We start from the raw sequence: 57,671 nt of genomic DNA on the forward strand, positions 1-57,671 counted from the left end.
ATCCCTTTTTCCAATCGAGAAAAGAGATTAGCCGACTAATACGGATACAGCTTCCCCAGATATTTTTCAGGGCAAAATTCAATGCCATCTATTTTTATGGGGCGGGATGTTCTTCCCCAGAGAAAAAAGGGATAGTAAAAGCCTCGTTTGAGGCGCAATTCAGAACACCTGCCGTGATAGAGAGCGACCTTCTGGGCTCGGCCCGTGCATTGTTTCAGGATAAGGCAGGAATAGCCTGTATACTTGGAACGGGGTCCAATTCTTGTTTCTATGACGGTACCGACATTATAAAGAATATTAAATCGCTCGGATACATACTTGGTGATGAAGGCAGCGGCGCATCAATGGGAAAAGCATTCGTTTCAGATTGCCTGAAAGGGCTGGCCCCGGAGGGACTGGCAACATTATTTTACGAAAAATACAAGATTACACCGGACGAAATCATAGATTATGTATATACCAAACCTTTTCCAAACAGGCTGCTATCCGTCATGTCATACTTCTTACATGATTATATGGATGATCCCTATGTAAGAGGTCTGGTATATCACAGCCTGCGCTCTTTCTTCGAACGGAATGTTCTGCAATACGACTACACCCTATATCCCGTCAGGCTTGTAGGTACTATTGCCAATATGTATGCCGATATTATCAGAGAAATAGCTGAGGAACTTAATGTCCATATAGATATAATTATAGAAAATCCTATCAAAGGATTAATTGAGTATCACAAAAGTGATAGATATTTGTGAAAATATGTATCTAACATATAATAAACACTAATAAACCCGAAATTTAACACTTCTAATCCCCTTATTTGAGATATTGAATATAAATTTGTGGCAAGTGATTCATAACCTTAAAAAAATACTAAAAGGATTTATTAATCTATATACACCAACAATCTGTTTATCGGTTACATAAAACGCCTGTATCACTCGTATTAATTTTTAATAAATCAGACACATAACACATAATTTATATATAATGTATAATAAAAACCGGGATGAAAATGAAAATCAATTGCTTTATATCTTTTCAAAACTCAAGTCAGTCAAAAGAAACCATAACCAATCTAAAAGGCTCATCGCTGGTCAATAAGATATTCTTACTGGCAGACAACGATCATGGGGATATAATCAACGGTTGCCAAACAATACCTGTCGATTCTCTCCATTCTACAGCCACGATCAAGAAGATAGCCGAAATGGCCGATTCTGATTACACCCTAATTTACACAAAACCGGCTGAGCTCCGCCTGGGTATGTTTGCCCTGGACCGCATGGCGCAGGTTATAGCAGATTCGGGTGCAGGGCTTGTGTATGCCGACCATTACCAGGTGGTGGGCGACGAAAAGAAAAACAATCCGCTTATCGCTTATCAAAAGGGCAGCTTAAGGGACGATTTCAATTTCGGGTCGCTACTGCTGTACAAATCTCTTGACCTGAAAATGGCTGTATCTAAAATGGACAGGGAATATAAATTCGCAGGAATTTACGATCTGCGCCTCAAAGTATCCCAGGAGGCGGATTTAGTACATATCAACGAGTACCTGTATACTGAAATAGAATATGACACACGGAAAAGCGGAGAAAAAATATTCGATTATGTTGACCCGAAAAACCGGGAGGTACAGAGAGAAATGGAACTGGCATGCACCGACCATCTCAAAAAGACAGGGGCCTATCTGACCCCGGATTTCAAAAACGTAGAGTTCGGAAAATCTGACTTCGAATATGAAGCATCGGTCATCATTCCGGTAAGGAACCGTATACGGACTATAGGCGATGCCATAAAATCGGCCCTGGAGCAAAAGACATCTTTCAAATTCAACATTATTGTTATCGACAATTATTCTACCGACGGTACAACGCAAGAAATCAGGAAATTTGCCTCTGACAGCCGGCTGGTGCATATAATACCCGATAATAAGGAACTGGGGATCGGAGGGTGCTGGAACCTAGGCGTGCATCATCCCAAATGCGGAAAATTTGCTGTACAGCTCGATAGCGACGATGTATATGCTCATGAAAAGACCCTGCAGAAAATTGTCGATGCTTTTTACGAACAGAATTGCGCAATGGTCGTGGGAACATATATGCTCACCGGTTTTGATATGAAAATGATACCCCCGGGCATTATAGACCATAAGGAATGGACTCCTGACAACGGACGGAACAATGCCATTCGAATCAACGGACTGGGAGCTCCAAGGGCATTCTATACCCCCATACTGAGAAATATAAAGGTACCCAATACAAGTTATGGTGAAGATTATGCGCTGGGGTTATATTTTTCACGCGAATACCAGATAGGACGTATTTATGAGGTCTTATACCTGTGCCGCCGATGGGACGATAATTCGGACGCGTCTCTCGATATTGTCAGGTTGAACGCTCACAATACATATAAGGACAGGATTCGTACATGGGAACTCGAAGCCCGCATTGCGTTGAATAGGAAATAAATAAAGGGGGATAAACATGGCGGAAGATCATTTCAACATAGACGGGCTATTCTTTTCCCAACTTCAAAAATGGGAACTGGCAAGGGCGAATTATAAGGCCTTGCAAAAAGTAAATACCAAAGATTTCGTTTTCGGCGACTTCACTGTCAGGGTACAGTTCAATCCCGGGAGGATCATTTCTTCGGCGGCAAAAGTGGATACGGAGTCTATACGGCAAAGGAAATGCTTCCTTTGCCCCCAAAATTTACCACCCGTCCAAGTGGGGATACCATTCGGTACGCAGTACCAGATCTTAGTAAACCCATATCCAATATTCCCGCGCCATTTGACTATAGCGGCTTACTCCCATGCCGACCAGCTTATTTTCAACAGGTATGGCGATATGCTGGACATGGCTAAAAGCCTCAATGGGTATACACTGTTCTATAACGGGCCAAAGTGCGGGGCTTCTGCGCCTGACCATGCGCATTTCCAAGCGGGGATAAAGGGCTTCCTCCCTTTTGAAAGGGAGATAAAGAATATTGGCAAGGAGATCATATACCACACCGATGAACTGATCCTGTATGCCATCAGAGACTATCTCAGAAACTGTTTCCTGTTAGAAACAGAAAATAAAAATGAGGCTCTGGCCTGCTTCAGGAAATTATATGCATTGCTCGAATTGAAAGACACGCATAACGAGCCCATGATGAATATACTCACTTGGTACGAAAACAAGAAGTATTACAGCTGCATATTCCCTCGCGAGAAACACAGACCGGAATGCTTCTTTGCCTTAGGGGACGAAAATCTGCTCGTCAGCCCGGCGGCCGTTGACCTGGCCGGAGTATTTATAACTCCGCTAAAAAAGGATTATGACAGGATAACAAAAAAAAATATCGTAAGCATTCTTAATGAAATATGCATCAGCAACGAAAAAATGATGGCTATAGCTAATTCAATGAAAATTATATAGCTAGAATACTCAAATAACCTGTATCTTTTTTACTCGTAACTCATAACTAAACTAATAATATGGAACCAGAAGTAAGTGTTGGCATCTTAGCAAACAAGGAAATAAGTTTTGTACTCGACAAAGAATACATTTGTCTGGACAATGAAGTAACAGGAAAAAATACTGTATCTTATAAATACGGATTAATCTTATGGAACGAAAATCTTTACAAGGAATTACTGTTCATCCCCAAAAATGAACATGCTTCTTTCACGCTGAAAGAAGTTACCATCGGAATCAATTTCCATTGGGAACGTAAAGAAGACCAGCGGTTTCAGGGCGCATTGAGGCTGATCGTGGAAAATGATGAGATTACAGCTATAAACCTTATCAAAACAGAAGATTACCTGACCAGTGTCATATCCTCCGAAATGAGCGCTACCGCTTCATTGGAACTACTTAAAGCCCATGCTGTTATCTCCCGGAGCTGGCTGTTGGCCCAGATCGAGAAGAACAAGGAGATAGTGGCAGCCAAAGAAAAATATACAACCTTCACCGAGACCGGAGACGAGATTATCCGCTGGTATGACCGTGAAGACCACCTCAATTTCGATGTTTGTGCCGATGACCATTGCCAGCGATACCAAGGTATAACCCGTGCTTCGGCAAATATCGACACAGTGAAGCAGGCCATAAAGGAGACACGGGGGCAGGTGCTGATATCAGGGAACAAGATATGCGATGCCCGCTTTTCGAAATGCTGCGGCGGGGTCGTAGAAGAATTCCAGAATTGCTGGGAAGATATAAAATATCCTTATCTGGTAAAACTACGGGATGATGAAAACGCTACGGATATACCCGACCTTACCATAGAAACGGAGTCTGTAAAATGGATAGAGTCGTGCCCTCCGGCATTCTGCAACACGCAGGATAAGGGAATACTGGCACAGGTATTGAACAATTACGATCAGGAAACGACAAGCTTTTACCGCTGGCAGCTTACATATCAGCAGGAGGAATTATCGGCTCTGATTCTCAAACGTTCCGGAATCGATTTTGGCACTATACAGGAACTCATACCTATCCAAAGAGGGACTTCGGGCCGACTGGTAAAACTCAAGATCGTTGGCTCTGAAAAGACTATGATTATAGGCAAGGAACTCGAAATACGCCGTATCTTATCCACTTCACATCTTTACAGTTCTGCCTTTACAGTCACCAAAACGGATGATAGATTTATCCTCACCGGCGCAGGCTGGGGACACGGCGTGGGCCTTTGTCAGATAGGGGCCGCGGTGATGGGGGAAAAGGGGTATTCTTACGATAAGATTTTACTGCATTATTATGTGGGTGCAAGTATAGAGAAGAGTTATTAACGCCCCTCCCTTGTGTGTTTATAGAGCAATTTGGTCATGGCTTCGGATTTACTGCTTACATGCTCTATCCGATGTATTTCTCCGAAGGGAGGCACAAAACAGCTCACTACGCATTCTGTACAGGGCTGATGACGACAGGAATATTTGAGCTATAACCATTTCTTTATCTGGGCAATGATATATGCAGTATAATACCGATTATAGTCGTATCGCTGTTAAAAATAGCCTCTGACTACGGAAAAGCAAAAGAAGAACACTAGTTAACCTGTTTCTAATTAGTATTTGGCAAGTAAAACGGCTTTTGGCGTTCCTTGTATTAATAAAGCCGTTTTACTTTTTTGTTTTATGTGAATTGAGTCTTGAAAACTTTATCTATACTATTAGCTGATAGCCGTCAGCTGATAGTTCTTTGAAAGAATAGGAAAGATTTAAAGATTCAAGGTTTAATGATTTAAAAATTGAATATGTGTAAAAAGTTGTAACCTATGTTACTTTTTGGAATTTGTAGGGACGTAAAACTTTACGCCCGGATAAGGAAAAGTGACAGGAGAGAAAAGTGGAAAATGTGTCAAGTTTGTCAAGTTTGTCAAGTTTTGTACATAGCCTATTGGCTAACAGCTGTCAGCTAATAGCTAAAAAAGGTGTTACTTTTTGATAGTTACGAGTTACTTTGCCCTACGGGCAGTTACAAGTTACGAGTAGACAAGATACGAGATACGAGTTGTTAACTGCAGACTGTTTACTGAAATAAGTGTTACCTTTGTTACCTTTTTTAGTTACAAGTTTGCCTCGCCTTCGCTTCGGCGAATGTTATTTCTGCGCCCTTCGGGCAGTTACGAGTTACAAGTTGTTAACTGATGACTGTTAACTAAACACGAACAAAAGTTGGCCTAAAAAGGGTGAACCAGACAAAAAGAAACTAAAAATTAACGAAGAAAAGCTGAAAGATACAAAGTTCTATCCTGACGAAACAATATTTGCAAATCTTGATAATATAAAAGATTTTTGAAATAAAGATACAGCGGCTTTCAAACGGCTTTCAAAGATGCATTATTTATATAAATAATATACATGAATACTAACATTTATACGCATTATATCAGTAAATAAACTTTTACCTTACGGTATTTTTATTATCTTTGTTGAAATAGTTAATTATTTTTTTTAATACCAAAGTCCTAATTTAATGAAATCAAAAATTAAGAATTTTGTTGCATCATGTGCCATATTGTCTATAGCTCTGACATCCTGCAACAGTACACAGCCTGACAACACGCTGACAGAAAAGGAAAAAGCCGAAGGATGGCAATTGCTCTTCGATGGTCAAACGATGGCCGGATGGAAAGATTACAATGGTACAACTCTTACTCAGCCCTGGCATGTAGTGGAAGGCTGTATTCAGGCTAAAGGTGACGGCAGCGATGCCAGCGGTTACATTGTAACTGATAAAGAATATGAAAACTTTGAACTTTCATGGGACTGGAAACTGTCTAAAGGTGGCAACAGCGGTATGCTGTACCATGTAGTAGAACGTCCGCAGTATAGTGTGCCTTACGTTACAGGCCCTGAATATCAATTAATAGATGCTCCTAATTTTCCCGACAAACTCGAAGACTGGCAAAATATGGGTGCGGACTATGCCATGCATCTACCTGATACATCGGTAATGAAAGTAAATCCGCAGGGCGAATGGAACAATTCTAAAATTGTATTTGATAACGGCCATGTCGAACATTGGCTCAACGGTGTAAAGATACTTGAATTTGAAGCTTGGACCGACGACTGGTATGCCCGCAAGAATAGCGGAAAATGGCATAATGCACCTGAATACGGACTCGCTAAAAAAGGCGTGATATGCCTGCAAGATCATGGATATCCTGCATCATTCCGCAATATCAAAATAAAAGAACTTCCTCGCAAGACAAAAGAGGTGACACTGTTCAACGGAACCGACCTTGCAGGGTGGGATGTATACGGAACCGAAAAATGGTATGTACAAGACGGCCTACTCGTTTGCGAAAGCGGCCCGGACAAACAATACGGCTATCTGGCTACACGCGAGTACTACGACGATTTCGACCTGACTGTGGAATTTAAGCAGGAAGCCGACGGAAACTCCGGCGTATTTATCCGCTCATTTATAGAAAAAGATGTGAGAGTAAACGGATGGCAGGTAGAGGTGGCACCAAAAGGTCATGGAACGGGCGGCATCTATGAATCTTACGGACGGGGATGGATCATTGAAGCTCCGAAAGAAAAGGATAATGTACTTAAAGTCGGAGACTGGAATACAATGCGTATCCTCGTTCAGGGAGATAAGGTTACTACATGGCTCAACGGCGAAGAAATAGTAAATCTTGTAGATGAGAAGATCGGAAAAGGACAAGGACGTATCGCGCTCCAGATACATGACGGCGGAGGGATTAAAGTATTGTGGCGCAATCTGAAGCTGAAAACACTATAAGATTTCTGCGATAGTTTCTTATATTGCCTCATATACAAAAGGGTTGCCAGCAAAAGCAACCCTTTTATTTTGAATATCGTATAATGCGACAATACTATTTCTGGCAGGACGGACAATAATATATCGTGCCTCCAAGGTAAGCTTCCTTGACGATTTCATCACCGCAATTGGGACATGGTTGTTTGTAGGTATTTCTGGAGAGGATGCATTTATAGCCGCCAAAATTGCCATAAAAGTCCTTTTCCGTATCACGCCCGCCTTTTTCGGTCATGCTTTGGATAGTTACTTTGAGGCAATGGAACAAATCCCCTTTCTCAAAATCCGATATAGTGGATATTTTACGCTTGGGATGGAGTCCGGACTTGAACAGAATATCCTGCAATACCCCGTTTCCGAATCCCGGAATACGCTGCTCGGTTGCAAGTAAAGCCTTTATCGACATATCTTTCTTTACACCTTTAAAGATGCTGTCGAAATATTGCTCATCGAAAGTATCGTCTAATGGTGATAGCTTGGCCAAGCTGCCCTTATGATAGGGATTATCCAGTTCCCCCTTATAAGCGAAAATCGCCCCGTACATAGATACGGTAAAGGCAATGAAGCTCTTATCGTCAAAGGCGATTAGCAGCTGATGCTTTGCCGGATGCTTTTCTATGGCGGGATAATATTTCATATTTGTTCCGTCCCCGATCGTTACGGTCACATCTTCATCGCACAAGATGTCTACAAACATCCCCTGCCCTCTTACCGATTCAATTTCCCGGCCTACAAGGATATCAGGATATAATAGCGGGTCGCCGTTATACCATGTGAATTTGTGCGGGCTGGTAGCTTGTACTACTTCTGCTATACGTTTTCCGGCCAGTATCGTCTCGGCCTGACGGCTTATCGTTCGGGATTCTGGTATTTCAATCATGGCTTATTCTTTAATAATTTAACTATCTTAAATTCGAACCATTAAGTATCAGTGGAATCAAATCCCCGATATTTTCTTCAAACGAATTCAATTTATCTTTTTCGCCGGCAAGCCATATAATATCGCCCTCCTCAAACATAAAGTTCGGGGTAAACTGTATAATAGACTCATCATTACGGTCTATACCGATAACCATACATTCGGTCTTCTCCCGTATTGCGGCATTGGCAATTGTTTTACCTATAAGGGGACAGCCCGGTTCTACAAGATACTGCGACAGGCTGATATGATGCTGGGCTTCCTCTTCCATTTGAGACGCCTGTTCACGCTTATCGTGCAGATATTGCGCCAAAGTTTGCATCTCCTCGTCGGAACCCGAAACTACAAGTTTATCGAAAGGATAGAGACGTTCATTACCATCAGGAATGTTTATCTTTTTACTTCCGCGTATTATAGTCACGATATTCACTCCTGTCTTCTGCCTGAAATTGAGTTCTCGCAATGTTTTTCCTATACTAGGCGAAGATTGGGATATTTCGAATTCTTCGATATGGATACTTTTCGAACGCAGGTCATTAGCCACTGTAGGCAAAAAGGCGGCCTTCTTCTCATCGTGCTTTTGCTTCAGATTCAGATTTTCAAGAAAACGGGCTTCTATTTTACGCGACTGCTTCTTAAAGCCCTGCGAGAATACAATCAATGTAACTACCGCCAGCGATATTATCACCATCAGTACGGTCAGTCTGGGGAACAAGGGGATAAGAACCATCAATACCAGTGTAACACAGATAATGATACGGAAAGCAATAAGGGAGATCAATGCTCCTCTGTTGAACCGATTATCTTTCCAGAGCTTCTTGAACTCTTCCGAACGGTTTTTCTTCATCATTATAGCCCGGAGAAACGGTGCCATCAATGTAAGCGTAATCACTGCAGCCATTATATTGCCCCAAATACTGCCCGGCACGTATTCTACGATATACGGGTTTATAAAATTCTGGAACACAAGAAGTATCGCAATTGAAATAGTGGTATAGATCGCCACTAGTTTGAGGATGCTTTGAAGTAACTTTTTCCAGTCATTCTGCTTATTTACCGTATTGTAACTCGACATACCGTAGCCCTCCACGAGTTTATCCCATTTCTTGGGGATACGCTTTTCTACCCAGTTATAAACCGGCTCGGCCCCTTTGATACAATATGGCGTTGTAAAAGTAGTTATTACCGATACGGCGACAATGATAGGATAAAGGGTTTCAGTAATAACACCCAGTCCCATACCCAGCGATGCAATAATAAAGGAGAACTCCCCAATCTGAGCCAGACTGAATCCCGATTGCATAGCTACTTTAAGGCCTTCACCCGATGCAAGGACACCGATTGTGGCAAAGATAGTACGCCCGATCAGAATAACTAATGTCAATATAAGTATAAGTACGGCGTATTCCCCGATTACCGCCGGGTCGATCATCATACCTACCGAAACGAAGAAAACAGCCCCGAAGAGGTTTTTCAGTGGCTCGATAAGATGCTCGATATGCTTCGACTCTATTGTTTCGGCCAGAATCGAACCCATTATAAACGCCCCCAGTGCAGCAGAGAAACCGACACTGGTAGCAAATAATACCATACCGAGGCAAAGCCCGATGGCAACAATAAGGAGTGTTTCGTCGTTCAGATATTTTTTCAGTTTCTTCAGCATTGTCGGTATCATATAAATACCCACTACAAACCAGATAAGCATAAAGAAAACCAGTTTGACCACACTGTTTGCCACCTCGCCGCTTTCGAAATGCTGGCTGGATGCAAATGTGGTAAGCAATACCATCATAACGATAGCTGCAATATCCTCGACAATAAGCATACCAAATACAATGCCTGCAAACTTTTTCTTTTGCAGCTCCATATCGTTAAATGCCTTTATAATAATGGTAGTGGAAGACATGGACAGCATACAACCCAGATAGATACTATCCATCGATGTCCAATCGTCAATAAGGTTTACAATAAACAGTTCGCCTGCCAGATAGCCGATTATTATCATCGATCCCAGGTTGATAAGCGTAGCTATCGAGGCCCTGCCTCCCACATCGATCAGTTTCTTGAAACTAAATTCCAACCCGAGCGCAAACAAGAGGAATACCACCCCTATCTCTGCCCAAATGCTGACATTCGCCATATCCGATATTTCAGGTAATGCCTTAAAGACATTAGCGACCTGTCCTTCGGGGATGTCAGTTACCTTTATAACAAGATCTTCTATAAATTTTTTGAAATGCAGGCTCGCAATGAATCCTGCAACAATATAGCCAAGTACAACAGGTTGTTTCAGCCATTTGAACACAATGGTAACAAACCCGGCTGTAATAAGTATTATAGCCAAGTCGCTTATAAAATCTGGTAGATGCGCCATATATTTATAATAATTCTATTTTGTGTATATTTCCTTTATTCCCTTAAAGGATATTGCCAATAGATGTTTTCGGCATTTAAAAGTAACAAAAAAAAATGGGTTTAGAAATAAAAAATCAAATTGTCACTAAAATTTATCAACTTGCCTCTTTTTTCCGAAACTTCACTCTTTACTGTCACCCAGGCAATTAGTGTATTATACTTCTCTTTTTTTTATTTAACATTTTTTTCTCCAGGCAATTTATTCTACTTCTATATTTGAACAATGTGATGCTGACAGTCGTTTATACAAAATAGTAACTAAATTATTAGAAATGAAAAAAGTTATTTTATCTATCGCAGCAGTTGCCATATTAGCATCTCCTGCATTAGCGCAAGAAAAAGCTATTGTTCCGTCGACATTGGGTGATAATTGGTTTTTGCAACTACAAGGCGGGGCATCATACACAATCAGTGAGTATCATAAAGATGCATCTTTCGGGGATGTTGTAACTCCATATGCAGCTGTATCTCTTGGTAAATATTTTTCACCGAAAACCGGTGCACGTTTACAAGTTGGGGGATGGGAATCCAAGAATTATTATAAATTGAATAATACGGATGGTACATACAAATCGAAGTACTTCCAGATAAACGCGGACGGGTTACTAAACCTGACTAACCTCGTACTTCCGTACAAAGAAGACAGGATGTTCAATCTGATCGGTTTTGCCGGTCTTGGTTATGTACATGTATTTAAAGATTCGGAAAACAGCATCCATACTGTAAACAGTATCGTACCACGTGTAGGTTTGCAAGCCGATTTCCGGGTAAGTGAAGTGGCCAGTATCAATCTGGAAGTCGCCGGTAACCTTATGCGTGACGATTTTAACGGACGTGAAGAAGGATCGCACTATGACGGGACAGTCAATGCCTTACTTGGAGTTTCATTCAGGTTGTCGAAAGGCGGGTTCAAAGTTGTAGATGCGGCAGATCCGGCTGAACTACAGCGTTTAAATAACGAAATAAACAGCCAGAGGTCTCTTCTGAGCAGTAAAGACGCAGAAATCAACAGGCTGAAAACCGACCTGGCCAATAAACCGGAACCTCAGGTTATCGTACAGGAAACTAAAGAGATAAAAGAACAAACCGAAGTATTGATGAATGCTGTTGTAGTATTCCGTATCGGTAGTGCAAAACTTGAACAAAATCAGGATATCAATATCTTCAACGCTGCCCGCTACCTGAAGGATAATCCAAGCGTGAATGTAGTCGTTACAGGTTATGCCGATAGGAGCACCGGTACTCCGGCTATCAACCAAAGGCTATCCGAGCAACGTGCCGAAGCTGTAGCTAAAGTGTTGATCGACAAATATGATATTGCTCCCGGCCGTATTACTACAAAAGCCAGCGGCGACAAAGAACAGTTGTTCCCTACCGACCAATGGAACCGTGTAGTAGTATTTACAGCTATAACTAAGTAAAAGATATAATACACGTTATATGGATAAGGATGTCTTTCGGGACATCCTTATTTTTATTTGGTCAGATCAAGATATTTAATAAGAGTATATCAGTAAAAATGTATCAGGGAAACCGCATGACATTTAATTTTTTTTGAAAAAGTTTATCTATGTATATAGCTGAGAGCTATTAGCTGTTAGCATATCGCTCTTTGAAAAGTTTTAAGTAATAAATTTAAGTTGCTATTTATAGATTGTAAATTTTATCAAAAGTATATCCCCAAATGAAAGCAATAAGTTTAATCAAGAACCCCTTTTGAGTGACGGCATGAATTTTCTTAGGCAAATACTTGGTAATATCACTAAAAGCTGTTTCAATCCGCTTTCTGTGAATAGATATCAGATATTCCATACACGGATTATGCGGCTTTGTGGAATTACTTTTCCTGGCAGCTTTCAGATAAATATTATTATCGGCCAGCATGTCTTCAAGCAAATAATCAGTGTAAGCGGAATCAGCCAGAAGTTGACTTCCATCAGGCAGGTTGACCGGCAATTGTTTTATACCGTCAATATCATGGATTCCGCCTGCTGTAAAGGTAAATTCTACGGGAATACCATCCGAAGTAACTATCATATGAACTTTAAAACCATAAAAATAAACACGTTTGGAAGCACATTTACCTCGGTATTGTTCCCCTTTGACAATCCTGGATCTACTTATGCGTATATTATGGCAGACCTCTACAGGAAAGCTATCGATGCTATAAGTTGTCTCAAGGCTCATACCCTTTATTGCCTGGCCTGTATAGAAAAAGAGTTGGCTAAGAAATTCTCCTATATTGTGCAACCTGCGGTTGAAGCGGCTTTTGCCAAGCATACGAGGCATCAATCCGGTAGAACGGACAAAACAGATGGATTTCTCTATATTGCCTGCAAAATACTGGGCGGCAATCAGAACTACCGTAATGATTTCCGCATCACTGGTCTTACGGCTCTCAGGCTCTTTGTGGTTCATCGATTTCAATATATCATCAAAAAATACGTATATTGCAATGGTTTTTGTAACCATGGTCAGTCCTTTTTTGTGTGTTAGCACCGCAAAGTTAAGGGATTGACCTTTTTTATTGGATAATTCTATAAATAGCAACTTGAATTAATAAGTAAAAAGTCGACAGGAGAAAAACAAGAAAAAGTCGTTAGTTTGTGTCAGGTTTGTCAGATTTTTATGTAGTGCCCTTTGTGTAAACCTTTGTGGTAAGGAGTTTTTAATCATTAAGTACACAAAAAGAAATCACAAAGGGCACAAAGGTGGAAAAATCCGTTACGTTTGTTACTTTTTTGAAATAGTTACGAGTTTGCCTCGCCTTCGCTTCGGCGAATGTTATTTCTGCGCCCTTCGGGCAGTTACAAGTTACGGGTTGATGACTGTTTACTACTGACTGTTCACTGAAAGGTGTCAGGTTTTAACCAAATACAGTCAACGAATGTGAATACGGTGATAAATCATGAATTGGACTTTGCGCCTTTGCATTTCTGCGTGAGAATACCGTTAACTGCTAAGCATTGATGTTACCTGAAACCTTGCCGATTTTCGTGCGTTTACCTTAAAAAGGTATTGCATCTATCGGATATAAAGAAAGAAAAATGTATTTTTGTACTCGTTTCTTAGAAAATACGAAAACAAGATATGATTGACAAGATTAACCAGTTGTTGTCCGAAATAGACAACCTGAAAGCCGCTAAAGCAGAAGAAATAGAAGCTCTGCGTATTAAATATCTGAGTAAGAAAGGTGAAGTTTCAATGTTGATGAACGACTTCCGCAATGTTGCTGCTGAACAAAAGCGCGAGGTAGGTATGAGACTAAATGAGCTAAAGGAAAAGGCTCAGGAGAAAATCAACCTTTTGAAAGAATCGTTAGAAAACTCACAGACAGGTGATTTATCTATCGATCTTACCCGCACAGCTGCACCGGTAGCATTAGGCACCCGTCATCCCTTATCAATCGTTAAGAAAGAGATCTGTGATATATTCCGCCGCCTTGGTTTCTCCATTGCCGAAGGGCCGGAGATAGAAGACGACTGGCACGTATTTTCATCGCTCAACTTTGCCGAAGACCACCCGGCACGTGATATGCAGGATACATTCTTCATAGCCCGCAGTCCCGAGATAGTGCTCCGCACACATACCTCATCCGTGCAAACCCGCGTGATGGAGAAACAACAACCTCCTATCCGCATCATCTGCCCGGGACGAGTTTACCGCAACGAGGCCATATCGTATCGCGCACACTGCTTTTTCCATCAGGTAGAAGCATTATATATAGATAAAAACGTTTCATTTGCCGATCTCAAGCAGGCGCTACTCTTCTTTGCCAAGGAAATGTTCGGTGCAGACACCAAAATCCGTTTGCGTCCGTCTTACTTCCCCTTCACTGAACCAAGTGCCGAAATGGATATATCGTGTAATATCTGTGGAGGCAAAGGCTGTCCTTTCTGTAAGCACACAGGCTGGGTAGAAATACTTGGTTGCGGCATGGTAGACCCGAATGTGCTGGAGAATTGCGGCATCGACAGTAAAGTATATACAGGCTATGCCCTTGGCATGGGAATAGAACGTATCACGAATCTCAAATACAGGGTAAAAGACCTGCGGATGTTCTCAGAAAACGACAAACGTTTCCTGGAGCAATTTGAGAGTGCACATTAATTAAAAAGCGAAAAGTGAAAAATAAGGTGGTAATTATCTTATTTTTCACTTTTCCCTTCTTTTCCTATTCTATTGTCAGGTTCCGGTCTTTCGGATACTTCACCTTATATCTGAGTTCCAATTCTTTCTTTGCCGACGGGTTCAATTCCATTTTCCATTTCACCTCCCCCGTATCGGTATTCAAATCTCCTCCCGATAGGTTCTCCGCATTCACCTCTATCTCGGTGGTAGTAGATACAGGTATCTGGTCGAGTACAACAAATTTGATCGGCTGGCTTTTGTTATTCCTCACACTAATTTTCCATGCCCGTGTATCTTCTTTCTTAGACCCTAAAAATTTCTTCGTATTAAAGTCCTTTACCTTATCGCGGCTGACCAGAATATTCTTATCGCGTCCAAGGGATATGCTTAAGGTATCTGAGACATAACGTGTATCAAGTATCGTTTTACCTATATATGTATTTTCAAAGAAAATATTTGCCTCACCCTCCAGCAAATTGTACTTTTCCCAGTCGGTAATATTTGCCAGAAGGAAAGCATCTTTATTAATTTTCGGGATCGCAAAATATTCATAATCGGCAGGCAGTTCGTAACGGTCTACCTCTACAATCGTATTTTTGTTATCAGACTTGACTGTATAAGGTATTTTAATTTCGAACTCCACCGCTGTCTGGTTTTCCACCTGAACTATAGGCATTGCGATATCTTTTCTTATAAATACCGGAGCAGGAGAAGCGGGCTTAGCTTCGGCTCGGACTCCGGCCACAGCACCTGTAAGTTCTTTCTTAACAGCACCATAACCGACTACCACTACCTCATCCAGCATTTTGGAATCTTCCTGCATATATACAGTCATATTAGAACCAGTGATGGGTAGAGTCTGCGACACCATGCCCACATACGAGAACACCAAATCTTTGCCGTTTTGAGGGATTACAAGCGAAAAACGGCCGTCGAGGTCTGTAACCGTGCCTATAGTCGTACCTTTCACTACTACAGATACTCCGATAAGCGGCTCGCCGGAGTTTTCAAGCACAACACCACTTACCTGATTATTATCTATACGGGTATCGTAACGCGGAGGAGCTGTATAATAATTCAGCAAATATGTTTTAAGCTTGGGCACTACGTTTCCCTGATTCGGGTCGGCCGACGATATTTTCAATTTCACATCCTTCCATTCTTCCTGTGTATTCTGATGGATATTGGCCTTATATACCAGCTGTACCGGTTTATCTATGCTGATAGCCCGCACGTCATATGCCGGATACCAGCCTGCATTTTTCACATAATACATAAGTTCCATATTGGCCCTGGTAGCTCTTTTGCAATCCACTTCCACCACGACTTCCCCTATCGGAGTACGTTTGGTTGTGTTTCCATCTTGCCTGCCCTCGCTGAGAATTGCTTTTTTTTCGGCTTCCAAAGCTTGGATACGATTCGATATTTCGAGGTCTTTTACTTTCAGGGCCGTCATACGTTCCCTATAGTAATTTGCTGTTTCTTTTAATGTCAGGAGGCTGACGCCTGTATTAGAACCGCCAATCTTCTTGTTTTCTTCCAAAAATTTCAGTTCATCCTGGATCACTGTTTTGGATATTTGTTCCGAAGCGAGTTTGTCACTTATATCTTTTACCTGCTGGTCGGCAGTTTTTGATACCACCGGTTTTTTCAGACTATCCAGAAAGCCCGACTGATGGTTTACGGAGACGACCATCACTTCCCCATCCATTTTTACCTGTACACTTTTAGCGTCAATATAGGGGGAAAGGTTTGTAAACCTTATTTTGGTCTTGCCCGGCAGCAGATCGACAGTCTTTTTTCTTAAAACCTGTGCGCCATTGATAAAAACCGTAACTTCGGATACATCCGTTTTTAAGACCAACTCCTTTTGCTCCTGTGCAGCAAGGGGTAAAATGGATAAAAGCAGTGTAAGGATCGATAAAAGTAAATGTTTCAGCATGATATATAGATTTAAATTAGTAATCTAATATAGAAGCAAGCACAAGCGAAAATAGGAAAAGATAAAGAATTGCTAAAATTTTTCCTGACTAAAATTTCCTGGAGGAAAACCTATCACGCACTACTATGTAATATAAAAACAGGATTCGGGCTTACCAAACGAATCCTGTCCTGCTATTGATAACTAATTATGCCAATCAGTAGCTGAAATTATTATTGCCGTATAAAATTGCTGGATTTTTTTCTAACGCGCCAGCCGGCTTATATTTGGCTCTGCCGATTTACGCTTCGCTCCAATTCATTTTGCCTTGATGCAAAACGAAACAAAAAATCAAGGCTGCATCCCCCGGCGACCCAAAACCGCAGCTTCGGTGGGGCAAAATGTTTGCTACGCAACACACAGACGGGACGTCTGCGCGAGCGGGCGCTTTACGGATTGGGTACCCCGCCTGCGGGACGAGGCCGGAATCGCGATGCGGCGACAAGACAGAGACTCTTCATGCTCTGGCCATATATGCATCAGCCGACTCGTAACTTGTAACTGCCCGCAGGGCGTAGTAACCTGTAACTAAAAACAGAACGTTAAAATCCAACTATTTAATCTCTTTAATAACCCGCAGAATGATTTATAATATTTCTTTTTGTTTATCTCTATACATAGAAGCTGTATACGGGAAGGTTCTTTGAAATGATTGTACTAAAATTTTATTGTGGTGTTTTGATAACCGAGAATGTAACAAATAGAAAAGTTAGAAAAAACTGTTACATCTGTTACTTTTTAACTATATAATGAAAATAAAGGTTAATTCAATGAGGGTTTCCATTGCTTTATAGTTAAACCCTTTTTGTATATATATTGGAGATGTTACTTTTTGCGAGTAATAGTAACATGAACTAATAGATAAGCCTTTCATTTATATATACCCGATTTTCGGAAAAATCAGTTTTTATAAGTATTTTTGCTTACGGAATTTAGAAACTAAGGTCACCGGCCTGGTTGTTATTTTGTAAGTGTAACAACAATAGTTGGTTATGGCTGAATAGCTTAATGATAAATATTTTACAATACTTATTTACTAAAAAAACGAGTAATTCTATTTCACGAAAGATATGACAACATTCGATAAAGCGGTTGAATTGCTACCTGCCAAAGGTTATCTGAATATGGAGATACCAAAAGGAATCGATCTGATAGAGGAGATCAACCGTATGCGGAAAGAGAAGAATGCTATTATTCTCGCGCACTACTATCAGACTGGCGATATTCAGGATATTGCCGACTTTTTAGGCGATAGCCTGCAACTGGCGCGTGCAGCCGAAAAAACGGATGCAGACATGATTGTATTTTGCGGTGTTCATTTTATGGCAGAAACTGCGAAAATTCTTAATCCAACCAAGAAAGTCGTATTACCCGATTTACTGGCTGGCTGTTCTTTGGCCGATTCCTGTTCGGGCGAAGGCTTGAGGGAGTTGAAAAAGAAGCATCCCGGAGCAATCGTGGTAAGCTATATTAACTGCGATTCGGGAGTAAAAGCCGAAAGCGACATTATAGTAACCTCATCCAATGCCGAGCATATAATAAATTCGTTACCTGAGGAACAAAAAATAATTTTTGCTCCTGATAAAAATCTCGGACGCTACATCAACCAGGTAACGGGCCGTGACATGATACTTTGGGATGGTGCCTGTATTGTGCATGAAGCATTTTCACTGGAACGGATAGCAGAGCAAATGCTCAATCATCCGAAAGCGAAGTTGATAGCGCACCCGGAAGCTCAGAAACCGGTATTGCAGGTTGCACACTATATTGGTTCTACCGCCAACCTGTTGAACTATGTCGTAAACGATGCGGCGGAAGAATTTATAGTAGCCACAGAAGAAGGTATATTGCATGAGATGCGTAAACGGGCGCCCGGAAAGAAACTTATTCCGGCACTTACTATCGATGATAAATGTAATTGCAGTGAATGCCATTTTATGAAACTGAATACAATGGAAAAATTGTATCTGTGTATGAAGTATGAGCTTCCTGAAATCCTGATGGATGAAGAAATTCGAATTAAAGCCCTGCGTCCGATAAATAAGATGCTGGAACTTTCGAAAGCAATTAAATAGATAATAGGAAATTAAGAATTAAGAATGAAAAATGGCACAGATGCTTAGTAATTCATAATTCTTCATTTATAATTTTTTAATTTATAGAATGATATATACAGATGTTCTGGTAATCGGCTCTGGCATATCCGGACTCTCTTATGCGATGAAAATAGCGCAGCAGAAGCCCGGAGCCAAAGTTGCGGTTATAACCAAATCGGATGATGAAGAGTCGAATACAAAGTATGCCCAGGGTGGTGTAGCTGTAGTAACAGACTTCACAAAAGACAGTTTCGAAAAACATATTGAAGATACCCTGCGTGCCGGAGACGGATTATGCAAGAGAGAAGCTGTGGAAGCAGTGGTAACAGAAGGCCCTGAGCGTATCCGCGAAATAGTGGAGTGGGGGGCTAACTTCGATAAAAATGAGTTTCAGACGTACGATCTGGGACGTGAGGGCGGCCATACGGAAAACCGTGTAGTGCATTATAAAGATATTACCGGAGCGGAAATAGAGAGGGCCCTATTGAAAGCTATCGAGCGGCTGCCGAATGTGGAACTGCTTAATCACCACTATGTGATAGACCTTATTACTGAACATCATATACCCGGTGAATCATTCGATAAATATAACCTGAATTGTTATGGGGCTTACGTTCTTGACCTGAAGACGCAACGCATAAAGAAGATGTCGGCCAAGATAACACTTATGGCGACGGGCGGTTGCGGGCATGTATATAAGAATACAACCAATCCGATAATTGCTACGGGTGATGGCATAGGTCTGGCGCACAGGGCAAAGGCAAGGATCAGCAATATGCAGTTCATCCAGTTTCATCCGACTGCGTTTTACAGTCTCACCACCGGACAATTGCCCTTGATTTCGGAAGCTGTGAGAGGATTCGGGGCAAAGTTGTGTACAGCATCCGGCGAACCCTTTATGCACAAATACGATGACCGGGAAGAGCTTGCCTCACGCGATATTGTAGCCCGTGCTATCGATAGCGAAATGAAGCTGAGGGGAGATGATTATGTATGCCTCGATTGCCGCCATCTCGATCAGCGTAAGTTTATGGAACATTTCCCCAATATTTACAAGCAGTGCAAAGATGCGGGACTGGATATGTTCAGGGATCTGATCCCGGTTGTTCCAGCCAGTCATTACCTGTGCGGAGGTATTGATGTAGACTTATTCGGACAAAGTACGATTAAAAATATGTTTGCCGTGGGCGAATGTTCCAATACGGGATTGCATGGAGCGAACCGCCTGGCATCAAATTCCCTGCTTGAAGCATTGGTATTCGGTCATCGTGCAGCCGTAAAAACGCTGGAACGACTCAGTGAAGACAATTTTAACTATGAACAACTTCTTAAAATTCCGGAATGGGATCAGGAAGGAATGAAAGTAAACGAAGAAATGGTCCTGCTGAATTATCTGCGCAAGGAATTGCAGACCCTGATGAGTGATCTGGTAGGTATTGTTCGCAGTAACAGACGCCTAAAGCTGGCAAAGCAAAAAGAAGAAGAGATATATAAGTCGGTGAAAGAAATATATAACTTTTCCATTTTGTCGCCACAGTTATCAGAATTGCGGAATCTGGTCAGTGTCGCATTCCTGATTATAGCCCAGAGTATGGAACAAACAGAAAACAGAGGTACATTTTATAATAAAGATTTGGATAAAAAATGAAAAGACCGTCTTATGTAACAGATGAAAGGCTATATCATTTTATAGATGAAGCCATAAAAGAAGATATAGGCGACGGCGACCACTCCACATTGGCCAGTGTTCCTGCCGATCTGCAGCGAAGAGCCCGTCTGCTTATCAAGCATGACTGTATTCTGGCAGGGGTGGACCTTGCACAGGAAATATTCCATTATTATGATAAGAGCCTGAAAATAGAAGTATATAAGAATGACGGAGATAGCGTAAAAGAAGGCGATATTGCTTTCATCGTATCCGGCTCGGCCCGTTCCATTCTTACAATGGAGCGATTGGTGCTGAATTGCATGCAACGGATGAGCGGTATAGCTACTTATACACACGAAATGGTGGAGCTATTGGCCGATACCAATACCCGCATACTCGATACCCGCAAAACATCCCCGATTTTTCGCATGTGCGAGAAATGGGCAGTGTATATCGGCGGGGGAAAGAATCACCGTTACGGGCTTTTTGATATGGTAATGCTGAAAGACAATCATAACGATTATGCCGGAAGTATTACCAACGCCGTGCAAGCTACAGTAAAATATCTGAAAGAGATAGGAAAAGATCTGCAAATAGAAGTGGAGACCCGTAACCTGAAAGAAGTGGAAGAAGCGTTGGCAACCAAAGCCGTGGATGTGATTATGCTCGACAATATGTCCATCTTTGAAATGGCTGCCGCCGTACAACTCATCAATGGCGCTGTTAAAGTAGAAGCATCAGGCGGAATTACGAAAGAATCTGTGCATGCAATAGCTGAAACGGGCGTGGATTACATTTCATCGGGGGCAATAATATATGCTGCTCCGAATATAGATTTGAGCCTGAAAGCTTTTTGATTGAATCTTGTAAAATGAAATAAGAAAGGAGAAGTTAGACCAACCTCTCCTTTTCACATCTTCTTATTTGGTTTTGTCTTGTTTCTTTGTGGTTATCAGTATCACACCGTTTTTCGCTGCGGGACCATATATAGATACGGTCGCGTCGTCTTTAAGTACGCTGATGCTTTCTATATCGTTGGGCTTCACATCCTGAATGCTCTTTACTTTCTTTCCATCAATGAAATAGATAGGTGTATTGTCACCTGATGAAAGGTCCAGTCCCCTTATATAAACAGGGTTTTGACTTCGGTTTATACTATCCTTCTTGACTGATTTATGTAATCTTCCTATAACGGCAGGTGCAGGGTTATTATCCCAGGTGATACTATCCTTTTTGATTGATTTTGCCGATACTATCTTTATATCCTGTATCGTCTTTGCTTCCTGTTCCGGATGTTTCTTCACATATTCCTTTGTTTTGATATGGATAACTCCTTGTTTTGTGTCTTCTCCATACATCTCTGCCGCGAGAGCATCTTTAAGTACCGAAACAGACTCTACATCAGCAGGATTAATGCTTTTTATCTTTGCTTTATCCGATTTTTTGCCATCAATAAAAATTACGGGATCTGCGTCTCCTCCGGTCATGGTATATACCCCTCTGACCTCTATTTTTGTATTGCCTTTATCCGTGCTGATAGAGTCATATCTCATCTTTACAATTCCCTTCCTGGTCGTTAATGTGGCAGAGTCGGTTCGCAGGATGTTTTCTTTTTTATCCAATATACCATATCCAAGAACGAGTATGGAATCATCAGGAACAGTATTGGGCACATATGTCTGGTCGAATACATAGCGGGGCTCTGACGACGCCCACAAGAATAATCCGAAGATAGGAATGATGGCTAAAACTATAGACCTCTTCCATGGCGAACTCTTAGCTTTTTTTATCATGGATAAACGATTTAAGGGTTTGGAATAATTGAATGAATTGGAAAACGAGAATACGGGCCCCTGAAACTTCTGGTTGATTAATACAGCCTGATAAAGGGCGGGGGAAACTCCTGAGTCTATCACAGCCTTGTCTGCAAGGAACTCATGGTTTTCTTTTAATAACTTTACATATATCCAGGCCAACGGATTGAACCATTGCAACAACAGGATACATTCGCCGCAAAGGAGGTCAACCCAATGCTTTTGGCTTATATGGGTTATTTCATGTTTGAGTATAAGGTCTTTTTCTATCAGGCTCAGATTATTTGTATTGACTAATATATAGTTCAATACGGTAAAAGGAGAATTTATATCAGTGCTTTCTATCACTTTAAAACCTTTGCTACTGGATTTTACACCGCTTTTAACCAGTTTCCGGAGTTTTACATACACATACATATTCCGCCCGATCAGTACCAATGTGCCGATCAGGTACAGAACCGATAATATGATCCAGATATTGATGTCCGGGGAAGGTGTCGCAGGCACAGTTTCTAAGGTCGTTTCTATACTTTGCACAACAGAGACGGGAATAACCACCTCATAGGTATATTTAATTGCCGGAATAATCAGCGATGCCACAAAGCCGGATAACAGAAACAGCCTGTTGAAACGGAAGAATGTAGCCGGCCGCAGAAAAAGAGAGTATATAATAAGGAATATACCGAGGCATATGCCGGTTTTTGCTATATAAATGATAAATGCTTCCATGACTACCTGGTTTTATCAGTTTCCTCTTCGAGTGCTTTGCGTGTTTCATCCAGTATTTCATCCATTTGTTCGATGGAGAGGTTGGTTTCTTTGGCAAAAAATGAAACCATAGATGAGAAGGAGCCGTTAAAATAGTCCTTTACAAATCCGAATAATTGTTTCTTGGAATAATTCTCTTTCGATACCAAAGCCCTATATATGTTCACACGTCCTTCACTGCGGTGCGATACAAAATCTTTACCCTCCAGAATAGTCAGCACTGTGGCTATTGTTGTCCTTGCCGGTTTATTTCCGGTAAATCCTTTCAGTATATCCTGCACTGTGCCTTCTTCCATTGTCCACAGTATCTGCATTATTTGTTCTTCAGCTTTAGTCAGTTGCATATTGTTTTTTGTTGTTATTGGACAAATGTATGTCTATTTTTTTAGACACGCAAGGCTTTTGGACTATTTTTTTAGACATAAATGTTTCTTTACTTCGAATAGAAGTTAATAATCAAATTATTAACTGTTTTTTACTGTTCTGGAGTATTGAAGTAAAGGATTTCAGTAAAGGATATTTATAGTCGTTAAAACATAATAATATTAAGAACTGTCATCTTCGTTAACTATTTTATTTCTATTTTTGTATGATTAGATATATCGGATAGTATAAATGAAGAGAATATTCCTTGTTGGGTATATGGGTGCCGGGAAAACCACTGCCGGAAAAGAACTAGCTAAAGTTCTGGAACTTGAATTTATAGATTTAGACCACTTTATACAAGCGCGGTATCAGAAAACTGTGAGCCAGTTGTTTCAGGATATTGGCGAAAGAGAATTCCGCAAGATAGAGAGCAGTGTACTGAAAGAAGTTGGCGAATTTGAAAATGTAGTTATTTCTACAGGAGGCGGTACTCCATGTTTCTTTGATAATATGGAGTATATGAATAAGGCCGGAACTACGGTATATCTGAATGCTGCGCCTGAGGCACTCGCTGTACGGTTAAACACATGTAAGGAAAAACGCCCTCTTATAAAGGATAAGAATGAAGAGGAACTTCTCGACTTTATAGTGCAAAGCCTAGAAAAAAGGAATCCGTATTACACTCAGGCTCAAATTATATTCGAAACGGAAGAACTTGTAAATCGTGAAGATGTTAATAAATATGTTCAGCTACTAATTAATAAATTATGAAATCCAATCTATCGAGGAAGTTTTTAACAGGCGTGATAATACTTGCGTCAGTTGTTTCTGTTGTTGCTCAGGATAAGCAATACACACTGAATGAAGATAAATCGCAGGTTTCATTGATTGTAGATTCGAAGCAGACCAAATATACAGTTGCCGATATCCAATACAATAAACGGGGAACAGCCCTGTTGGAAGCAAAATTGTACACACTCGGCATCAATATGGACACTATAGGCTCCTGGTCGGGCCTGTCTGACAAAGATAAGATATGGAAGTTAAACATAAGTGTGCCTCAGGCCAAAGGGTTTTTTGTCCGTTTCGATGACCTTTATTTACCCGAAGGAGCAAAGTTATATGTCTACAATAAGAACAATACGACAGATGCAGTAGTATATAATCATGGAGATAATCCTGATGGTGGCGCATACTCGATAGAAAACCTGAAGGGAGACAATGTCGTATTGGAATATGTTGCACCGGGAAGAGTAGTGGAAACACCCCGTATACTTTTATCCGATGTAGGATATAAATATACAAATGGCAATGGAGAACATGCCGATTTTGGTGAATCCGCGTCTTGTATGATTAATGTTAATTGCCCTGATGCTGAGAATTGGCAATACCAAAAGAAAGGCGTGGTCTTGTTAAGGATGGTTAAAAGCAGTAATACCTATTTATGCTCGGGAACACTTATTAATAATACCAACAATGATAAAACGCCGTATTTGCTTACAGCAGACCATTGTTTTGAAAATATGACTGTAGCCCAAATCCAGAGTAACACATCATTCATTTTTGAATATGAATATCCTACCTGTGAGATGGGAACAGACGCGCAGCCTCCAAAATATAAGTATCACAAGGGTTCGGAAGTAATGGTACTTAATCCGATAAGCGGAGGAAGCGACGGAGCATTGCTCAGGCTTACGGGAAATATACCCGACGATTGGGATGTATATTTCAATGGCTGGGACAGAGAAAATAAAGCGAGTAGTAGCGGTGCCATAATTCACCATCCGGAGGGAGATGTGAAGAAAATATCATTTTATGAAAAGGAATTGGCCACGGGTACATGGAATGGCTCAGCAACAAATGCGCATTGGGTGGTTACTTATGCAAAAGGGGCAACCCAGCGTGGTTCGTCGGGCAGTCCTGTTTTTAATTCGTCGGGGTTGATAATAGGCACGCTGACAGGAGGTGAAAACATCTCTTGTGATTTATCAAAGCCTGACCTTTATGGAAAGATGTGGTATCATTGGGATCAATATGCAGATGTAAACAAGCATATGAGTAAGTATTTAGACCCCACAAATAAAGGAGTAACCAAGCTTGCCGGACTGAACAACAATGATGGTATAGAAAAAAATATTGTATTGGATAATAATGATCTCTCTATGATTCTGAATGCAACGACTGAAGTAACAATTCTTGATGGAAATGGTGATTATACTGTTTCATCGTCTAACAGTAATATCGTGTCGGCAGAATTAAATAGTAATAAGGTTATAATTAAGGCTCTAAATTTTGGTTCTGCAACAGTTAATGTTACGGATAAGAAAAATAAGACAGCCAGAATAACAGTTTCAGTGGTAAGTACAGTGAAATACGCTATAACCGGGACAAAAACCCTTACAGTAACCCTTAATAAAGAGGACGATTCTATTAATCGGGTACGGATAATCAATCTGAACGGCGATACGGTCATTGATAAAAAAGGCCTTGATGCAAAAGAGGAGCCAATAGATATAAGTATTTTGCCAAGGGACACATATATCATACAAACTATAACCAAAAACGGGACAAAGAAAGCAGAGAAAATAACATGGTAAAGATAAAATCGGTATATGTTTGCAGCAATTGCGGCAATGATTCACCCAAATGGCTGGGTAAATGCCCTGTTTGCGGCGAATGGAATACTTATGTGGAAGAAATAATAAGTAAGGAGAAGTCTCCGGCAAAAAGCGGCTTACATATATTCGATACCACTAAGGCTAAGCCTTTACTTCTGAAAGATGTACAGACAGGTGAAGAACCACGTATAGACTTGCGCGACGGGGAACTCAACCGTGTACTCGGGGGAGGGCTTGTTCCCGGCTCGCTGGTATTGATAGGAGGGGAGCCCGGTATCGGAAAATCGACTTTAATATTGCAGACCGTATTAGGCCTGAACGAAATAAAAACGTTATACATCTCAGGTGAAGAAAGCGCTCGTCAGTTAAAACTTAGGGCCGACCGCATCAATTCCAATAGCGAGAATTGCTTTATTGTCTGCGAAACCAATCTGGAACAGATATTCGTACATATACAGAATCTGAATCCCGATTTCGTTATTATCGATTCCATTCAGACTGTTTTTACTGACTCAGTGGAATCATCGCCGGGTAGCGTATCGCAGGTACGCGAATGTTCCGCCGCGATACTTAAGTTTGCAAAAGAAACAAATACACCTGTGGTACTGATAGGGCATATCAATAAAGAAGGCAGTATAGCCGGACCAAAGGTATTGGAACATATCGTTGATACTGTACTCCAGTTCGAAGGTGACCAACACTATATGTACCGTATCCTGCGCAGTATTAAAAACCGTTTTGGCAGCACTGCCGAACTGGGTATTTATGAGATGCGTCAAAATGGATTGCGTGAAGTAAGTAATCCGTCAGAGCTATTGCTTACACAAAATCATGAAGGACTGAGTGGTGTATCCATTTCCGCGTCTATCGAAGGCATACGTCCGTTTCTGATAGAAACACAGGCACTGGTCAGCACGGCTGCATACGGTACGCCGCAACGCTCGGCTACCGGATTTGATCTCCGCCGGATGAACATGCTTCTTGCCGTGCTGGAAAAACGGGCGGGTTTCAAACTTATCCAGAAAGATGTTTTCCTGAATATTGCGGGCGGGCTGAAAGTGAATGATCCCGGCATGGACTTGTCTGTTATCAGCGCCGTATTATCATCCAGCCTGGATATTTCCATCGAGAAACATGTGTGTATGACGGGTGAAGTTGGTCTGTCCGGAGAAATCCGTCCGGTTAACCGTATAGAACAACGCATACTGGAAGCTGAAAAACTTGGCTTTTCGAAAATTCTTGTACCACAAAATAATCTGAAAGGATTTACATCGAGAGTCAATATCGAAATCATTCAGGTGAGAAAGGTCGAAGAGGCTTTCAGGCAGCTTTTCGGATAAAAGGTTTTAAATATAAATCAAATACGATGAAAGATATAATCATAATAGTTTCGGTACTGAATGTTATATTTTTCATTATGCACGAATTTGACGCTTTCTATCATAGGGAATGGATAATGTTTAAATTCCTCCGCCATTTGAAAGAAAATACGCAATTTTTGATTTTCTTATATCTTCATATTCCCTTATTATTGCTTATAGTTTATTATTTATGGAGTGTATACAATCTTGATAATATAATATTATGGATAGTCTGGAATATTCTGATGATTGCGCATCTTGTAATTCACCTGTTTGCCTTACGATGGAAAACGACTGTATTTAATTCGGTTCACTCCTTTATACTTATAGGAGCCGCAGCATCAACTGGACTCGTAAATTTATTGTTGGTAAATTATTATTAAAAGGGATACTGACTATTTCTTTTGCAATAATAAGTTTGCTTGGAGGATTTCTTATTATGTCTTTTCCCATAATACTGCAATTAATTAAGAAAAAAATGAATAATTCCCCTAAATAGTTAATATCTTTACAATCTAAAGACTGATTTTTATTAATACTTAAGTGCATTATTTTTTATAATGGATATACAGATAATAGCATTCGATGCAGATGATACATCTATCATGTTGTCTTATAAACTGATGTACCTTCCTACTATGCAGAATGCCGGATGAAAAAAAGAATCGATTTAAATACATGGAACCGGAAAGAGCATTACAATTTTTTCAGGTCGTTCGACGATCCCTTTTTCGGTATGACGGTCGATGTTGATTTTACTCCTGTTTATAATTATAGTAAAGATAGTAAGTCTTCGTTTTTCCTTCATTCGTTACACCGGATTATGCGGGCTGCCAATGCGGTAGAAGCGTTCCGTTACAGGATCGAGGGTGAAGAACTGGTCTGCTACGATACCATTCATCCCGAATCGACGGTAGGCCGTGATGACGGTACATTCAGTTTTTCTTTTTTCGAATATTTTCCCGATATAGAAGAATTTACGAACAATGCTTTATTGGTCATAGAGCGGGTGAAGGATACGACAGGGTTGGGACTGCAAGGCCTTCCCGGCAATAATAATGTTATTCATTATTCATCAGTTCCGTGGATACGGTTTACCGATATGAAGCATGCCGTTTCGTTCGGTAATAACGGGGCCATCCCTAAAATATCGACGGGAAAACTCTTTTCAAAAGAACAAAAATTGCTATTGCCTGTTTCTATAACTGTAAATCATGCTGTAATGGATGGCTTGCATGTAGCGCAATTTCTGGATAAGTTACACGAGTGTATTCATTCGCTCTAAAATATAAAAGATAATAAGGATAATGACCTATCAGGAAACCATAGAATATTTATATAACCAATTGCCAGTATATCAGAAGACAGGAGGAAGTGCCTATAAAGAAGGATTGGACAACAGCCTTGCCCTCGATACTTACTTCGCTCATCCCCACACTAAATATAAAACAATCCATATAGCCGGAACAAACGGCAAGGGCTCGACCTCACATTTGCTTGCAGCCATATTACAGGAAGCAGGGTACAAAGTCGGATTATATACTTCTCCGCATCTGATAGACTTTCGGGAGCGTATACGTGTCAACGGGGAAAAAATATCACAGCAGTATGTTGTGGATTTTGTAGAAAAGCACCGGGAATATTTCGAACCGGTAGAGCCTTCGTTTTTTGAACTGACAATGATGATGTCGTTCCTTTACTTTGCAGATATGCATGTGGATGTAGCTATCATTGAAGTAGGACTGGGCGGGCGGCTGGATAGTACCAATATTATCACACCGGACCTGAGTGTTATCACAAACATCAGTTTCGACCATATGCAGTTTCTTGGCAATACATTGGAAAAGATTGCTTCCGAAAAGGCCGGTATTATAAAGAAAGATATACCTGTAATCATAGGAGAAGCGGAAGGTGAGGTAAAGACTGTATTTGCCGACACAGCGGAAAGGGTAGGAGCGCCTATTCTCTTTGCCGAAGATGAACACATAATACAATCGAGTTTGAGGACTGCAAGCGGCTGGCTTTTCGATACGAAATATTATCTGCACCTGAAAGGCGAGCTGTCAGGATATGCGCAAATAAAGAATGCGACCACAGTATTATGTGCAGTCAAGGAATTGCAGAAAATAGGATATACTATTCCGTCCAAGGCTGTCTACAACGGTTTTGCTTATGTAACCAAACTGACAGGATTGATGGGGCGTTGGCAGATATTACAGGAGTCGCACCCTAAAATAGTATGCGATACAGGCCATAATGCCGCGGGGATAAAATATATAGCCGGGCAACTGGTAAATGAGAAATATGATACATTGCATATTGTGCTGGGAATGGTAAATGATAAGGATATTGCCTCTGTCCTCGAAATATTGCCCCGCAAAGCCATTTATTATTTTACCAAAGCATCTGTTCCCCGCGCCATGAATGAACGGGAACTGCAAATGCAGGCCCAGAAGAAAGGTTTGATGGGATATTCATATCCGACGGTGGCGGAAGCTGTTCGGGCGGCAAAAGACTGGGCGGCATCCAATGATTTCATATTCATCGGAGGTAGTAACTTTGTTGTAGCTGATGCTCTGAATACTTTCGGGTATAAATAGGATCGTTGCGGGTGATTCCGTAGGAGCAAAAAATTGCCCTAATTAATGGGTGAATGATTTTTCGCCCCTATAGACCCGAAAACTGTTACTTTTTTAATGTCATTTTATCTATACGGTACAGATAACAAGCGTGTTGTCGATAGAAAAGTAACAGTGTGAAAAATTTCGAAAGGTTGTTACCTTTGTTACTTTTTAACAGTTACAAGTTACTTCGCCCTACGGGCAGTTACGAGTTACAAGTAGACAAGACACGAGATACGAGCTGTTAACTGATGACTGTTCACTGATAACTGTAAAGGTTGTTACCTTTGTTACTTTTTAACAAAATATATACTGGCTATGAATGGTATAAAACTTTCGGATTGCAAATCCGGGAGGACAAAAGAGACTAATATAATCTGTCTGTATTCGCTGGCAGCATAAACTAAAATATAATGCAACAATTCAACATCGAAAAACCAAACGACGAAGTCCGTTCTTATTTACAGGAAAAAATTGATAATCTTACCAAACCGAAAGGTTCATTAGGCGTACTGGAAGACCTTGCCATGCAAATCGGCTGGGTGCAACAATCCCTCAGTCCTAAACTGACGAATCCCTGCCATATCGTATTTGCAGGCGATCACGGTATCGCGACCGAAGGTGTAAGCCCCTCTCCGCAGGAAGTAACATACCAGATGATACTTAATTTCTGGGCAGGAGGTGCAGGCATCAATTTTCTGTCCCGTCAGCATGGTTTCAAGCTTAAAGTAGTGGATTCCGGTGTTAATTTCGATTTCAAAGATGATGATCCTATCATAAATAAGAAGATCCGTAAAAGTACACGTAATTACCTCCACGAAGCAGCCATGACGCATGAAGAAATGGAACTGGCTATACAGCGCGGGGCAGAGTGTGCACAGGATTGCTATAATGAGGGGTGTAATGTTATAGGATTCGGTGAAATGGGGATAACCAATACTTCGTCTTCTTCCCTCTGGATGACCTATCTTACGGGTATCCCGTTAGATCAGTGCATTGGCGCCGGATGTGACCATACAGGTAAAATCATCAGTCACAAATACAATGTGCTGAAACAATCTATGGAAAATTACAAAGGAGATGCCTCTGCCGAGGATATTATGCGCTACTTTGGCGGTTATGAGATGGTGATGACTGTGGGTGCTATGCTCAAAGCTGCCGAACTGAAAATGATGATTCTGGTCGATGGTTTCATTATGACGAATTGCATGCTTGTAGCATCTAAGTTAAACGAAAATGTATTGCATTATGCTATTTTCGGGCATCAGGGTGATGAAGCAGGTCATAAACTTGTACTGGATTATCTGAAGGCAAAACCTATACTGAATCTTGGTCTCAGGTTGGGAGAGGGCACAGGTGCGTTATGTGCCTATCCTATTGTCGCTTCTGCCCTGCATATGATAAACGAGATGCATTCGTTTAAGGAGATAAAAGTGACAAAGTATTTTTAAATAGTTACAAGTTACTTCGCCCTGTAGGCAGTTACGAGTTACAAGTTTGCTAACACATCAAAAACAGGTTGGCGAATTATTGACTCGTAACATGTAACTTGTAACTCGTAACTGTTTTATAATGAAAAATATAGCTGCCGCCCTCGTTTTCTTTACCCGCTTACCGTTCTGGCGGTTGAGGGCCTTTAATGTACCTGCCCCGTATTATAAGCAGGTAATCAATTACTGGCCCGTTGCCGGATGGCTCACGGCAGCGGTGATGGCAGGGGTGCTTTGGGGCGCTGCACAAATTTTGCCTTATTCCATTGCTGTTATTCTGGCAATACTAAGCCGTTTGCTCGTTACCGGCGCATTGCACGAAGATGGTCTGGCCGATTTCTTCGATGGATTTGGGGGAGGGAATACACGCGAGCGGACGCTGGAGATAATGAAGGATTCGCACATAGGTACATATGGGGTTGTCAGCCTGATATTTTATTTTTCATTATTTTATTTGCTTCTGAGCAATCTTAGTCTCGAAATGGCTTGCCTTGTGATATTATCGGCAGATCCGTTATGTAAATTCATAGCATCACTCATAACTCTGTTCCTGCCATATGCCCGGAATGAGGAAACCAGCAAATCGAAGGTGGTTTATAACAAAATGTCAGCCAAAATGGGTATTATCTCCATTATATTTGGATTCCTTCCTTTTATTTTATTATTAAAAATTGACTTTTTGCCGGCTATAATATTTCCTATCTTTGTTTTCGCAGGATTAATTCTTCTGATGAAAAAGAAAATCGGGGGCTATACAGGTGATTGTTGCGGAGCTACATTCCTGATGTGTGAATTGTCTTTTTATCTGGGAATAGTGATAATATTGAATTGTTTAGCTGTTTAATAGGCTAATATTCAAATTGGCTAATTTACTAATTGATTTCATGAAAATATATATTGTACGACATACAGCAGTTGGCGTAAACGATGTTTGCTACGGACAAACTGATGTGCCATTAAAAGAAACCTTTGAAAGTGAGGCTGAAATAGTAAAGCAAAACCTGAAAGATATAGCTTTCGATGCTGTATTTTCCAGTCCGTTGAGCCGGGCAAAAAAACTTGCCGAGTATTGCGGATATGAAAATATACGTCTCAAGGACAGATTGAAAGAACTGAATTTCGGCGAATGGGAAATGCAGGAGTGGAACAAAATAGATATGACGGAATGGGAAAAAGACTGGATAAATACCCCTGCGCCCAACGGAGAATCCTTTGCACAAATGTATAAGCGTATAGCATCTTTTCTCGATGAGCTAAAAGGACAGGATCACTCTACTGTGGCAGTCTTTGCTCATGGCGGGGTAATAAACTGTTTTAAAGTGTATTTCGGTAAAACAGATTTGGCCGGGGCGTTCGATGATTTGTCGGAGTACGGGCAGATATCAGAATTCGAACTTATCTGAATAAAACATAATATTGTCCAGGTGTAGTTTCATAGTGTATATACTATGAAACCTATTTATATAAAATATATCCTGTTTCATTTGTATATAATAAAATTATTTATATCTTTATGATATCATTTTAATATCAAAAAAATAAATAATATGGAAACACAGGAGAAGAAGTTTGAAGGAGCTAAAATCTCAGGATTTGCAGCTATTGTAATTGGATTGATTTTGGTTGGTGCAAGTATTTTTGCTATAACAACAGAAACGATCGCAGGGGTGGCAGGAGGAATAGTCGGTTGTGTGTTGCTGATTCCTGCAATATTCTACGGGCTTATTATGATAGAACCGAACGAAACCCGTGTAATGATATTCTTTGGAAAATATAGAGGAACATTTACCGAAAATGGTTTTTTCTGGGTAAATCCTTTCTATTCTACACGCCGGATTCCTATTCGTGCACGAAATCTCGATATAGAGCCTGTAAAGGTAAATGACAAAGTGGGTAATCCTATAATGATTGGCGCAGTGTTGGTTTGGAAAGTAAAAGATACATATAAAGCATCTTTCGACATTGATGCAGCCGGAAGCAGTGTAATGACTGCAGCCGCCAACTTTGTGAAAATACAGAGTGATGCCGCTTTGCGTCAGGTAGCCGGTATGTATGCATATGATAATAACAATCATGAAGCGGATGCGATAACTCTTCGTTCCGACGGTGACGAGGTGAGTCAGAAGCTGGAAGATGAACTGAATAGCCGCTTGGCAATTGCTGGTATCGAAGTCATAGAAGCTCGCATCAATTACCTCGCATATGCAGCTGAAATAGCAAGCGTGATGCTCCGCCGGCAGCAGGCTGATGCGATTATCGCTGCCCGTGAGAAGATAGTGGAAGGCGCGGTAAGCATGGTGCAGTTGGCTTTGGATAAACTGCAAAAAGACCAGATAGTGGAACTTGACGAGGAGCGTAAAGCTGCCATGGTGAGTAATCTGCTTGTGGTACTTTGTGCTGATGAGGCGGCTCAACCGATTGTAAATGCGGGAACACTGCACCATTAATTCTATTTCAGATTTCAAGATTTCAATATTGAAAGAAATATCATTTTGAAATTTTGAAATCTTTAAATTAATATTATTGTGGCTAAAAAAGAAAAAGAATCTACTGTAAAAAGCTTCGTCCTGCGTATCGACCCCGAAATGATGGATGCAATTGAGAAATGGGCTGCTGATGAATTTCGCAGTACCAACGGGCAGATACAGTATATTCTCGATCAGGCGCTTCGTAAAGCGGGACGGATAAGGAAAGAGAAGGAACCCCGTACGGATAATGAATAACAGCTACTGACAGACAGACGGTTTACAGGCAGCTTTTCTTTTGTTGAAAAGGAATTTTCCATAAATAATCTTAACTTCATTCCTTTTGTTTAAGATAGCCGTATCGGGATAAGGAAAAATCTCATTTTTTTAATACTTTTGCATTATAAAAGGCTGTTTAAATTTTATAGCACATCTTTTTTATAGGTATTCCGAAAGGGAAAGGAGGAAATACGGTAAAAAGAGCATGAAAAAGCTGTTAAGGATTATATGTCAGGGGGTATAATAACTTTTTTGCTGAAATTTAAACCGTTCCTTTGCAGAAGAAAGTATTAATAATATGTCTTCGAGCGGTACTTACATTAGTTATTATACTTACCAAAGTAATAAATAGGTCTGCGGCCTTAAAGGAAAGAGTTATAAAACGGTTTAAGCAAATATTTCTCACTATTCTTGGGATAATTTTCGGTTTGGTTATCCTTTTGTTTGGCTTATTGAACACATCCGCTGTTCAGGAATATGCCAAAGACCTTATTGTGAAGGAACTGAAAGCTAAATTAGGCACAGAACTCGGCATAGGCCGTCTTCATTTCCAGCCGTTCAACACTATTGCTATCGACAGCCTGTATCTTTACGACCAGTCTAACGAAAGAGTCCTTATGGCTGATAAGGTTTCGGCAGGAGTCGATATACTTGCCCTCATAAACGGCAAGATAGTTATAACTTCCGCATGGCTTACCGATTTTGAAGTTCACTTATCAAAAGATAGTACAGACGCCCCTCTGAATATACAATATGTGATCGATGCTTTCAAATCGAAAAACGATAAACCGAAAGCTAAGCTGGATATTAAGCTGAATGCGATCAATCTGTCCAACGGCCGCTTTTCATATGATGTGAAAGACCGCCCTTTTAAGGAAGGGCAGTTTGATGCGAATCATATACAAGTATCCGCCATGGATGCAAAGTTTACTGTAAAGTCTGTACAGGAAGACTCTCTTAATATTCAGGTAAAAAAAATCAGTCTGAAGGAAAAAAGCGGACTGGAAATATCAAATCTTGTATTCAGGGTAATCAGTCAGGGCAAAAAAATATCGGTCAGGGGATTTGAGTTGAATCTGCCCTCTTCCTATCTGGTATTAGACAGGTGTGAAGTAGACCTGACTCCAACTGGTGATACAACTAAAATACTTGATTATGCTGTCCTCGATTGCCGCGTAGCGCCTTCGTACATAGCCCCCAAAGATATAGCCGCATTTGCTCCCATATTGCAGAATTTTAAGGATCTGGTTAATATACGTGCACATATCTCAGGTTCGTTGAATAATCTGACCCTTTCGGAATTATCTGTGAATTATGGGGAAAAGATGCATTTGATTGCTAATGCAGAAGTTAAAGATATCCGGGATTCTGAAAAGACGTATCTTTTGGGTAATGTAGATGAACTGACTATCGGGATTAACGAAGTGGAAAGTATTCTTAATAACTTCTCGAAAAACAAGACCCAATTGCCGCCGCAATTAAAAAAGTTAGGTACACTGTCGTTTATCGGTGATATTTCAGGTTATTTAAAGCAACTTACAGCCTTTGGCAGTCTGGATACAGATTTAGGTATTGTCAAAACGGATATGCTTTTCGGTTTGAATCCGAGAAAAGGGATAAGTTCCTTTGTACAAGGGAAAGTCTATACTTCTGACTTCGAACTGGGAAAACTTCTCGATAACAAAGACTTGAACAAGATATCATTGAATCTGGCCGTTGATTTGGAGAAGCCCGTATATGGCAAAATCAGGGGTACAGCAGACGGAGATATACATAATTTCGATTTCAAGGGATACACATATAAGGAAATATCGCTGGACGCTGCTTATGATGGCCTACGGGTAGATGGGCGACTGAATGTAAATGATGAGAACGGTATATTGAATGTTAACGGGTTGTTCGACCTGACAGATAAGGAAAATCCGGAATTGAATTTCAAAGCTAAGGTGAAGAATGTTCAGCTGGCTAATCTGCATTTAGCCGAAAAGATGCAGCATTCTTATCTTTCATTTGTCATAGATGCAGATTTTATAGGCCGCCATATCGATAATGCTGAGGGATATGTCAGGATAGATTCCATAGACTTTATCAGGGAAGATAAACTCTTCCAGATGGATAGCCTTGTCGCGAGGGTTGCCGGATTCCCTGACAACCGCAGGCTGAGTATAAGGTCTGATTTACTGAAAGGGGATATCAACGGTGTATATTCCATGTCATCGATGATAAATAGTGTGAAGCAGACATTGGGCATGTATTTGCCGGCCCTGATACAACCTGACAATAAAAAAAGGCCGGAAGAGAAACCGAATATACTTAATTTCGAGTTGCAGATCAACAACAGTGAATCGCTGAGCAGTATACTCAATTTGCCTGTTACAGTATTGAGCACTTCCAAAATAATAGGGTCTTATAACAATATAAACGACAGGTTTAATCTCGAAATATTTGCACCCTCGGTAAAAGTGGCAGGGATGAATATACAGTCGGGATATGTTGCAATACGCAATCCTCACGATACGATAGATGCTAAAATAAACGCATTGGTTGCAGGCAAGAAAAATACAATCAATGATGTTGCTATTAATTCTAAGATTAAAGATAATCTAATCAATACAAATATATCACTGATAAATACAGGTGCGCAGAAAGCCCGGGGGAATTTTTCGATAAGTACACTTCTTACTAAAAATGAAGCGGAGCCTTTCAGGGTGGACATAAATACATTACCCGGTGAACTGTTGCTGAATAATGCCGGTTGGAAGATGGACCAGTCTCATATAACCATACAGGATGGTTTGGTGTCCGTCGATAATTTCCGTATATATAACGAAGACGGTAGTCAGGAGGTAAAAGTAAACGGAAAATATACCCAAAAGGATTCCAATGATATATTAAAGGCTGAACTCAAAAATATTAATCTCGAATATGTTTTCCAGACTTTGGCTATAGACGCCCTCCAGTTTGGCGGAGCAGCCACAGGCAGCCTGTTCGTATCGAGTATAGAGAAGAAGCCGTATGCAAATACACGCCTCGAAGTGACCGACTTTAAATTTAACGGAACGGAATTAGGTAAATTGAATATATTCAGTGAACTGGATGATGAGACCAATCAGGTTATGCTCGACGGGCAGATCGTCAGCAAGGAAAATAAGCAGACGAAAGTAGATGGAATGTTAGATCCTGTAAATCAGAGATTATCGTTAAATTTCGATGCTGATAGTATCAATATAGGCTTTCTGAACAAATATGCCGAAACTATCTTTGACAATATAACGGGACGAGGCACAGGAAAAGTACATCTATATGGAGACTTTTCGAATGTAACAGTAGAAGGGAAGGCGTTTATCAACGACGGAAGCATGGGAATCCGCTTCCTGAATACCCGCTATTCATTTTCAGATACCATTTACCTGAAAAAAGACCTTATCTACTTTAATGATTTGATACTGACCGATCAGTTTAATAACAGGGCACATGCAAGTGGCAAGGTTGCTCATGATTTTTTCAGCAAATTTATGTATCTGGTCGAGCTGAAAGCTGATAATTTCCTTGTTTACAACGCTTCTCATTCGGTGAATCCATTGTTTTACGGAAAAGTATTCGGTAGTGGAAACGGGACTATAGGCGGTGACGAAAGTGCTGTGGATGTAAATATCAGGATGCGTACGGAAGCCAATACACTTGTACGCATGAACTTTATGGAAGATGTAGTCAATGAATATTCTTTCATAACCTATAAGAATAAACAGGAAGAAGATACGGTAAAACAGGTGAAATCATCGATGCTGGCTCCCCGCAATGATGGGGGAATGGATATTAATATGAATTTTTATGTAGACGTTACTCCCGATGCTACATTAGAACTGCTGATGGACCCTGTGGGCGGTGATATCCTGAGAGGAACCGGTAGTGGGGCCATGCGTTTCGAATGGAATCTGAAATCCTCGCCACGCCTCTATGGCACATATAATATCAACAGGGGAAGTTATAACTTTACTTTCCAGCGATTGATGGAGAGACGGTTCGATATACAGGATGGAAGTAATGTGCAATTCAGGGGTGATCCGTTCGATGCAACCCTGAGTGTGGATGCTATATACAAAGTAAATGCGAGTCTCAACGATTTGGATGATGATTTGGCTAGTAAGGTGGGGCAAACTACTATTCCGGTCAATTGTGTACTCAGCCTGACCGGTCCGCTCAAGCATCCCAATGTAGATCTGGATATAGCATTACCATCGACTGATGCGGAGGTAGAGCGGCAGGTGAAGAACCTGTTGAATACTCAGGACGAGATAAATAAACAGGTTGCATACCTGCTGATATTATCCAAGTTCAAGGCGCCTGGTTACGCGACGCCAGGTGCGCAAACATCAGATTTTGCCGCAGTGGCCTCCGCCACCTTATCCAATCAGTTGACAAAAATAGTAAGCAATATAGATGACAGGTGGCAACTGGGCACAAACATACGGTATAGTGATGCCGAATTAATGTATACGGAGGCTGAATTGTTATTGTCGAGCCAGCTATTAAACGACAGGCTTCTGATAAATGGAAACTTCGGTTACCGAAACGACATCAATTTGAAAAATGAAGCCATGATAACCGACATAGATATAGAATATCTGATTAATAACGCGGGTACATGGCGTATAAAGGCCTATAATCATTATAATGAGAAGTATTATATTCTGGGACAGGAACGTTCTACCCAGACACAGGGTGTCGGCATCATTTATAAGAAAGATTTTGACGGGTTGCGCGACTTGTTCAACTATCCGTGGATAAGACACAAAAAAGATACGGTGCCGCCCCCTCCGGTTGTACCTGATTCTACACAGAAGGGCAGTACACTGAGTCCTTTCATCAGAATGAAGAAAAAATGAACCTTAGCGACAGATTAAAGGCCTTTATACTTGCTCATGAGGCAGACGATGTGCATTCGCTCGCTTTACAGGTAAAGCAATATCCCGGTATAGATATACAAATGGCTATTCGTCAGATTACGGGACGCAGGATAGCTAAGGAGAAAATCCCTTCGTGGTATGCCAATGACAACATAGTTTATCCCAAGCATTTGTCGATGGAACAATGTTCGTCGGAACAGACAGCCTTATTTAAGGCTTTGCTGTGTGGTGGTGAATCCATGGCCGATCTTACTGGTGGCCTGGGGGTAGATTGTTCTTTTCTCGCTCATGGTTTCGCTCATGCTGTTTATGTAGAGCAACAACCCGAACTGGCCGGAATAGCTGCTCATAACTTTAAAATACTGGAACAGGATATAAAGGTGGTAAATGAAGATGCAGTAAGCTACTTGTCTTCTATGCCTCCTGTCAACCTGATTTATATAGATCCTGCACGCAGAGATAATACAGGCCGTAAAACAGTGCTGATAGAAGATTGTACCCCGAATATTCTCGATATAGAATCATTGCTGGAAGAAAAATCGGAGCAGGTAATGATAAAACTGTCGCCGATGTTGGATATTACTCTTGCCGTAAAATCGGTGAAATCCGTGTCGGATGTATATATCATCAGTGTGAATAATGAATGCAAAGAGTTGCTCTTTATCAAAAAAGGAAATACGGGTAAAATACTCTACCATTGCGTGAATATACAAAACAGGAGTACAGATACTTATACTTTCTATAAAGAAGATGAAGATACTATCTCTTTGGATTATACATCTAAAACAGCAAAGTATCTGTACGAACCCAATGCGTCGATATTGAAAGCCGGTGCATATAAAAGCATAGCGAGAGCTTATTCTCTGGATAAGCTGCATCCCAGCAGCCACCTGTATATGTCGGATGTATTGTCGGGGGATTTTCCGGGACGAAAGTTTGTTGTGGATAATATCTGCTCTCTGAATAAGAAAGATATGAAGGAATACCTGTCGGATATTAAGCAGGCAAATATTACTACCCGAAATTTCCCTTTGTCTGTCCAGGAAATAAGAAAAAAAACAGGGCTGAAGGATGGGGGAGATATATACATATTTGCCACCACATTAGCCGATGACAGGAAGGTCTTATTGATTTGCCATAAAGCCTGAATATAAAAAAAAGCCTCGCACGATATTTCATGCAAGGCTTTTCTTCAATTATTTACTGATATTATTTCTTCTTTTTTTCATCTTCAGCAGGTGTAGGAGCCAGTGGAATTATTACCTCTTTATCCTTTTCCGCCTGTCCTTTCAAATAAGACGGAAGATTCATTCCTGCCATTCCGAACAAGTCGTTTAACGGAGGTACGGATTTCATCAGGCCCGATATAAAGTTGGCAGTAGATGTCCTGCCATCGTCACCCGCACCGTTTCCTGTGTCCCAGACAGTAACTTTGTCAATTTTGATATTCTTAACGGCTTCAACCTGAGTTTTAACCAGTTCGGGCAGTTTCTCTATCAACAATAGCTGGTAAGCTGCCACAGGATCGCCTTTTGCAGCATTTACCACATCCCTGTATCCTTCCGCCTGTTTGGTCAGTATTTCATACAAACCGCGCGCTTCCGCATCCATTTTGGCGAAGATAGCGTCTGCATCTCCTTTAGCCTGTTCACGTACACGTTCGGCGGCAGCCTGTGCTTCAATGATAATTTTTTGCTTTTCTATTTCGGCAGGAACCACAACGTTGGCTATCTGTGTGGAACGCTCTCTTTCCGAACGAGCCAACTCGGCTTTTTGTTCAGCCATATATGCTTCTTCGAGAGCCTTGGCCTGCTGTACTTTTTCGGCAGCAACAGCCAGACGTGCAGCTTCCGCTTCTTTCTCGCGGCGTTGGGCATCCGAACCTGCAATTTCTATTTTTGCGGTATTTTCACCCTTTACAGCAATAGCATTGGCTTCGGCGGTCTTCACACGGGTATCCCTGTCTGCTTCAGCCTTACCGATAGATTCGTCTCTTGCAGCACCCGCAATGCTTACTTCTCTGTCCTTCTGAGCCACAGCGATGGATACGTCCCTGTCTCTGTGAGTTTCGGCAATTTGTACATCGCGCATTCTGTCGGCGACAGCCTTACCTGTTTCCCCGATTTTCTCCTGTTCAGCCACGCTTATTTTAGCTTCATTGATGGCTTTTGCAGCGGCTTCCTTACCTAATGCCTCTATGTAGCCAGATTCATCATTGATGTCGGTAACGTTTACATTTATCAGTTTCAGGCCAATTTTGCGAAGTTCAGTATCCACGTTTTTAGCAATGTTGTCAAGGAACTTGTCCCGGTCGGAGTTGATCTCCTCGATCATCATGGTAGCGATAACCAGACGCAATTGTCCGAACAGGATATCTTTAGCCAATTCCTGTATTTGAGAAGTAGTCAGCCCAAGAAGCCTTTCAGCGGCATTGTTCATATTTTCCTTTTCGGTGGAAATGGCAATAGTAAAGCGACACGGAACATCTACACGGATATTCTGTTTACTCAGCGCGCTGGTGAGGTTAGCTTCGATGGATATCGGTTTCAGATCCAGATAAGCAAAATCCTGGATAACAGGAATAATGAATGCACCGCCACCATGAATACATTTGGCCGATGCACCGCCTGTTTTTCCATATACTACCAGGATTTTATCGGACGGACATCGTTTGTATCTCGACACCATGGCCGAAATAAATACAAACAGGGCAATGACACCTACGACTATAATAATCGCAACATCAGGTATACCATCAATCATAATTAATAAATGTTTTTAAATTAGTTTATAATAGAGTTACTTTAATTAGCCATGGGCGAAACCAGAAGGATACCTCCTTCTATGGCCTCTACTTTCACGAGTGAACCGCTTTTTATATCCATATCACAGGATGTGATAGCCGGCAATTCGTGTGTAGAACCATTGATACTTATAAATATTTTACCTTTTCCGCTTTTTGCGGCAGGGATATTCATATATACATCAGCTGTTTTCCCTATTGTATCTTCTATTTTGAATGTATTGTCTTCTGACAATTTCATCAGTCCTTTCATAACAAGGAAAAAGAGAATGATAAATAGTGAACCTACAAGGAATGCGATTATGCCTACTACAATCTTACTTTCGAACGAACCGTACAATACTGCTCCTGTCCATCCGAATCCAAGCAGGAAGTTAATCAGATTCCTTAGCGAAAATAATTGAAAAGGAGAATCGGCTCCATCCAGATTACCATCGAAATCAGCATCTATACCTGTATCGGTATCGGCCCCTATAAAAGTCATAATGGTCTGGATTATAAATATAACACTTGCTCCGATAGCCACATACCAATAAAACTGTTGTGTAGCATCCATACTTGAAAAAAACTCTTTCATGGCAGTTCTTTGTTAATAGTTTATTTGCGCTTTTTTTGCTTAATACAAAAATAAGATTTTTTCCGAAATATACAATAGTTTTGAAAGGTAATGAAATAAAAATATTTCAGAAAGTTTGCTTTTTTAGATATTAATGCGAATTAGTGGTTGGAATTTATTGTTCAATTTTTTATGCTCCACTTTGTTCCGCTTAAATGTTCATTTTGGCATTGCCCAAAACGAACACAAGCAATCTTTGATTGCGCGTAGTAGAAAAAATCCAACGTTAAAACTCAACTACTGATCCGCATTATTAATAAAGAAATCCCTCGCAAAGATGTGAAGGCACTTTTCAATGATTATGTATGTTTATATTTTCCCATCCTATTATTGCAGCCTTACGGCCGCTGTCCCAGTGATACTGTCCGAATGAACCCGAAGATAGTATTACACGGTGGCAGGGAATAAGGTATGCAACAGGGTTGTCGCCCACGGCAGAACCTACGGCCCTGCTTGCCTTGGGGTTGCCTGTTTGTCTGGCAATGTCGCTATAAGTTAAGAGTCTACCCATGGGTATTTTCAGGAGGGACTCCCATACTTTAAGCTGAAAATCTGTGCCTTTCACATGCAGTTTTATTTGTTCCGGTCGTTGCCAGTCTTGTTTGAATATATAGAGTGCGTTTTGTTGGTTGTTGTCTGTCAGTTGTTTATAGTCTGCGTTCGGGAATAGTTTTTGAAGTTCTTCCAAAGCGGTTGTTTCATTATTAGCGAAAGCCATATAGCAGATACCTTTCATAGTAGATGCTATCAGGATCTCGCCGAAGGGTGTTTCTGCAAAGCTGTAATTGATAGTCAGGTTTTCTCCTCCGTTTTTATATTCTCCGGGTGTCATCCCTTCTATTTTTACAAACAGGTCATGTAGGCGTCCTGTGCCCGATAATCCGACCTCAAAAGCAGCATCAAAAAGTGTGGCACGGCTCTCTTTGAGTATCTTCTTGGCATTTTCGATACTGATGTACTGGAGAAATTTTTTAGGGCTTACTCCCGCCCACTCGGTAAACATACGTTGAAGATGGTAAGGGCTAAGCGCAACATGGGCAGCAACATCGTCCAAACCGGGCTGGAATTTATAATTATTTATTATATATCCAATAGCATCTTTTATGCGGTCGAAGTCTATATTGTTTTGCTGGTTCATAAGAAACAAATTTAAATATTATAAAGCGAAGTTAGGGTAGGGGAATTAGAAAATAAACCCGATTCTTGCGGAAAAAGTTTATCTATATATGTAATAATAGCTTTTAGCTTTTAGCCGTTAGCTGATAGCTATCAGCTTTTGAAAGAATGATATGAGGATTTAAAGATTCAAGGTTTAATGACTTAAAAAAATGTAACCTTTGTAACCTTTTAACAAGTAGTAAGTTTTAAGTAGTAAGTCAAGTTTTTTAATAATGAGTTACTTCGCCCTAGGGCAGTTACAAGTACGAGTTGGCAGACTGTTTACTGCTTACAGAAAAGGTGTAACCTTTGTTACTTTTTAATAGTACGGGTTACGAATAGACGGGATACGGGTTGTTTTCTGCTAACTGATATATGTGTTACTTTTGTTACCTTTTATATCTTATGTCTATTGTTTGCTTATTTCTGATTACTGTTTACTAAAATATATTTTGTATTTTTGACGGACTTTTTTTGAACGTTTCAAAAAGCAAGAGCAGAAGCAAAATTTATTTTGATTGTGTTGAGTGCCGGGAAACCGGCAAATGAAATGAAAAAATATAAACTATCATATAATGAATATTTCGTACAATTGGTTGAAAGATTACCTTGATTTCGATTTGACTCCGGAGGAAACATCCGCTGCCCTTACATCTTTGGGTTTGGAAACAGGCGGTGTGGAAGAAGTAGAAACTATCAAAGGCGGGCTGGAAGGCCTTGTTATCGGAGAAGTGCTAACGTGTGCAGATCATCCCGATTCCGACCACCTGCATGTAACCACCGTTAACGTGGGACAGGAGGAGCCGTTGCAGATTGTTTGCGGCGCGCCGAATGTGGCTGCCGGACAGAAAGTAGTGGTTGCTCTTGTGGGTACTAAACTGTATCAGGGAGAAGAATCGTTTACAATCAAGAAATCCAAAATCAGGGGAACGGAATCTTTCGGGATGATATGTGCCGAAGATGAAATCGGTATCGGTACCAGCCATGCGGGGATCATTGTGCTGCCAGCCGATGCGAAGGTAGGAATGCCGGCCAAAGAATATTACAATATCAAAAGCGATTATATCCTCGAAGTAGATATTACACCTAATCGTATAGACGGAGCGTCGCATTACGGTGTAGCCCGCGATCTGGAAGCCTATTTGCGTCAGAATAAACTGAAAGGGGCACTCACATTGCCATCTGTGGATGACTTCAAGATAGATGAACCGACGGGTGCAATTACTGTAAGGGTAGAAAACACAGAGGCTTGCCCGCGTTATGCAGGACTTACGATCCGGGGTGTGAAAGTAACCGAAAGTCCCGGCTGGCTGAAAGAAAAGCTTACACTTATCGGCCAGCGTCCTATTAATAGTGTGGTGGATATCACCAACTATGTGTTGCACAGCATGGGACATCCCCTTCATGCTTTCGATGTGGCCCATATCACAGGCGGAGAAGTAATTGTGAGGACATTACCCGAAGGCACTAAATTTGTTACACTGGATGAAGTGGAGCGTACCCTTAGCGACAGAGACCTGATGATATGCAACGATAAGGAGGGCATGTGTATCGGGGGGGTATTCGGCGGAATGAAGTCGGGTGTGACCGAGAGTACAACAGAGGTGTTTCTTGAATCGGCATACTTCAACCCTACGTGGATACGCAAAACAGCACGCCGCCACGGACTGAATACAGATGCGTCTTTCCATTTTGAGCGCGGCTGCGATCCGAATGATACCATTTATGTACTGAAATATGCCGCAATGCTGATAAAGGAAATTGCAGGAGGAAAGATTACAGGAGATATCCAGGATGTATATCCTAATCCTGTAGCGAAGCCGATTGTAAAATTATCATACGAAAAGGTAAACTCGCTTATAGGTAAGATTATAGATAAGCAAACGGTGAGGTCTATCCTGAATAATCTGGAGATGGTCATCACTGAAGAAATCGATGATATGCTGACTATCGAAATACCGACATACCGTGTAGATGTATTGCGTGACGTGGACGTGATAGAAGATATACTGCGTGTATATGGCTACAATAATATAGAAATAGGCGACAACCTGAAATCGAACCTGTCATACGAAACACCTACCGATAAGGGGTATGATCTCCAGAATCTGGTCTCGGAACAACTGACAGGAAGCGGGTTCAATGAGATAATGAACAACTCGCTTACGAAAGAGGCTTACTATAGCGATTCTCAAGTATATCCCGCTTCTAAGTGTGTGTATCTGCTCAATCCTTTGAGTACCGACCTGAATGTTATGCGTCAGACGCTTATTTACGGGGGGCTGGAGAGTATCGCTTATAACCGCAACCGGCAGAATCCCGATATCCGTTTCTATGAATTCGGGAATTGTTATTTCTACGATGCCGAAAAGAAAACGGAAGGTGAAACACTGAAGGAATACAGTGAGGAATACCATTTAGGTATGTGGCTCAGCGGAAGCAGTATCGATAATAGCTGGACGTCGGCTAATGAGAAATCGTCTGTTTTCCAGTTGAAAGCCTATGTGGAAAATATACTTGCCCGTTTGGGCATACCTGCCTCTAAATACGATTATGGGCAGTTTTCGAATGAGATATTCAGCACGGCTGTAGATATCCAGGCAAAGGGTAAAGGAAAGTCGCTGGGTGTACTGGGAATAGTAAATAAAAAGCTGCTTAAGGCACAGGATATAAGTGTCGAAGTATATTTTGCGGAGCTCAACTGGGATGCGCTGATGAAAGAGATAAGGAAGAATACGATCACTTATTCTGAAATATCAAAATTCCCGGCTGTGAAACGGGATTTGGCTTTGTTGCTGGATGAGGCTGTATTGTTCGACCAGATAGAGAAAATAGCATACAGGACGGAACGCAAATTACTGAAAGAGGTAAGGCTATTCGATGTATATGAAGGCAAGAATCTGCCTGAAGGCAAGAAGTCATATGCTGTGAAGTTTGTATTGCAGGACGATGAAAAGACGCTTAATGACAAGCAGATAGATGCCATTATGCAGAAGATACAGAAATCGTTGGAGAGTGAACTTGGTGCACAATTGAGATAAGGCCTGCAAAAAGGATATACATAAAAAAAGCGGTAAGAGCCAATATCTTATCGCTTTCTATATTGATTTAGAACTCATTTACAACAGTCGGACAGTTCATCATGTTTTACCTTGTCGGCTTTGTTCTTATCGGTGTCGTGGCCTACTTTTGCGATAGCTTTACTGATCTCTTCGAGATTTGTTTTCTCAGGGTTAAAGCCTATCTGGAGTTTGCCATTCTGTATATTCCATGTCGCGGAAAATACGCCGTCTACTGATAAAGCTGCGTTTTCTATCCGTTGCTTGCATATCTCACAATTGCCTTGAACTGTAAGGGTCGCATATTTGAGGTTATTGTATATAATATCCATATCCGTAGACTTTTAAAGGTTGATAATAATATGGGGATATAGATTTATGAACTCTATATATCCTAAAACAAAGATGGTACATATTAGTTTTGATATAGGGTTGTTTTTAATAATGATTATACAAACCGGATAATTACTGTGATTTTTTGTGATGAAATTATCGGGGACTGGGACTGATTGTTAATTATAGAGCTGATAACTATCAGGAATAAAAAAGGAACAGGAGAAAATTCTTGTTCGTGACAACGAATAAATAGTCCTTATTCCAAATCTCCAATATTTTTTATACTTTTGCCTACCAAAAGAATAAACGATTGATATTATAATATTATGGGAAGAGCGTTCGAATACCGCAAAGCGACAAAGATGAAACGTTGGGGCAATATGGCCCGCGTGTTCACTAAACTGGGGAGACAAATAACAATAGCAGTGAAAGAGGGTGGCCCGGAGCCCGATACTAATCCCCGTCTTCGCGTGTTGATGCAGCAAGTGAAGAAGGAGAATATGCCGAAGGAAAATGTAGAACGTGCCATAAAAAAAGCAATATCGAAAGACGAGGCTGATTATAAGGAGGTTGTATATGAAGGATACGGACCGTTTGGTATTGCTATCGTGGTGGAGACTGCAACCGATAATCCGACACGTACTGTTGCGAATGTACGCAGCTACTTTAATAAGCATAATGGTTCACTGGGGACTTCGGGTAGCCTTGAATTTCTTTTCGACCACAAATGTGTGTTTAAAATCGGAGCAAAGGAAGGTGTCTCACTTGAAGATCTGGAACTGGAATTAATTGACTACGGTGTTGACGAAGTAGAGCATGACGGTGATGATATAATACTCTACGGAGAGTTTAAATCTTACTCCGAAATACAGAAATATCTCGAAGAAAACGGATTTGAAATACACAGTGCCGAGTTTGAACGCATTCCGAATGACCTGAAGGAACTGACAAAAGAACAGCAGGAACAAATACAAAAGCTACTTGATAAATTCGAAGATGATGACGATGTTCAGAATGTATTCCACAATATGAAGGAAGATTTCGAGGAAGAGTAACCCTGCTTTGATGATATCTTATAAAAGACTGTAAGACACCACTCTTGCAGTTTTTTTTATTACATTTGCCAATAAAGAAAAATGAAGCGATGATGAGATACAAACTTATAGTGATACTTCTGTTCGTTTACAGCATACTTTCGGCCCAGGCATACCGTACACAAGCTCTTTCGGCCGAAATATATACAATACAGGTAAATCTGAACGAAATTCCGAATCAGAATCCGGTGGCTAGATTGAATAGTGATGATAATATCAATATCAGTTTTGACCGCTTGTCGGATAATTCCTTTAACCGCCTCCGGTATCGTATCATACATTGCGATGCTTATTGGTTAAAAAGTAAAGGTGTCTCCGAGATCGATTACCTGAACGGATTTAATGATAATCCTATAGATGATTATGCTCCATCGGTCAATACTACAGTCGAATATACACATTTTAATCTGGGGATACCAAACAGGGATGTGAACCTGAAAATATCCGGGAATTATGTTGTAGAAGTTTATGAGGATGGAGAACCCGATGTAGTGTTGCTTACAGCCTGCTTCTCTCTGTTAGAGCCTGCTGTAAGTATAGCGGCTACAGCCTCATCCAATACCGACATAGACTTTAATAAAAGTCATCAGCAGGTATCTTTTACCATCCTTCATCAGGGTATGAATATCAGGGATCCCTATACTGAAATCATGGTATTTGTACAGCAAAACAACAGGTTGGATAATGAAAAGCGTAAACTAAAACCTACATATGTGAATCCCGGGAAACTGATATATGAACATAATAGAGACCTGATATTCGAAGCCGGGAACGAATATCGCCGCTTTGAGACATCGAGCCACAGGTATAGTGGTATGAATGTAGCCCGTATCAAATATGTCCGTCCTGGTTATGAGATGGATATTGAAGCGGATAAGGTACGTGCAGGACGTTCTTATAGTTACGATCAGGATCAGAATGGCCGTTTCTTTATTCGGAGTAATGATACAGAATATGCTGAAACGGAGGCTGATTATTTTACGACCAATTTTACATTGGCTATGGGCGATCCTTTGTTGGAAAGTATATATATAAACGGAAATTTCACAAATAATACCTTCACGGACAAATACAAGATGAAATATGATTACAATGAGAAGGTATACCGCCTTTCCTTGTTGCTGAAACAGGGTATGTATAATTATCTCTATCTTACAAAGGATGGAAACAATTTTGTTACAGCCAATGTGGAAGGTAATTATTTCGAAACGGAAAATGAATATTCTGTCTATGTTTACTACCGCCCCACAGGCCAGCGTTACGATAGCCTGATAGGTGTGCAGAATATACAGTCGCGGGCGAAGTAGGAGGTATGAGTTTAATAAACTCTTACTTCATCTATCATCAGGTAAGCCTTGTCCCCTTTCTTTTCGTGCCAGTCGGGCAATTCCTTTATTGATTCGGCAATTACTTTTACGTACCGGGCTTTCACTGTTTCGTCCAGATTAGCCGATAAAGTAATCACCACAGGGCTTATATGCTCTGTACGTTCTTCGTATGTCTCCTTAAATACTTCCTTATATGTATTACCATCTGCAGATACTAATAAAGCAAGGCTTTTCGGTGCAAATAATCCCCCTCTGGTATTTACATATGAATTCAAATCCAAAGATGAAATGTCGGTCTGCTCTTTCATATCTATGTCTGCTTCAAAATCGGTGCCGGCAAAACCCAGCCACATGCCTGTACGGTAACTGGCATTCGAACCTAATTGTCCATTAACCAGTGTTGTCGCGCCACTGAAAATATAGCGTTTATCCGGATCATATTTTAATGTTATGGGTTTGGCACAAGCCTTATGAAAAATGAAGTCTTTCGAATAAACCTTGCCTCTTACATTTTTCCGATATGCAACAGCCTTGAATATAGTATTGCCTTTTATGGTTATCGGGCTGCCATATATGTAAGGTACAGATTCGGCTGTCGGCTCTTTATTGCCCAGTGTATAATAAATAGGGCTGTTGTCAAATGTCGACATATAAAGGTTTATCTCATTCTTAATTGTATCCACGACTATAGAATCCTGTATTCCGTAAGCCTGTTTACAATTTTCATATCCCAGTTTGTCGAAGTGTCCGGATAGCCGATATAAACGTGAAACAAAATCGTCATAATCTTTCCTCTCCGGATTTGTCCATACAGTTTCTGCGAGAGCGCATATACGGGGAAGCAACATATATTCAACATTTTGTCCCGAAGGCATATATTCTGTCCATATATTAACTTGTGCTCCCAGGATATATTTCTGCCTGCCCTCTTCTAAGCCGGCAGGCATTGGATTAAATGAATATGTTTTTTTCAGCTCTGTCAGCCAGCCGAATGTGAAAGGTTCGTCATCCACATCGGGAGATTGATAATAATCCAGATATACATATTGTTCAGGAGTCATAATTACATTGTGACCTTTGTTCGCAGCATAGACACCACCTTCAGTACCACGCCACGACATTATAGCCGCATTAGGAGCGATGCCACCCTCCAGTATTTCGTCCCAGCCGATAATTTTTTTGCCTTTAGTGTTTATCATTTTTTCGACTCTGGCTATGAAATAGCTCTGTAATTGTTCTCCGGGAGAATGTTCCGGTGATTCTTTCAGCCCCAAATGTCTCATTCTTGCCTGGCATTTAGGGCACGCCATCCATCTGTTTTTAAGGCACTCATCACCCCCTATATGGATATATTGGGCCGGAAACAGGGGAAGCACCTCAGTCATCACATCATCGAGAAATGTAAACACTTCATCATTGCCTGCGCAAAGCACGTCTTCATAGATACCCCATTCGGTTCCTACCTGATAGGGTCCTCCCGTACAACCCAAATAAGGGTATGAAGCCAGGGCAGCTAATGTATGCCCCGGAATATCTATTTCCGGAATGATGGTTATAAAACGCTCTTCGGCGTATTTTACGATGTCTTTTATCTCTTCTTGTGTATAGAATCCGCTTACCGGTTTATTGTCGAATTCACCTGTATGACGTCCTGTGATTGTCTGTTCGCGTCGGGAGCCGATTTCGGTGAGTTTCGGATATTTCTTTATCTCTATACGCCATCCCTGATCATCGGTCAGATGCCAGTGAAAGACATTGATATTGAACATGGCCAGTATATCAATATATTTTTTTACAAAATCAACAGGGAAAAAATGTCGTGATACATCCAAAGAAGCTCCCCTGTGAGCGTAATCGGGATAATCTGTAATTTCGACGCCTGGAAATTCTATTTCGGTATCTGCATCTGCCGGAATTGATTTCCGGATAGTTTGGATTCCATAAAAAGCCCCAGCCTCAGTAGATCCGTTTATTGTAATATGCGAGGAATTTATATTTATGATATATGCCTCCGGATTATCGCTCGAATAGTCGGTGGTAAGCCTTATGGTATTCTTAATATCCTGTTTGTCTGTTATTTCAGGTCTAAAACCTGTTATTTGTGCTATGTATTCGGATAATAGTGCGGCTGACCGGGCTAACTTGCTATTTGAAGCAGGAAATGATATCTTTGTAGTTTTACTTAATATGAATGGTTTACCACCTGTTGTTTTTATTTCCTGCACCATGGGTACTATGTCATAACTGGCTATGGTAGCAGTTTTTTCGGAAGTACAGGCAATGAAAAACAAAAGAACGGACAGATGGAGGAAATTTCTAAACATAAACGAATGATTTTGTGTTTTATATGATAAAAAGTTAAACAAATTTCAAATATATAGTTTATTCTGAAATTTTTGCCACAAAAAATTTATATTTTTGCACCTTGATTGTATAGTCGTAATGCAATTAATAGTTTAAATTAAAATGTAGAAGATGAAAGTCCTGAAATTTGGTAGTGCGTCTATTGCTACAGCAGACAAGATGAAAAATGTAGCAAATATTGTTGCCCAAAGCGGCAATAATATCATTGTGTTGTCATCGATGCGGGGAACAGCGGAGGCATTAATGGAAGTCTCGGACTATTTATATAAGAAGAACCAGGAAGGAGCCGTTGAAATAATAAACAGGTTAGAGAAGCAATACTACGATTTTGTTTCCCGCCTTTTTAGCGAAGAATGTTTCAGATTGAAAGCGGAAGAAATAATCGCGGCAAAGTTTAATTATATCCGTACCTTCACCAAAGACTTGTTTACTCTTTTTGAAGAACGGGTGGTAATGGCTCAAAGCGAATTACTCAGTTCGGAATTGTTTCATTTGTATCTTACCGAAAAGAAGATAAATGCAGTTTTGGTGCCTGCCCTTGAATTTATGCGTACCGATAAGAATTCAGCACCTGACCCTGTATATATAAAGGAGAAGCTCACAGCTTTACTTGATGCGGCCAAAGGAGCGGATATGTTTATCACACAAGGATATATTTGCCGCAATGCATATGGCGAGATCGACGATTTGCGTAAAGGAGGAAGCGACTACACGGCATCGCTTATTGGTGCCGCCGTTGGTGCCGATGAAATCCAGATTTGGGCTGATGTGCATGCGATGCAAAACAATGACCCCCGTTATGTAAAAGGGACTACGCCTATCCGTCACATGAATTTTGATGAAGCAGCCGAGCTGGCGTATTTTGGTATAAAAATACTTCACCCGTCGAGCATACTTCCGGCCAAATTAGCAGATATACCCGTATGCCTTAAAAATACGGAACATCCCGAAGCCTCAGGAACGCTTATCTCCAACGAAACGGAAGCTCGGGCCATAAAGGCAGTGGCCGCTAAGGAGAATATTACTGCAATAAAAATAAAATCGGGCAGGATGTTGCTTGCGCATGGTTTTCTACGTCGTGTTACCGAAGTATTTGAAAACTACCAGACATCTATTGATATGCTGGCTACATCCGAAATAGGAGTTTCACTGACTATAGATGATGACAAAAATATACAACTTATTCTTGATGAATTGAAGAAATATGGTACGGTATCTGTTGATTCCGATATGGTAATTATTTCGGTAATTGGAAATCTGGAATCGGAAGATGCCAGTTTTGCCTCTACGATATTAAATGCCGTACAGGGAGTCTCTATCCGTATGATTTCATATGGCGGCAGCAAATACAACTTTTCTTTTCTGATAGAAAATAAAGATAAAGAGACGACACTTCAAATATTGAATGACAAATTGTTTAATTAATTCTTAAATTCCAAATGACAAAAGGAAATTTTCCTGTTGATAAGCTAAAAGGTATCGAAACGCCTTTTTATTATTACGATATGGATTTGTTGAAAAGGACATTGAAAATTGTAAAAGAAGAGACAAAAAAATACGGATTTGTTCAGCATTATGCAGTAAAAGCCAATGCAAACCGCAGGATTCTTGAACTCATTGCTTCGGAAGGTTTCGGTGCCGACTGTGTAAGCGGGAATGAGGTGAAAGCAGCTGTAAATGCAGGTTTTCCGGCATCGAAGATTGTTTTTGCAGGAGTAGGTAAGACCGATAAGGAAATAAATCTGGCTCTCGACCTTAATATTTTTTGCTTCAATGTAGAGTCTTTTCCCGAATTGGAAGTAATCAATGAACTTGCAACCAAGAAAGGCAAGCTGGCTCAGGTAGCTTTGCGTATCAATCCGAATGTGGATGCTCATACACACGAATATATAACAACAGGCCTGAATGAAAATAAGTTTGGTTTTGCTATGGCGCATCTCGATGCGGTAATAGAAAGGCTGAAAGTCCTGAAAGCGATCAAACTCATTGGGATACATTTTCATATAGGTTCTCAGATAGAAGAAGCAGAGACTTTTGAACCTTTATGCGAACGCGTAAATGAATTACAAACATATTTCGAAGGTAAAGAAATAAAACTGGAACATATCAATCTTGGCGGAGGTTTGGGGATAGACTATGAGAATCCTGATGCTCACCCTATTTCAGATTTTGCCGGATACTTTGCCCTGTTCAATAAAAGCCTGAAACTGAGAGACGGACAAATCGCCCATTTCGAATTAGGACGTTCCATCGTAGCTCAGTGCGGCGCACTCGTAACACGTACGACATACGTGAAGCATGGCGAAAACAAAGTATTTGTAATAGTGGACGCAGGTATGACGGACCTTATTCGCCCGGCCCTGTATCAGGCATACCATCAAATTGAGAATATTTCGTCCAATCTTCCGGTTAAAAAATATGACGTGGTAGGCCCTATATGCGAATCTTCCGACGTATTTGCGAAGGATTGTGAGTTGAACGAAACCCAGAGAGGCGACATGCTGGTACTTCGTTCGGCCGGTGCGTATGGCGAAATAATGGCTTCGCAGTATAACTGCCGCGAATTGCCTAAACCATATTACTCGGATAAAATATAAATCGTACAACAATGTAAGTCAGGAGTCGTATGAATATATGGCTCTTGTCTTTTTATGAAGATATCTTTTTATAATACAGGCAATGGTTGAGCAAATCTTACATTACTTCATGTTTAACGAACTGGAAATTGCAGGGATAGTGTTTTACCTCCTGCTGTTCCTTATTCAGATCTTTTTTTATTTCAATTATTACAGGAAACCCTATTCTGTCGTTTGCAAGAGGGACAAAGATAATCACAAACCTGTTTGTCCGAAGCCCAAAGTATCCGTTATTATAGCTTCGGAGAATGCTGCCGATGAACTGGCTGAAAATCTTCCTGCTATCCTGACACAAGATTATTCCGATTATGAAGTTATCGTTGTTAATAACGGCTCTACAGATGAAAGTGAGACTCTATTGCAATCTTTGCAACTAAAATATCCTCATTTATACATAACCTATCTGCCATATTCAAATGATATCACATTTGGTCGCCGTAAATTAGCGCTCACCATAGGCATCAAAGCCGCTAAAGGAGAAGTTCTGCTATTTACGGAACCTTATTCCAGGCCTGTATCGGATCAATGGATATCTTCAATGGTGGAAGAATTATCGGACGAAAAAGATATTGTTTTAGGATATTCCTATTATAGTAGGACAAAGACGTTTTTTAACCGTATAGCGCGTTTCGATAATCATTTGTTTTCCATGCAGTATATTTCCATGGCTCTCAAGAACAAGCCGTTTACCGGAATAAACCGTAATCTCGCTTTCCGCAGGCACCTCTTTTTCGATAATAAAGGCTTTGCTGCATTCCTTAATCTGGAGAACGGCGAAGATGTATTTATCAACCAGATAATTACTGATAGCAATACATCTGTGGCGTTGTCCCCGGATAGTTTTGTAGAGTCATCCAATGACCGCTATTCATTGTGGAAGCAAGTAAAGAAATCCTATTCAATTACGAAGAAACATTTTAAGGATAAAACGCCTATTAATTTATTTGGTTTAGAAACGGCTACCCGCTACCTGTTTTATCTGGTACTGATTACCCTTCTGGTATATTCGGCCGCATCTTTTCACTGGGCCTTATTGGGTATTGCGGTATTTTTCTTTGTATTGAGATTAGTGATACAGTCAATAATAATAAATAAGGCTGCCAGATACTTTCAATCCGGAAAATTCCACTTTTCACTGATTTTGATGGATCTTCTGCAGCCCTTTTATAACTTCAAATTCAGGACTAACCATAAAAACAGGGCTACAGGCCGGCGTTAACCGATAATGAGAATTTAGATACTTATTTAATTTCCTGCCCTTTTTTTGTTACAGAAGTTTTTCTCGTCAGCTTCAGGTAAGGTTTATGGATTCTCTCTTCCCATATCAGCCATAAGACAAAAATTACACCGTCGTAATATATCCAGACAAACACATCGCGATGAAAAACATTAAACCAGTCCTCGTAAAATTTCAGGTAGCACTCCTTGGTATTCACCCATTGACAGTTGTTGTACCATTCATTTACAGATATAAACCATTCAGGAAACGGATTTCGTATGATAATGAGTATTATTGCCAATCTGAGTATATTTATTAAGAGGAGTATGGCCAGCGACATGGGAATATACCATAATTTTTTCTTCGCAGGGCCAAAATAAAAACTAAGGATAAAGGTAAACATAAACAATTGTTTCAAACCTGTACAACCCCATATTATATCTACCGGAATAGAGTTCTCAAAATAAAGTGTGTATCCGTTGATGATTTTAAAATCCTGATATCCGAACAAGTCATGTACCAGCCAATAAACGGCATCTGCGGTCCACCGGTTCATCCCTTCGGTATATGAAGTCAAATCTCTTCCCAGCACAATGAGTATTCTTTCGTCCTCACCCTGATGTACGCAGAGTTTCCAGATAAATTCAAATATAAGGAATAAGCACAGAAACCATATAATATCTTTAAATGGTTTCAATTTGCTTATGAATATATTAATATAGTTTATGCTCTGGTTCCTCATTCTGCTTAAATTCGCATACAAAGGTACTAAAATAAGGATAATTAACCTTTTTAAGGCAAAAAAAATATGACATTTTATTTAAATTGTCGGTTAACTGATTTTTTTTAATTTACTTTGCACAAATTTCATCTGTTTTTAAGTGAATTTAGTAGTAAATAAGAGGTATTCGTGATTAAACAGGCTGTTTATTAATTAGATAAGTCGCACGAGAAATACCAGTGTTAGCAGAGCTTTTCAATGATGATTCAGCTTTCTTTCGAAGTTTTACATTATCTGAATAATAATTTGCTCAAAAAATTGTTTATAGAGGAGAATACGAAATGGCTGAAAGCATAGGTACTTTCATCCAGAATTGAGATTTACAGGATTAAAACCGTATATTGAATTATAATGCTAAAGAGTAAAAATCTTCTTTTAATAGCCTTTTTGGCTTGTATTGTAGGCTCGCTCAGAGCACAAACCGATTCTCCGTATAGCAGATATGGCTACGGAGTACTGAAGGATCAGGCCGTGGGTCCATCAAAGGCAATGGGAGGTATAGGTTACGGGCTTCGCAATAGCCAGAGTGCAAATCCGCTGAATCCGGCATCATATTCGAGAGTAGACTCGCTTACTTTTCTTTTTGATATCGGCATAAACTTTAACAGCGGAAAACTGAGCGACGGAGTAAATTCTGATAAAAAATACAGCGGAGGACTGGAATATATAACGATCCTGGTACCTTTAAAGAAAGGTCTCGGACTCAGTTTTGGTATCATTCCGTTTTCTTCGGTAGGCTATAAATTCGGATCAACAGAAACAAATGGCTCGGTAGCATATACCAAATCATTTTCCGGAAGCGGAGGTTTAAGCCAGATATATGGAGGATTGGGTTATTCATCTCCAATAAAAGGATTATCACTGGGTGCCAATATTTCATATCTTTTTGGTACATTAGATCATACTCGCAGTTTACCTGCATTAACAGGAAGTAATTCATATACATCCAGGGATATTACAGAATTATCTGTAAAGGCTGCGAAATTCGATATAGGTCTCCAATACGAGATGCCGATAGCTAAGAATAAAATGCTGACAATAGGTGCCGTATATTCACCCAAAATAAACTCCTCTGCCGATTATGATAATAAGCGTTATGTAATATCCTCATCCAATACGCT

Annotated in this window: 42 protein-coding genes (2 of these 42 only partly in view); 30 read left to right on the forward strand and 12 right to left on the reverse strand. The window is 40.6% G+C overall.

Annotated features, from left to right (window positions below; genetic code table 11):
- From ACYQ3L_RS15170 to ACYQ3L_RS15190, 5 genes are all read left to right on the forward strand, one after another.
- Positions 1-752: the 3' portion of a hypothetical protein gene (locus ACYQ3L_RS15170; protein WP_380001575.1), read on the forward strand. It extends 94 nt beyond the left edge of the window; the window shows 752 of its 846 coding nt (coding positions 95-846); its start codon lies beyond the left edge, outside the window; its stop codon occupies positions 750-752.
- 254 nt (positions 753-1,006) lie between these two features.
- Positions 1,007-2,467, forward strand: coding sequence for a glycosyltransferase family 2 protein (locus ACYQ3L_RS15175; protein WP_459952436.1), 1,461 nt, complete (start codon positions 1,007-1,009; stop codon positions 2,465-2,467).
- 16 nt (positions 2,468-2,483) lie between these two features.
- Positions 2,484-3,422: a DUF4922 domain-containing protein gene (locus ACYQ3L_RS15180; protein ID WP_459952437.1), complete on the forward strand. Its 939-nt coding sequence runs from the start codon at positions 2,484-2,486 to the stop codon at positions 3,420-3,422.
- A 59-nt stretch (positions 3,423-3,481) separates the two neighbouring features.
- Positions 3,482-4,777: a SpoIID/LytB domain-containing protein gene (locus ACYQ3L_RS15185; protein ID WP_379993460.1), complete on the forward strand. Its 1,296-nt coding sequence runs from the start codon at positions 3,482-3,484 to the stop codon at positions 4,775-4,777.
- 1,186 nt (positions 4,778-5,963) lie between these two features.
- Positions 5,964-7,241 (forward strand): 3-keto-disaccharide hydrolase, encoded by a 1,278-nt coding sequence (locus tag ACYQ3L_RS15190; protein WP_379993459.1) that lies wholly within the window; start codon positions 5,964-5,966, stop codon positions 7,239-7,241.
- A 94-nt stretch (positions 7,242-7,335) separates the two neighbouring features.
- On the opposite strand, the gene ACYQ3L_RS15195 is transcribed toward ACYQ3L_RS15190, so the two are convergent.
- The gene (locus tag ACYQ3L_RS15195) at positions 7,336-8,157 is read right to left on the reverse strand and encodes an endonuclease VIII (RefSeq protein ID WP_379993458.1); all 822 of its coding nucleotides are present in this window, start codon (positions 8,155-8,157) and stop codon (positions 7,336-7,338) included.
- 22 nt (positions 8,158-8,179) lie between these two features.
- The gene (locus ACYQ3L_RS15200; protein ID WP_379993457.1) at positions 8,180-10,570 is read right to left on the reverse strand and encodes a monovalent cation:proton antiporter family protein; all 2,391 of its coding nucleotides are present in this window, start codon (positions 10,568-10,570) and stop codon (positions 8,180-8,182) included.
- A gap of 313 nt (positions 10,571-10,883) precedes the next feature.
- Here ACYQ3L_RS15200 and ACYQ3L_RS15205 point away from each other — a divergent pair, with 313 nt between their 5' ends.
- Entirely contained in the window at positions 10,884-12,032 is a 1,149-nt protein-coding gene (locus ACYQ3L_RS15205) for an OmpA family protein (RefSeq protein ID WP_379993456.1), read from the forward strand.
- 226 nt (positions 12,033-12,258) lie between these two features.
- On the opposite strand, the gene ACYQ3L_RS15210 is transcribed toward ACYQ3L_RS15205, so the two are convergent.
- Positions 12,259-13,083: an IS982 family transposase gene (locus ACYQ3L_RS15210; RefSeq protein ID WP_459952367.1), complete on the reverse strand. Its 825-nt coding sequence runs from the start codon at positions 13,081-13,083 to the stop codon at positions 12,259-12,261.
- A gap of 618 nt (positions 13,084-13,701) precedes the next feature.
- Between ACYQ3L_RS15210 and pheS the strand changes: the two genes are divergently transcribed.
- Positions 13,702-14,721, forward strand: coding sequence for a phenylalanine--tRNA ligase subunit alpha (gene pheS / locus ACYQ3L_RS15215; protein ID WP_379996255.1), 1,020 nt, complete (start codon positions 13,702-13,704; stop codon positions 14,719-14,721).
- A gap of 64 nt (positions 14,722-14,785) precedes the next feature.
- Here pheS and ACYQ3L_RS15220 read toward each other — a convergent pair whose 3' ends face one another.
- Positions 14,786-16,684, reverse strand: coding sequence for a DUF4139 domain-containing protein (locus ACYQ3L_RS15220; RefSeq protein ID WP_379996253.1), 1,899 nt, complete (start codon positions 16,682-16,684; stop codon positions 14,786-14,788).
- A gap of 1,109 nt (positions 16,685-17,793) precedes the next feature.
- On the opposite strand from ACYQ3L_RS15220, the gene nadA reads away from it, so the two are divergent.
- The 3 genes from nadA (at position 17,794) to nadC (ending at position 21,324) form a co-directional block, all read left to right on the forward strand.
- Positions 17,794-18,798, forward strand: a complete 1,005-nt coding sequence (gene nadA / locus ACYQ3L_RS15225; protein ID WP_379996251.1) for a quinolinate synthase NadA — start codon at positions 17,794-17,796, stop codon at positions 18,796-18,798.
- Between the two features lie 88 nt (positions 18,799-18,886).
- Complete coding sequence (gene nadB, locus ACYQ3L_RS15230; RefSeq protein WP_379996249.1) at positions 18,887-20,467, forward strand: L-aspartate oxidase; 1,581 nt, start codon at positions 18,887-18,889, stop codon at positions 20,465-20,467.
- Positions 20,464-21,324 (forward strand): carboxylating nicotinate-nucleotide diphosphorylase, encoded by an 861-nt coding sequence (gene nadC / locus ACYQ3L_RS15235; protein WP_379996247.1) that lies wholly within the window; start codon positions 20,464-20,466, stop codon positions 21,322-21,324. The genes nadB and nadC overlap by 4 nt, the downstream gene beginning before the upstream one ends.
- Positions 21,325-21,387: 63 nt before the next feature.
- Here nadC and ACYQ3L_RS15240 read toward each other — a convergent pair whose 3' ends face one another.
- Both ACYQ3L_RS15240 and ACYQ3L_RS15245 read right to left on the reverse strand, forming a co-directional pair.
- A complete protein-coding gene (locus tag ACYQ3L_RS15240; RefSeq protein WP_379996245.1) occupies positions 21,388-23,010 on the reverse strand; it encodes a M56 family metallopeptidase in 1,623 nt (540 codons plus the stop codon).
- Between the two features lie 2 nt (positions 23,011-23,012).
- Complete coding sequence (locus ACYQ3L_RS15245; RefSeq protein ID WP_379996243.1) at positions 23,013-23,393, reverse strand: BlaI/MecI/CopY family transcriptional regulator; 381 nt, start codon at positions 23,391-23,393, stop codon at positions 23,013-23,015.
- Between the two features lie 271 nt (positions 23,394-23,664).
- On the opposite strand from ACYQ3L_RS15245, the gene ACYQ3L_RS15250 reads away from it, so the two are divergent.
- The 13 genes from ACYQ3L_RS15250 to ACYQ3L_RS15310 all read left to right on the forward strand — a co-directional run bounded on the left by ACYQ3L_RS15250 (position 23,665) and on the right by ACYQ3L_RS15310 (position 40,304).
- Positions 23,665-24,186 (forward strand): shikimate kinase, encoded by a 522-nt coding sequence (locus tag ACYQ3L_RS15250; protein WP_379996241.1) that lies wholly within the window; start codon positions 23,665-23,667, stop codon positions 24,184-24,186.
- Positions 24,183-26,012 (forward strand): trypsin-like serine peptidase, encoded by a 1,830-nt coding sequence (locus ACYQ3L_RS15255; RefSeq protein ID WP_379996239.1) that lies wholly within the window; start codon positions 24,183-24,185, stop codon positions 26,010-26,012. The genes ACYQ3L_RS15250 and ACYQ3L_RS15255 overlap by 4 nt, the downstream gene beginning before the upstream one ends.
- A complete protein-coding gene (radA, locus tag ACYQ3L_RS15260) occupies positions 26,006-27,373 on the forward strand; it encodes a DNA repair protein RadA (protein WP_379996236.1) in 1,368 nt (455 codons plus the stop codon). The genes ACYQ3L_RS15255 and radA overlap by 7 nt, the downstream gene beginning before the upstream one ends.
- A 26-nt stretch (positions 27,374-27,399) precedes the next feature.
- Complete coding sequence (locus ACYQ3L_RS15265) at positions 27,400-27,777, forward strand: DUF6713 family protein (RefSeq protein WP_379996234.1); 378 nt, start codon at positions 27,400-27,402, stop codon at positions 27,775-27,777.
- 269 nt (positions 27,778-28,046) lie between these two features.
- Positions 28,047-28,679, forward strand: a complete 633-nt coding sequence (locus ACYQ3L_RS15270; protein ID WP_379996232.1) for a CatA-like O-acetyltransferase — start codon at positions 28,047-28,049, stop codon at positions 28,677-28,679.
- Between the two features lie 22 nt (positions 28,680-28,701).
- Positions 28,702-29,994 (forward strand): bifunctional folylpolyglutamate synthase/dihydrofolate synthase, encoded by a 1,293-nt coding sequence (locus ACYQ3L_RS15275; protein WP_379996229.1) that lies wholly within the window; start codon positions 28,702-28,704, stop codon positions 29,992-29,994.
- Between the two features lie 434 nt (positions 29,995-30,428).
- Positions 30,429-31,466: a nicotinate-nucleotide--dimethylbenzimidazole phosphoribosyltransferase gene (gene cobT, locus ACYQ3L_RS15280; protein WP_379996227.1), complete on the forward strand. Its 1,038-nt coding sequence runs from the start codon at positions 30,429-30,431 to the stop codon at positions 31,464-31,466.
- A gap of 121 nt (positions 31,467-31,587) precedes the next feature.
- Entirely contained in the window at positions 31,588-32,349 is a 762-nt protein-coding gene (cobS, locus tag ACYQ3L_RS15285; RefSeq protein ID WP_379996225.1) for an adenosylcobinamide-GDP ribazoletransferase, read from the forward strand.
- 40 nt (positions 32,350-32,389) lie between these two features.
- Positions 32,390-32,908, forward strand: a complete 519-nt coding sequence (gene cobC / locus ACYQ3L_RS15290) for an alpha-ribazole phosphatase (protein ID WP_379996223.1) — start codon at positions 32,390-32,392, stop codon at positions 32,906-32,908.
- Positions 32,909-33,052: 144 nt separating this feature from the next.
- Positions 33,053-33,952 carry an SPFH domain-containing protein gene (locus ACYQ3L_RS15295; protein WP_379996221.1) on the forward strand — a complete coding sequence of 300 codons (900 nt, stop codon included), beginning with the start codon at positions 33,053-33,055 and terminating at the stop codon, positions 33,950-33,952.
- Between the two features lie 78 nt (positions 33,953-34,030).
- Positions 34,031-34,228 carry a type II toxin-antitoxin system antitoxin gene (locus tag ACYQ3L_RS15300; RefSeq protein ID WP_379996219.1) on the forward strand — a complete coding sequence of 66 codons (198 nt, stop codon included), beginning with the start codon at positions 34,031-34,033 and terminating at the stop codon, positions 34,226-34,228.
- 296 nt (positions 34,229-34,524) lie between these two features.
- Entirely contained in the window at positions 34,525-39,135 is a 4,611-nt protein-coding gene (locus ACYQ3L_RS15305; protein WP_459952438.1) for a translocation/assembly module TamB domain-containing protein, read from the forward strand.
- Positions 39,132-40,304, forward strand: coding sequence for a THUMP-like domain-containing protein (locus ACYQ3L_RS15310; RefSeq protein ID WP_379996215.1), 1,173 nt, complete (start codon positions 39,132-39,134; stop codon positions 40,302-40,304). Before ACYQ3L_RS15305 ends, ACYQ3L_RS15310 begins: the two co-directional genes overlap by 4 nt.
- Positions 40,305-40,365: 61 nt before the next feature.
- Here the strand turns inward: ACYQ3L_RS15310 and ACYQ3L_RS15315 are convergent, their stop codons facing one another.
- The 3 genes from ACYQ3L_RS15315 to ACYQ3L_RS15325 all read right to left on the reverse strand — a co-directional run bounded on the left by ACYQ3L_RS15315 (position 40,366) and on the right by ACYQ3L_RS15325 (position 43,713).
- A complete protein-coding gene (locus ACYQ3L_RS15315) occupies positions 40,366-41,919 on the reverse strand; it encodes a flotillin family protein (RefSeq protein ID WP_379996213.1) in 1,554 nt (517 codons plus the stop codon).
- Between the two features lie 41 nt (positions 41,920-41,960).
- A complete protein-coding gene (locus ACYQ3L_RS15320) occupies positions 41,961-42,536 on the reverse strand; it encodes an NfeD family protein (protein ID WP_379996211.1) in 576 nt (191 codons plus the stop codon).
- Between the two features lie 331 nt (positions 42,537-42,867).
- Complete coding sequence (locus ACYQ3L_RS15325) at positions 42,868-43,713, reverse strand: bifunctional helix-turn-helix domain-containing protein/methylated-DNA--[protein]-cysteine S-methyltransferase (protein WP_379996208.1); 846 nt, start codon at positions 43,711-43,713, stop codon at positions 42,868-42,870.
- A 595-nt stretch (positions 43,714-44,308) separates the two neighbouring features.
- Here ACYQ3L_RS15325 and pheT point away from each other — a divergent pair.
- Positions 44,309-46,774 carry a phenylalanine--tRNA ligase subunit beta gene (gene pheT, locus ACYQ3L_RS15330; protein ID WP_379996206.1) on the forward strand — a complete coding sequence of 822 codons (2,466 nt, stop codon included), beginning with the start codon at positions 44,309-44,311 and terminating at the stop codon, positions 46,772-46,774.
- A 74-nt stretch (positions 46,775-46,848) separates the two neighbouring features.
- Here the strand turns inward: pheT and ACYQ3L_RS15335 are convergent, their stop codons facing one another.
- The gene (locus ACYQ3L_RS15335) at positions 46,849-47,124 is read right to left on the reverse strand and encodes a heavy-metal-associated domain-containing protein (RefSeq protein ID WP_379996204.1); all 276 of its coding nucleotides are present in this window, start codon (positions 47,122-47,124) and stop codon (positions 46,849-46,851) included.
- A gap of 330 nt (positions 47,125-47,454) precedes the next feature.
- Between ACYQ3L_RS15335 and ACYQ3L_RS15340 the strand changes: the two genes are divergently transcribed.
- Positions 47,455-48,183 (forward strand): YebC/PmpR family DNA-binding transcriptional regulator, encoded by a 729-nt coding sequence (locus tag ACYQ3L_RS15340; protein WP_006801617.1) that lies wholly within the window; start codon positions 47,455-47,457, stop codon positions 48,181-48,183.
- An 89-nt stretch (positions 48,184-48,272) separates the two neighbouring features.
- Positions 48,273-49,529 carry a type IX secretion system plug protein gene (locus tag ACYQ3L_RS15345; protein WP_379996202.1) on the forward strand — a complete coding sequence of 419 codons (1,257 nt, stop codon included), beginning with the start codon at positions 48,273-48,275 and terminating at the stop codon, positions 49,527-49,529.
- An 11-nt stretch (positions 49,530-49,540) separates the two neighbouring features.
- Here ACYQ3L_RS15345 and ACYQ3L_RS15350 read toward each other — a convergent pair whose 3' ends face one another.
- Complete coding sequence (locus ACYQ3L_RS15350) at positions 49,541-51,874, reverse strand: glycoside hydrolase family 20 protein (protein ID WP_379996200.1); 2,334 nt, start codon at positions 51,872-51,874, stop codon at positions 49,541-49,543.
- A 151-nt stretch (positions 51,875-52,025) separates the two neighbouring features.
- Between ACYQ3L_RS15350 and ACYQ3L_RS15355 the strand changes: the two genes are divergently transcribed.
- The 3 genes from ACYQ3L_RS15355 (at position 52,026) to ACYQ3L_RS15365 (ending at position 55,769) form a co-directional block, all read left to right on the forward strand.
- A complete protein-coding gene (locus ACYQ3L_RS15355) occupies positions 52,026-53,339 on the forward strand; it encodes an aspartate kinase (RefSeq protein ID WP_379996198.1) in 1,314 nt (437 codons plus the stop codon).
- A 14-nt stretch (positions 53,340-53,353) separates the two neighbouring features.
- Positions 53,354-54,511 carry a diaminopimelate decarboxylase gene (gene lysA / locus ACYQ3L_RS15360; RefSeq protein WP_379996196.1) on the forward strand — a complete coding sequence of 386 codons (1,158 nt, stop codon included), beginning with the start codon at positions 53,354-53,356 and terminating at the stop codon, positions 54,509-54,511.
- A gap of 82 nt (positions 54,512-54,593) precedes the next feature.
- Positions 54,594-55,769, forward strand: coding sequence for a glycosyltransferase (locus tag ACYQ3L_RS15365; protein WP_379996194.1), 1,176 nt, complete (start codon positions 54,594-54,596; stop codon positions 55,767-55,769).
- 22 nt (positions 55,770-55,791) lie between these two features.
- On the opposite strand, the gene ACYQ3L_RS15370 is transcribed toward ACYQ3L_RS15365, so the two are convergent.
- Positions 55,792-56,466 (reverse strand): archaeosortase/exosortase family protein, encoded by a 675-nt coding sequence (locus tag ACYQ3L_RS15370; RefSeq protein ID WP_379996192.1) that lies wholly within the window; start codon positions 56,464-56,466, stop codon positions 55,792-55,794.
- A gap of 435 nt (positions 56,467-56,901) precedes the next feature.
- On the opposite strand from ACYQ3L_RS15370, the gene bamG reads away from it, so the two are divergent.
- Positions 56,902-57,671, forward strand: partial view of a BamG family beta-barrel-assembly machinery protein gene (bamG, locus tag ACYQ3L_RS15375; RefSeq protein ID WP_379996190.1) — the 5' portion only. Its footprint extends 532 nt past the window's final position; only the first 770 of its 1,302 coding nucleotides appear in the window; its start codon is at positions 56,902-56,904; the stop codon falls past the right edge of the window.

It is taken from the genome of Dysgonomonas termitidis (assembly GCF_054657735.1).

Excerpts from the sequence above, each read along its gene's own strand:
- ACYQ3L_RS15175 (WP_459952436.1), top strand. The coding sequence starts at position 1,007 with ATGAAAATGAAAATCAATTGCTTTATATCTTTTCAAAACTCAAGTCAG.
- ACYQ3L_RS15180 (WP_459952437.1), top strand. The coding sequence starts at position 2,484 with ATGGCGGAAGATCATTTCAACATAGACGGGCTATTCTTTTCCCAACTT.
- ACYQ3L_RS15185 (WP_379993460.1), top strand. The coding sequence starts at position 3,482 with ATGGAACCAGAAGTAAGTGTTGGCATCTTAGCAAACAAGGAAATAAGT.
- ACYQ3L_RS15190 (WP_379993459.1), top strand. The coding sequence starts at position 5,964 with ATGAAATCAAAAATTAAGAATTTTGTTGCATCATGTGCCATATTGTCT.
- ACYQ3L_RS15195 (WP_379993458.1), bottom strand. The coding sequence starts at position 8,157 with ATGATTGAAATACCAGAATCCCGAACGATAAGCCGTCAGGCCGAGACG.
- ACYQ3L_RS15200 (WP_379993457.1), bottom strand. The coding sequence starts at position 10,570 with ATGGCGCATCTACCAGATTTTATAAGCGACTTGGCTATAATACTTATT.
- ACYQ3L_RS15205 (WP_379993456.1), top strand. The coding sequence starts at position 10,884 with ATGAAAAAAGTTATTTTATCTATCGCAGCAGTTGCCATATTAGCATCT.
- ACYQ3L_RS15210 (WP_459952367.1), bottom strand. The coding sequence starts at position 13,083 with ATGGTTACAAAAACCATTGCAATATACGTATTTTTTGATGATATATTG.
- pheS (WP_379996255.1), top strand. The coding sequence starts at position 13,702 with ATGATTGACAAGATTAACCAGTTGTTGTCCGAAATAGACAACCTGAAA.
- ACYQ3L_RS15220 (WP_379996253.1), bottom strand. The coding sequence starts at position 16,684 with ATGCTGAAACATTTACTTTTATCGATCCTTACACTGCTTTTATCCATT.
- nadA (WP_379996251.1), top strand. The coding sequence starts at position 17,794 with ATGACAACATTCGATAAAGCGGTTGAATTGCTACCTGCCAAAGGTTAT.
- nadB (WP_379996249.1), top strand. The coding sequence starts at position 18,887 with ATGATATATACAGATGTTCTGGTAATCGGCTCTGGCATATCCGGACTC.
- nadC (WP_379996247.1), top strand. The coding sequence starts at position 20,464 with ATGAAAAGACCGTCTTATGTAACAGATGAAAGGCTATATCATTTTATA.
- ACYQ3L_RS15240 (WP_379996245.1), bottom strand. The coding sequence starts at position 23,010 with ATGGAAGCATTTATCATTTATATAGCAAAAACCGGCATATGCCTCGGT.
- ACYQ3L_RS15245 (WP_379996243.1), bottom strand. The coding sequence starts at position 23,393 with ATGCAACTGACTAAAGCTGAAGAACAAATAATGCAGATACTGTGGACA.
- ACYQ3L_RS15250 (WP_379996241.1), top strand. The coding sequence starts at position 23,665 with ATGAAGAGAATATTCCTTGTTGGGTATATGGGTGCCGGGAAAACCACT.
- ACYQ3L_RS15255 (WP_379996239.1), top strand. The coding sequence starts at position 24,183 with ATGAAATCCAATCTATCGAGGAAGTTTTTAACAGGCGTGATAATACTT.
- radA (WP_379996236.1), top strand. The coding sequence starts at position 26,006 with ATGGTAAAGATAAAATCGGTATATGTTTGCAGCAATTGCGGCAATGAT.
- ACYQ3L_RS15265 (WP_379996234.1), top strand. The coding sequence starts at position 27,400 with ATGAAAGATATAATCATAATAGTTTCGGTACTGAATGTTATATTTTTC.
- ACYQ3L_RS15270 (WP_379996232.1), top strand. The coding sequence starts at position 28,047 with ATGAAAAAAAGAATCGATTTAAATACATGGAACCGGAAAGAGCATTAC.
- ACYQ3L_RS15275 (WP_379996229.1), top strand. The coding sequence starts at position 28,702 with ATGACCTATCAGGAAACCATAGAATATTTATATAACCAATTGCCAGTA.
- cobT (WP_379996227.1), top strand. The coding sequence starts at position 30,429 with ATGCAACAATTCAACATCGAAAAACCAAACGACGAAGTCCGTTCTTAT.
- cobS (WP_379996225.1), top strand. The coding sequence starts at position 31,588 with ATGAAAAATATAGCTGCCGCCCTCGTTTTCTTTACCCGCTTACCGTTC.
- cobC (WP_379996223.1), top strand. The coding sequence starts at position 32,390 with ATGAAAATATATATTGTACGACATACAGCAGTTGGCGTAAACGATGTT.
- ACYQ3L_RS15295 (WP_379996221.1), top strand. The coding sequence starts at position 33,053 with ATGGAAACACAGGAGAAGAAGTTTGAAGGAGCTAAAATCTCAGGATTT.
- ACYQ3L_RS15310 (WP_379996215.1), top strand. The coding sequence starts at position 39,132 with ATGAACCTTAGCGACAGATTAAAGGCCTTTATACTTGCTCATGAGGCA.
- ACYQ3L_RS15315 (WP_379996213.1), bottom strand. The coding sequence starts at position 41,919 with ATGATTGATGGTATACCTGATGTTGCGATTATTATAGTCGTAGGTGTC.
- ACYQ3L_RS15320 (WP_379996211.1), bottom strand. The coding sequence starts at position 42,536 with ATGAAAGAGTTTTTTTCAAGTATGGATGCTACACAACAGTTTTATTGG.
- ACYQ3L_RS15325 (WP_379996208.1), bottom strand. The coding sequence starts at position 43,713 with ATGAACCAGCAAAACAATATAGACTTCGACCGCATAAAAGATGCTATT.
- pheT (WP_379996206.1), top strand. The coding sequence starts at position 44,309 with ATGAATATTTCGTACAATTGGTTGAAAGATTACCTTGATTTCGATTTG.
- ACYQ3L_RS15335 (WP_379996204.1), bottom strand. The coding sequence starts at position 47,124 with ATGGATATTATATACAATAACCTCAAATATGCGACCCTTACAGTTCAA.
- ACYQ3L_RS15340 (WP_006801617.1), top strand. The coding sequence starts at position 47,455 with ATGGGAAGAGCGTTCGAATACCGCAAAGCGACAAAGATGAAACGTTGG.
- ACYQ3L_RS15345 (WP_379996202.1), top strand. The coding sequence starts at position 48,273 with ATGATGAGATACAAACTTATAGTGATACTTCTGTTCGTTTACAGCATA.
- ACYQ3L_RS15350 (WP_379996200.1), bottom strand. The coding sequence starts at position 51,874 with ATGTTTAGAAATTTCCTCCATCTGTCCGTTCTTTTGTTTTTCATTGCC.
- ACYQ3L_RS15355 (WP_379996198.1), top strand. The coding sequence starts at position 52,026 with ATGAAAGTCCTGAAATTTGGTAGTGCGTCTATTGCTACAGCAGACAAG.
- lysA (WP_379996196.1), top strand. The coding sequence starts at position 53,354 with ATGACAAAAGGAAATTTTCCTGTTGATAAGCTAAAAGGTATCGAAACG.
- ACYQ3L_RS15365 (WP_379996194.1), top strand. The coding sequence starts at position 54,594 with ATGGTTGAGCAAATCTTACATTACTTCATGTTTAACGAACTGGAAATT.